At 66.3% G+C, this 57,671-nt stretch carries 53 protein-coding genes and 1 pseudogene (1 of these 54 running past the window's edge); 53 read left to right on the forward strand and 1 reads right to left on the reverse strand.

Going from position 1 to position 57,671, the window contains the following annotated elements:
* From ABE463_RS12080 to ABE463_RS12340, 53 genes and pseudogenes are all read left to right on the forward strand, one after another.
* On the forward strand, positions 1-847 hold an 847-nt coding region (locus ABE463_RS12080), incomplete at its 5' end, for a flagellin (protein WP_346468336.1).
* 81 nt (positions 848-928) lie between these two features.
* Positions 929-2,173 (forward strand): flagellin, encoded by a 1,245-nt coding sequence (locus ABE463_RS12085; protein ID WP_346468337.1) that lies wholly within the window; start codon positions 929-931, stop codon positions 2,171-2,173.
* 81 nt (positions 2,174-2,254) lie between these two features.
* On the forward strand, positions 2,255-3,493 hold the full coding sequence (locus ABE463_RS12090; protein ID WP_346468338.1) for a flagellin: 1,239 nt from the start codon (positions 2,255-2,257) through the stop codon (positions 3,491-3,493).
* A 450-nt stretch (positions 3,494-3,943) separates the two neighbouring features.
* Positions 3,944-5,326, forward strand: coding sequence for a flagellar filament capping protein FliD (gene fliD / locus ABE463_RS12095; RefSeq protein WP_346468339.1), 1,383 nt, complete (start codon positions 3,944-3,946; stop codon positions 5,324-5,326).
* A 128-nt stretch (positions 5,327-5,454) separates the two neighbouring features.
* Positions 5,455-5,871 carry a flagellar export chaperone FliS gene (fliS, locus tag ABE463_RS12100; RefSeq protein WP_346468340.1) on the forward strand — a complete coding sequence of 139 codons (417 nt, stop codon included), beginning with the start codon at positions 5,455-5,457 and terminating at the stop codon, positions 5,869-5,871.
* Positions 5,868-6,164, forward strand: a complete 297-nt coding sequence (locus ABE463_RS12105) for a hypothetical protein (RefSeq protein ID WP_123729209.1) — start codon at positions 5,868-5,870, stop codon at positions 6,162-6,164. The genes fliS and ABE463_RS12105 overlap by 4 nt, the downstream gene beginning before the upstream one ends.
* Complete coding sequence (locus ABE463_RS12110) at positions 6,161-6,742, forward strand: PilZ domain-containing protein (protein ID WP_346468341.1); 582 nt, start codon at positions 6,161-6,163, stop codon at positions 6,740-6,742. The genes ABE463_RS12105 and ABE463_RS12110 overlap by 4 nt, the downstream gene beginning before the upstream one ends.
* Positions 6,743-6,829: 87 nt before the next feature.
* Positions 6,830-7,462, forward strand: coding sequence for a response regulator transcription factor (locus ABE463_RS12115; protein WP_346468342.1), 633 nt, complete (start codon positions 6,830-6,832; stop codon positions 7,460-7,462).
* A 264-nt stretch (positions 7,463-7,726) separates the two neighbouring features.
* A complete protein-coding gene (gene rpoN, locus ABE463_RS12120) occupies positions 7,727-9,136 on the forward strand; it encodes an RNA polymerase factor sigma-54 (RefSeq protein WP_346468343.1) in 1,410 nt (469 codons plus the stop codon).
* A gap of 14 nt (positions 9,137-9,150) precedes the next feature.
* Positions 9,151-9,531: a response regulator transcription factor gene (locus ABE463_RS12125; RefSeq protein WP_123729727.1), complete on the forward strand. Its 381-nt coding sequence runs from the start codon at positions 9,151-9,153 to the stop codon at positions 9,529-9,531.
* Positions 9,524-11,020, forward strand: a complete 1,497-nt coding sequence (locus ABE463_RS12130) for a sigma-54 dependent transcriptional regulator (protein ID WP_346468344.1) — start codon at positions 9,524-9,526, stop codon at positions 11,018-11,020. The genes ABE463_RS12125 and ABE463_RS12130 overlap by 8 nt, the downstream gene beginning before the upstream one ends.
* Before the next feature lie 443 nt (positions 11,021-11,463).
* The gene (gene fliE, locus ABE463_RS12135; protein WP_259260921.1) at positions 11,464-11,826 is read left to right on the forward strand and encodes a flagellar hook-basal body complex protein FliE; all 363 of its coding nucleotides are present in this window, start codon (positions 11,464-11,466) and stop codon (positions 11,824-11,826) included.
* Positions 11,827-11,838: 12 nt separating this feature from the next.
* A complete protein-coding gene (fliF, locus tag ABE463_RS12140) occupies positions 11,839-13,479 on the forward strand; it encodes a flagellar basal-body MS-ring/collar protein FliF (RefSeq protein ID WP_346468345.1) in 1,641 nt (546 codons plus the stop codon).
* A gap of 10 nt (positions 13,480-13,489) precedes the next feature.
* Positions 13,490-14,476, forward strand: coding sequence for a flagellar motor switch protein FliG (gene fliG, locus ABE463_RS12145; RefSeq protein WP_123729202.1), 987 nt, complete (start codon positions 13,490-13,492; stop codon positions 14,474-14,476).
* Positions 14,473-15,111: a FliH/SctL family protein gene (locus ABE463_RS12150; protein WP_346468346.1), complete on the forward strand. Its 639-nt coding sequence runs from the start codon at positions 14,473-14,475 to the stop codon at positions 15,109-15,111. Before fliG ends, ABE463_RS12150 begins: the two co-directional genes overlap by 4 nt.
* Positions 15,108-16,487, forward strand: a complete 1,380-nt coding sequence (locus ABE463_RS12155) for a FliI/YscN family ATPase (RefSeq protein ID WP_123729200.1) — start codon at positions 15,108-15,110, stop codon at positions 16,485-16,487. Before ABE463_RS12150 ends, ABE463_RS12155 begins: the two co-directional genes overlap by 4 nt.
* A gap of 3 nt (positions 16,488-16,490) precedes the next feature.
* A complete protein-coding gene (fliJ, locus tag ABE463_RS12160; protein ID WP_123729199.1) occupies positions 16,491-16,949 on the forward strand; it encodes a flagellar export protein FliJ in 459 nt (152 codons plus the stop codon).
* Positions 16,946-18,109: a flagellar hook-length control protein FliK gene (locus ABE463_RS12165; RefSeq protein ID WP_346468347.1), complete on the forward strand. Its 1,164-nt coding sequence runs from the start codon at positions 16,946-16,948 to the stop codon at positions 18,107-18,109. Before fliJ ends, ABE463_RS12165 begins: the two co-directional genes overlap by 4 nt.
* A gap of 114 nt (positions 18,110-18,223) precedes the next feature.
* Entirely contained in the window at positions 18,224-18,739 is a 516-nt protein-coding gene (locus tag ABE463_RS12170; protein WP_123729197.1) for a flagellar basal body-associated FliL family protein, read from the forward strand.
* A gap of 9 nt (positions 18,740-18,748) precedes the next feature.
* Entirely contained in the window at positions 18,749-19,756 is a 1,008-nt protein-coding gene (fliM, locus tag ABE463_RS12175) for a flagellar motor switch protein FliM (RefSeq protein ID WP_346468348.1), read from the forward strand.
* The gene (gene fliN, locus ABE463_RS12180; protein WP_123729195.1) at positions 19,753-20,106 is read left to right on the forward strand and encodes a flagellar motor switch protein FliN; all 354 of its coding nucleotides are present in this window, start codon (positions 19,753-19,755) and stop codon (positions 20,104-20,106) included. Before fliM ends, fliN begins: the two co-directional genes overlap by 4 nt.
* Entirely contained in the window at positions 20,103-20,504 is a 402-nt protein-coding gene (gene fliO / locus ABE463_RS12185; RefSeq protein ID WP_346468349.1) for a flagellar biosynthetic protein FliO, read from the forward strand. The genes fliN and fliO overlap by 4 nt, the downstream gene beginning before the upstream one ends.
* A gap of 2 nt (positions 20,505-20,506) precedes the next feature.
* Positions 20,507-21,289: a flagellar type III secretion system pore protein FliP gene (fliP, locus tag ABE463_RS12190; RefSeq protein WP_121036736.1), complete on the forward strand. Its 783-nt coding sequence runs from the start codon at positions 20,507-20,509 to the stop codon at positions 21,287-21,289.
* Between the two features lie 39 nt (positions 21,290-21,328).
* Positions 21,329-21,598 carry a flagellar biosynthetic protein FliQ gene (locus ABE463_RS12195; protein ID WP_019184809.1) on the forward strand — a complete coding sequence of 90 codons (270 nt, stop codon included), beginning with the start codon at positions 21,329-21,331 and terminating at the stop codon, positions 21,596-21,598.
* Between the two features lie 10 nt (positions 21,599-21,608).
* Positions 21,609-22,400, forward strand: a complete 792-nt coding sequence (fliR, locus tag ABE463_RS12200; protein WP_123729193.1) for a flagellar biosynthetic protein FliR — start codon at positions 21,609-21,611, stop codon at positions 22,398-22,400.
* A gap of 204 nt (positions 22,401-22,604) precedes the next feature.
* Entirely contained in the window at positions 22,605-24,767 is a 2,163-nt protein-coding gene (locus tag ABE463_RS12205; RefSeq protein WP_346468350.1) for an EAL domain-containing protein, read from the forward strand.
* 152 nt (positions 24,768-24,919) lie between these two features.
* Positions 24,920-26,050, forward strand: a complete 1,131-nt coding sequence (flhB, locus tag ABE463_RS12210; protein WP_123729191.1) for a flagellar biosynthesis protein FlhB — start codon at positions 24,920-24,922, stop codon at positions 26,048-26,050.
* A 23-nt stretch (positions 26,051-26,073) separates the two neighbouring features.
* Positions 26,074-28,155 (forward strand): flagellar biosynthesis protein FlhA, encoded by a 2,082-nt coding sequence (gene flhA / locus ABE463_RS12215; RefSeq protein ID WP_346468446.1) that lies wholly within the window; start codon positions 26,074-26,076, stop codon positions 28,153-28,155.
* A gap of 149 nt (positions 28,156-28,304) precedes the next feature.
* Complete coding sequence (gene flhF / locus ABE463_RS12220; protein WP_346468351.1) at positions 28,305-29,954, forward strand: flagellar biosynthesis protein FlhF; 1,650 nt, start codon at positions 28,305-28,307, stop codon at positions 29,952-29,954.
* The gene (locus tag ABE463_RS12225) at positions 29,941-30,828 is read left to right on the forward strand and encodes a MinD/ParA family protein (protein WP_123729189.1); all 888 of its coding nucleotides are present in this window, start codon (positions 29,941-29,943) and stop codon (positions 30,826-30,828) included. Before flhF ends, ABE463_RS12225 begins: the two co-directional genes overlap by 14 nt.
* A complete protein-coding gene (locus ABE463_RS12230) occupies positions 30,825-31,571 on the forward strand; it encodes an RNA polymerase sigma factor FliA (protein WP_123729188.1) in 747 nt (248 codons plus the stop codon). The genes ABE463_RS12225 and ABE463_RS12230 overlap by 4 nt, the downstream gene beginning before the upstream one ends.
* 16 nt (positions 31,572-31,587) lie before the next feature.
* Positions 31,588-31,980: a chemotaxis response regulator CheY gene (cheY, locus tag ABE463_RS12235; protein WP_184997074.1), complete on the forward strand. Its 393-nt coding sequence runs from the start codon at positions 31,588-31,590 to the stop codon at positions 31,978-31,980.
* Positions 31,980-32,594, forward strand: coding sequence for a protein phosphatase CheZ (locus ABE463_RS12240; RefSeq protein WP_259260933.1), 615 nt, complete (start codon positions 31,980-31,982; stop codon positions 32,592-32,594). Before cheY ends, ABE463_RS12240 begins: the two co-directional genes overlap by 1 nt.
* A gap of 5 nt (positions 32,595-32,599) precedes the next feature.
* Positions 32,600-34,438 carry a chemotaxis protein CheA gene (locus ABE463_RS12245; protein ID WP_346468352.1) on the forward strand — a complete coding sequence of 613 codons (1,839 nt, stop codon included), beginning with the start codon at positions 32,600-32,602 and terminating at the stop codon, positions 34,436-34,438.
* 79 nt (positions 34,439-34,517) lie between these two features.
* Entirely contained in the window at positions 34,518-35,258 is a 741-nt protein-coding gene (locus ABE463_RS12250; protein ID WP_121036725.1) for a flagellar motor protein, read from the forward strand.
* Between the two features lies 1 nt (position 35,259).
* A pseudogene (motD, locus tag ABE463_RS12255) lies at positions 35,260-36,132 on the forward strand (flagellar motor protein MotD); the annotation flags it as partial.
* Between the two features lie 140 nt (positions 36,133-36,272).
* Entirely contained in the window at positions 36,273-37,055 is a 783-nt protein-coding gene (locus tag ABE463_RS12260; RefSeq protein ID WP_346468353.1) for a ParA family protein, read from the forward strand.
* A complete protein-coding gene (locus tag ABE463_RS12265) occupies positions 37,052-38,179 on the forward strand; it encodes a chemotaxis protein CheW (protein WP_346468354.1) in 1,128 nt (375 codons plus the stop codon). The genes ABE463_RS12260 and ABE463_RS12265 overlap by 4 nt, the downstream gene beginning before the upstream one ends.
* A 77-nt stretch (positions 38,180-38,256) precedes the next feature.
* Entirely contained in the window at positions 38,257-38,565 is a 309-nt protein-coding gene (locus ABE463_RS12270; RefSeq protein ID WP_259260938.1) for an STAS domain-containing protein, read from the forward strand.
* Positions 38,562-38,927, forward strand: coding sequence for a response regulator (locus tag ABE463_RS12275; protein WP_259260940.1), 366 nt, complete (start codon positions 38,562-38,564; stop codon positions 38,925-38,927). The genes ABE463_RS12270 and ABE463_RS12275 overlap by 4 nt, the downstream gene beginning before the upstream one ends.
* 46 nt (positions 38,928-38,973) lie before the next feature.
* Positions 38,974-40,944: a chemotaxis protein CheA gene (locus ABE463_RS12280; protein WP_346468355.1), complete on the forward strand. Its 1,971-nt coding sequence runs from the start codon at positions 38,974-38,976 to the stop codon at positions 40,942-40,944.
* A gap of 370 nt (positions 40,945-41,314) precedes the next feature.
* A complete protein-coding gene (locus ABE463_RS12285; RefSeq protein ID WP_346468356.1) occupies positions 41,315-43,558 on the forward strand; it encodes a methyl-accepting chemotaxis protein in 2,244 nt (747 codons plus the stop codon).
* 203 nt (positions 43,559-43,761) lie between these two features.
* Entirely contained in the window at positions 43,762-44,241 is a 480-nt protein-coding gene (locus ABE463_RS12290; protein ID WP_346468357.1) for a hypothetical protein, read from the forward strand.
* Positions 44,242-44,246: 5 nt separating this feature from the next.
* The gene (locus tag ABE463_RS12295) at positions 44,247-46,430 is read left to right on the forward strand and encodes a methyl-accepting chemotaxis protein (RefSeq protein WP_346468358.1); all 2,184 of its coding nucleotides are present in this window, start codon (positions 44,247-44,249) and stop codon (positions 46,428-46,430) included.
* Between the two features lie 139 nt (positions 46,431-46,569).
* Positions 46,570-47,349 carry a flagellar regulator YcgR PilZN domain-containing protein gene (locus ABE463_RS12300; RefSeq protein ID WP_346468359.1) on the forward strand — a complete coding sequence of 260 codons (780 nt, stop codon included), beginning with the start codon at positions 46,570-46,572 and terminating at the stop codon, positions 47,347-47,349.
* A 167-nt stretch (positions 47,350-47,516) separates the two neighbouring features.
* Positions 47,517-48,011, forward strand: a complete 495-nt coding sequence (locus ABE463_RS12305; protein WP_346468360.1) for a chemotaxis protein CheW — start codon at positions 47,517-47,519, stop codon at positions 48,009-48,011.
* Positions 48,012-48,184: 173 nt separating this feature from the next.
* On the forward strand, positions 48,185-48,568 hold the full coding sequence (locus tag ABE463_RS12310) for a hypothetical protein (RefSeq protein ID WP_346468361.1): 384 nt from the start codon (positions 48,185-48,187) through the stop codon (positions 48,566-48,568).
* 96 nt (positions 48,569-48,664) lie between these two features.
* The gene (locus ABE463_RS12315; protein ID WP_346468362.1) at positions 48,665-51,028 is read left to right on the forward strand and encodes a methyl-accepting chemotaxis protein; all 2,364 of its coding nucleotides are present in this window, start codon (positions 48,665-48,667) and stop codon (positions 51,026-51,028) included.
* A 222-nt stretch (positions 51,029-51,250) separates the two neighbouring features.
* Complete coding sequence (locus tag ABE463_RS12320; RefSeq protein WP_346468363.1) at positions 51,251-53,524, forward strand: methyl-accepting chemotaxis protein; 2,274 nt, start codon at positions 51,251-51,253, stop codon at positions 53,522-53,524.
* A gap of 54 nt (positions 53,525-53,578) precedes the next feature.
* Entirely contained in the window at positions 53,579-54,442 is an 864-nt protein-coding gene (locus tag ABE463_RS12325) for a CheR family methyltransferase (protein WP_265307870.1), read from the forward strand.
* Positions 54,439-55,035 (forward strand): chemoreceptor glutamine deamidase CheD, encoded by a 597-nt coding sequence (gene cheD, locus ABE463_RS12330; protein ID WP_123729173.1) that lies wholly within the window; start codon positions 54,439-54,441, stop codon positions 55,033-55,035. Before ABE463_RS12325 ends, cheD begins: the two co-directional genes overlap by 4 nt.
* Positions 55,032-56,099 (forward strand): chemotaxis response regulator protein-glutamate methylesterase, encoded by a 1,068-nt coding sequence (locus ABE463_RS12335; protein WP_123729172.1) that lies wholly within the window; start codon positions 55,032-55,034, stop codon positions 56,097-56,099. The genes cheD and ABE463_RS12335 overlap by 4 nt, the downstream gene beginning before the upstream one ends.
* A gap of 106 nt (positions 56,100-56,205) precedes the next feature.
* Complete coding sequence (locus ABE463_RS12340) at positions 56,206-57,504, forward strand: hypothetical protein (protein WP_346468364.1); 1,299 nt, start codon at positions 56,206-56,208, stop codon at positions 57,502-57,504.
* Between the two features lie 92 nt (positions 57,505-57,596).
* On the opposite strand, the gene acnB is transcribed toward ABE463_RS12340, so the two are convergent.
* Positions 57,597-57,671, reverse strand: the 3' end of a protein-coding gene (acnB, locus tag ABE463_RS12345) for a bifunctional aconitate hydratase 2/2-methylisocitrate dehydratase (protein WP_346468365.1). The gene runs 2,511 nt beyond the window's last position; only the last 75 of its 2,586 coding nucleotides appear in the window; the start codon falls outside the window, past its right edge — the gene reads right to left on this strand; it ends in the stop codon at positions 57,597-57,599.

The following is a 57,671-nucleotide window of genomic DNA, read 5'->3' on the forward strand; positions in this document are numbered from 1 at the left end:
GTCCGAGTTCAACGGAACCAAACTGCTGGATGGCTCGTTCTCCAGCCAGTTGTTCCAAGTTGGCGCCAATGCTGGTCAGGCTATTGCCATCGACAAGGTAGTCGATGCCAAGTCTGATGCCCTCGGTGCCGCGAAGTTCGCCACGGACTTTGTCGGAACCGCTGCAACTGGAACTGACGCCGATGTTGCGACGGATGACATGATCATGTCCAAACTGCAGATCACGATCACTCCTGAAGGCGGTACTGCACAGAAGATTGCCATCGGTGACATCAACGTCAAGAGCGGTGAGTCGATATCCACCGCAACCGCCGCAGCGATCAACAACAAGCTCGGCGAGACCGGCGTCTACGCCACGGTCAAGGATGGCGCAGTTACGCTTGCGTCGGTCAAGGCGGGCCAAGTGTTCGCGGTAGATGCCCTCGCCGACGATTCGACTAACGACGATGCAGCCGCAATCGTTCTCGCGAACGTCGGTCTGGCAGGTGGTGGCGGCACCGGTGCAGGCACCATCCCGGCGGCGACCGAGAACAGCGTGCTGAAGGGTCTTACGATCGAATCTGTGACGGGCGCTCAGCGTGCGCTGGAAGTCGTGGACAAGGCACTAGAGTCTATCAACAGCACCCGCGCAGACCTTGGCGCCGTGCAGAACCGGTTCACCTCGGTGGTTGCGAACCTTCAGACCTCGACCGAAAACCTGTCCGCCTCGCGCAGCCGCATCAAGGACACCGATTTCGCCAAGGAAACCGCCGAACTGACACGCACTCAGATCCTGCAGCAGGCCGGCACGGCCATGCTGGCCCAGGCCAACCAGGTGCCGCAGAACGTGATGAGCCTCCTGCGCTAACTCACGCTCCTGCTGCCTACGCCGAGTAGCTCGGCGTAGGCGCAGATACCGAATTGCGATTCATCGCCAAAGGAAACAACCATGGCACAAGTCATCAACACCAACACAATGTCGTTGAATGCTCAGCGTAATCTGAGCACCAGCGGCAGCTCCCTGGCCACCACCATCCAGCGTCTGTCGTCGGGTTCGCGCATCAACAGCGCCAAGGACGATGCGGCCGGCCTGGCGATCTCTGAGCGCTTCGGCACCCAGATCCGCGGTACCGATGTGGCCATCCGTAATGCCAACGATGGCATCTCGCTGGCCCAGGTTGCCGAAGGTTCGCTTTCGGAAATCGGCAACAACCTGCAGCGCGTTCGTGAACTGGCCGTGCAGGCTTCCAACGCTACCAACTCTGCTAGCGACCGCAAGGCCCTGCAGGCCGAAGTGACCCAGCTGGTCAGCGAAATCGACCGCGTCGCAAAGCAGTCCGAGTTCAACGGAACCAAACTGCTGGATGGCTCGTTCTCCAGCCAGTTGTTCCAAGTTGGCGCCAATGCTGGTCAGGCTATTGCCATCGACAAGGTAGTCGATGCCAAATCAAACGCCCTGGGTGGAAGCGTCTTCGATAGCGCGAACCTGACACTCACCGCCGGTGCAGCGGGCGTCGCTGGACAGGAAGTGACTATCAAGGGCCCGACACTGACCGGAGGTGGGTTGCCGACGGCAGGCGTGGCCATCGGTGACGTCAAGTTCATCAGCACTGGCGTTCCGGCAGACGACCTGGCAGCAGCCAACAAGGCCACCATCGCGGCGATCAACGGAAAAATCGGCGAGACCGGTATCTATGCTGAGCTGTTGCCGGCAGACGGCACTGCTACCCCGGCCAGACTGACTGACACGATTAGTCTCACTTCGGTCAAAGAGAGCGTGGACGGCGACGGTAAGTTCAGCGCTATCAAGGCGGCAGTGACCACCGGCGGCAACTTTACGACCAGCGTCATTGCTGGCACGGCGACTGCACCTCCTGCCAAGCAGCTCAGCGATGTAAACATAAGTGACGTTGCTGGCGCTCAGCAGGCCATCACCATCGTCGACAAAGCCCTCGGCTCAATCAACAGCACCCGCGCCGACCTCGGCGCCGTGCAGAACCGGTTCACCTCGGTGGTTGCGAACCTGCAGACCTCGACCGAAAACCTGTCCGCCTCGCGCAGCCGCATCAAGGACACCGATTTCGCCAAGGAAACCGCCGAACTGACACGCACTCAGATCCTGCAGCAGGCCGGCACGGCCATGCTGGCCCAGGCCAACCAGGTGCCGCAGAACGTGATGAGCCTCCTGCGCTAACTCACGCTCCTGCTGCCTACGCCGAGTAGCTCGGCGTAGGCGCAGATACCGAATTGCGATTCATCGCCAAAGGAAACAACCATGGCACAAGTCATCAACACCAACACAATGTCGTTGAATGCTCAGCGTAATCTGAGCACCAGCGGCAGCTCCCTGGCCACCACCATCCAGCGTCTGTCGTCGGGTTCGCGCATCAACAGCGCCAAGGACGATGCGGCCGGCCTGGCGATCTCTGAGCGCTTCGGCACCCAGATCCGCGGTACCGATGTGGCCATCCGTAATGCCAACGATGGCATCTCGCTAGCCCAGGTTGCCGAGGGTTCGCTTTCGGAAATCGGCAACAACCTGCAGCGTATTCGCGAGCTGTCTGTCCAGTCGGCAAATGCGACCAACTCTACTAGCGATCGCAAGGCACTGCAGGCCGAAGTGACCCAGCTGGTCAGCGAAATCGACCGCGTCGCAAAGCAGTCCGAGTTCAACGGAACCAAACTGCTGGATGGCTCGTTCTCCAGCCAGTTGTTCCAGGTTGGCGCCAATGCAGGCCAGGCCATTGCGATCGACAAAGTGGTCGACGCGAAAGCCGACGCACTGGGTAACGCGCTCTTTGATACACAGACTCTTACTATCGGCGGCGGTGCCGACACGCCTGCCGATGCTGGGAAGACTATCAAGATCTCTGGCTTGACGATCGGCGGCGGTAGCCTCGCATCGGGCATCAAGCTTGACGATGTTGAGATTACTTCTACGGGTCTAGCCGCTGAAGACAACAAAGCACTTGTTGCCGCAGTTACCACCGCTATCAATGCAAAGATTGGTGAAGCTGGTGTCTACGCAAAAGCAGGAGCGACCGCAGGCACGATTAGTCTTACGTCTGTTAAGGAAAGCATTGATAAGGACGGTGCCTGGAGTGCTATGACTGTCTCCGCAGGTTCTTCGTCGGGCGGCACGACGGCCTATACGGTGGATGAAATCGATGGCTCGGCAGCCGCTCCGACCAGCGGCGGCAAGCTTCTGAAGGATGTCAACATCGAAGACGTTGCCGGCGCTCAGCAAGCCCTTGAGATCGTTGACAAGGCACTGAACTCAATCAACAGCACCCGCGCCGACCTCGGCGCCGTGCAGAACCGGTTCACCTCGGTGGTTGCGAACCTGCAGACCTCGACCGAAAACCTGTCCGCCTCGCGCAGCCGCATCAAGGACACCGATTTCGCCAAGGAAACCGCCGAACTGACCCGCACCCAGATCCTGCAGCAGGCCGGTACGGCCATGCTGGCCCAGGCCAACCAGGTGCCGCAGAACGTGATGAGCCTCCTGCGCTGATCCAAAGAAGTACCGCTCCCGCCGCCGTCTTCAGCCGGTGGCGGGAGCAACCCGAAGCATCGCAATCGTCACGCAGGAACGGGCCATGGCCATGAGCCGGACTCTCTCCCGGTCGCCACATCTTCGTGGCCATGGCCCGCCCCTGCGGCAGAACTGTTATCAGCGCTGGTTGTTTGACTGAACACCTCGGGTGGCTTCGTCTCCCCCCGTTTTTCAGTAGCCTGACCCCTCCTCTGCATTGGAGGAGGGTTTTTTACAGACCCTCTGGCATGAGCGCGCATCGCCGCCCTGCCCTGAGTGACCTGCAACCGCCGTGCCAAACCCGGCGCCAAGTTGCTGGCACAACTCCTGCATCAACGAGAGTTCTAAAGACCCGGCGGCTACGGCCGCTAATTTCGTTGATGGCATCGCCCTGCACCATTGGCAGCGGCAACACACAGGAGATACAACGTGGCGGACTTCGGTTACGGCGGCATCGGTTCAGGACTCGATATTTCCGGCATGGTCAGCAGCCTGGTGGCTGCCGATCGCAAGCCGGCGGACAATGCACTGAACCTGCAGCAGTCCAAGGCCAAGATGCAGCTCTCGGCGATCGGGACGGTAAAATCTGCGTTCGACACCCTTAATACGGCGCTGAAAGCGCTGAAGGCCGAGACCGCGTTCGATGCGCGAACGGTAACCGCCAGCAAATCCGGCACTGACGAGATTTTGACAGCCACCGGCACCAATGCCGCTGCAGCTGGCACCCATCTCATCAACGTGACGAAACTCGCCACGGCCAACAAGTGGATCGCTGACACGGCACTGCCGAAAACCGAGACGTTTGGTGCCGGAACCCTGACACTGACTGTCGGAGAGGGCGACAAGCAGAAGACGTTGAACATCGACGTGGCCGCGGATGACACGCTCAGCTCGATCCGCACCAAGATCGAAAAAGCGGGTCGCGCGTCCGGGGTGCAGGCAACGCTGATCGCTTCAGGCGATAGTCAGTACTTGTCGCTGTCGCAAGGGAAGTCCGGCGCCGCCAATGCAATCAAGCTGACTGCAGACGCAGGCAATCCCAAGCTGGTCGCGCTTGCTGGGAGCCTGAAGGAGCATACGAAAGCAGCAGACGCGGAGTTGACCATCGATGGTGTGGCCGTCACCAGCAGCGAAAACACCGTCAGCAGCGTTATACCCGGCCTCACACTGAATCTGAAGAAAGAGGGCGAAAGCACCGTCACCATCACCACCGATGCCGCCGCAGCGCGCAAGGTGATGCAGGACTTCGTGACCGCCTACAACGGCGCAATCGCTGCGATCAACACCGCGACCAAGTACGACATCGAGAACAAGGAGCCCTCGTCCCTGACCGGCGATGCGCAGATGCGCGGCGCCTCGAGCCAGCTGCGTGGCCTCATGGGAGGCATCCTGAAGGACCTGTCGGCGGCCGGCCTGGATCCCAAGACGCTGGGGCTTCAGACCCGGGGCTATCCGAATGCCGATGGCAGCCTGGTGCTGGACACCGCGAAGTTCGACGCCGCGCTGGTCAATCAGGGTGGCGCGGTCCGTGAGGCTTTGACTGGCGATGACGGTGCGGCCGCCAAACTTTTCGCCGTGGTCGACGGCTACGTCAGCACTGCTGTAGGCAAGGAAGGGGCGTTTGTATCGCGCACCAAGGGCATCAACGCGACGCTGACTGACATCGACAAGCGCCGCAAAGCCCTGGACGTCCGCATGGAAGGCGTGTCCGAGCGCTACAAAAAGCAGTTCCTGGCACTGGATGCACTCATGAGCAAAATGAGTCAGTCGATGACGAGCCTGACCACGCAGCTCTCGCAGCTCGGCGGCTGATCGATCCCGGCAGCGGACTCAAGTTGAACCGGTTTGCTGCCGATACCTCTCGCAGGACACCCCGCAGGCTCCACCCGGTGCCGACGATGTCGCGAACCTCGCGGCCCCGAACGAAGGAGACATGATTGATGTACGGTTCCAACCGTCAATTCACCGAGCAGTACCGCCAGGTCGGTGTACAGAGCGCCATCACCGATGCCGACCCGCACAAGCTGGTCGCGCTGCTGCTCGCCGGTGCCTGCGAACGACTTCGACTCGCCCTGGCCTGCCTGGAACGCGGCGACCAGGCGCGCAAGGGCAAGGCGATCGGCGAGGTCTGCGCGATCGTCGGTCACCTCAACGGCTCGCTGGACCATGAAGCCGGCGGCGAGATAGCCGGTAATCTGTCCTCGCTGTACGACTACGTGATGCAGCGCCTGACCGAAGCCAACCTGCACAACGATCCGGCCGCGCTGAACGAGGCGCTGGAACTGCTGGGCGAGATCGATGCGGCCTGGAATGCCATCCCGCACCAGCAGCGCCACGCCGAGCAGGCCACCCCATGACGTCGCTGGGCTCGCTCAACGCCCGTCTGGATGCTCTGGAGACGGCGCTGCAGGAAGAGAACTTCGATGAGGCCGGCCTGCAGCTGGATGCGCTCGATGCCGCCCAGACCACCTACCTGGCCGGCCCGTCGGCATTGTTCGACGTCCCGGGCCTGTCTTCGCTGCAGGCGCGCCAGCAGCGGATCATGCTGTTCATGATGCGCCAGCGCGAAGAAGCCAGCCGGCATCTCCACAACGGCCGCCAGTCGCTTCGCGCCGCGCATGCGTATCTCACGGCAGAATCCCTGTCATGACCGACCTTCGCGCCAGCGAGATTCATCACCCCGCCGAAAGCGAGCTGTTCGATGAGACGCTGAGCTGCGAACTGGCGCTGCCGGCCGAGTTCCGCATCGGCAGCGCGGTGATCCGTCCGGGCACCGCCGAAACCCTGCTGCGCAGTGTGGCCCTGGTGGAAGATGCCCGCAGCGATGACGGGCACGACGACCGCAGCGACGCCACGCTGCAGGTGCAGCGACTGGAAGCCAAACTGGACCTGGTGATGGTGCTGCTGGGCCGGCTGGTCCGCCAGAGCGCCCAGGATCTGCCGCTGCGTCCGCTGCGCTGGTCCCGCCGGGGTATCCGGATTGAACAGGGCATGCGTACTGGCGCTGCGGCGGGCAGCCAGGGCGTGATCCGGCTGCAGCCCTGCGATTGGCTGCCCGACCATATCGATCTGCCCGTGGTGATCGTGGCCGAGGCCGCCAACGGCGCCGGCGCGCATTATCTGTGGCTGCGCTTCGAGGGCCTGAGCGATGCGCTGGAAATGGCGCTGGAGCGGCATTTGTTCCGCCTGCACCGCCGCCAGATCGCCGAAGCGCGGCGCCTGCGCTGACCATACGGCACCGACTGTGATCCAGTCGGCTTGGCGCTGGCCCGCCACTCCGTTAAGGTTACCGCCTCCCCGCTCCCCTAGTAGCCTGTGCGCGTACTCATAGTCGACGATCACACCCTGGTCCGTGCCGGCCTCAGCCGCCTCCTGCAGGGCTTTACCGACGTGGACGTCGTCGCCGAGGCGAGCAATGCCGAGCAGGCCCTGCAGCTGAGCGTGCAGCACGCGCCGGACGTGGTGCTGATGGACCTCTCCCTGCCCGGCCGTACCGGGCTGGAAGCGCTGAGCGACATTCTGCTGCGTACCCCCGGCTCACGCGTGGTGATGATGACCATGCACGATGACGCCGTGCATGTGCGCGACGCGCTCGACCGCGGCGCCGTCGGTTTCGTGGTCAAGGATGCCGCCCCCCAGGAGCTGGAACTGGCCCTGCGCGCCGCCCATGCCGGCCAGGTGTTCCTGAGCCCGCAGATCTCGGCAAAAATGCTGGCGCCGATGCTCGGCAAGGAAAAGCCGGTGGGCGTGGCGGCCCTGTCGCCGCGTCAGCGCGAGATCCTGCGCCAGATCGGTAAAGGCGAGAGCAACAAGGAAATCGCCGCGGATCTCGGCATCAGCGTCAAGACGGTGGAGACCCACCGCGCCCGCATGATGGAGTCGCTGGGCTGCCGCCGCGCCACGGATCTGGTGCTGCTCGCCGCGCGCCAGCAGCACGAACTGGAATGACCTGCGACGGTTCGGTGGCGTTTTTCGGCTGCGGGCAGACCCCCACGTCAGGATTCTGATGCGACACACGGCCACCAGGCCGATGTTACGGGGGGTTTACACCAGTAAATGCGTCAAAATGACGTACTGATGTAGTGGTTTTCCCCACACCCTGTCGGGGATTTGACGACATCACTCAGGAACCCCCTGATTCCGGTGCCCCCGGAACAGAAGCAAGATGTGTTCCATAACGCGCCGGGGACTCGGCGTGATCGGGGAAACGCCTTGAAAGCCTCCATGTCGACCCAGATGGGTCAGCAGCTTCACCTCACGCCGCAACTGCTGCAGTCGATCCGTCTGTTGCAGCTCGATGGCATGCAGCTGGAGTTGGAAATCCGCCGCGCACTGGAAACCAATCCGCTGCTGGAGATCGAAGAGGCACCCGAGCCGGTCGCTGCCGACACCGCCGAAGCCGTCACGGCCCAGGACGTGGCCGCCTTCGACGAACTGCCCGAGAGCACTATGTGGGACGTGGCCGGTGCCGGCTGGCAGGACGGCGATGACGACCGCATGCAGCGCGTGGCCGCTGGCGAATCCACCGACCCGCAGTTGCGCGTGCTGCAGCGCCTGGCGATGGAACTGGACGACCGCGAACTGGCCGTGGCCGGTTTCTGGCTGGAACACTGCGATGACACCGGTTATCTCGACGCCCCCTTGGCGCAGCTGACCCTGCTGGCCAGCGCGCATTGCGACATTGATGCCGCCGGCGTGGAAGCCGTCCGTCAGCGCATTCTGCACGGTGACCCGGCTGGCCTGGCCGCCCAGAACCTGCACGAATGCCTGAGCGTGCAGCTGCGCACCCTGCCCGGCCGCGTGCCGGCCCGGCATCTTGCACAGCGTGTGCTGGATGATGGGCTTGCCGCACTGGCCACGCATGACTACGCCGCGCTCGCCCAGCAGCTGGACGCCGAAGTCGCCGACATCCACGAAGCCGTCCGCCTGATCCTGTCGCTGCAGCCGCGACCGGGCGAGAGCCTGCTGCCCGATACCAACGGTGTGGTGATCCCCGACGTGGTCGCCTGGCATGCCGATGGCCAGTGGCGCGTCGCGCTGAACCCGGCCACCAGCCGCCGCCTGAGCATCAACCCGCATTACGAACAGGCCCTGGCCGAGACCAGCGAAGCCGCACAGCCGCTGCGCGACATGCTGCAGGAAGCCCGCTGGCTGACCCGTGGCCTGTCGATGCGCTATGACACCCTGCTGCGCACCGCGCGGGTGATCATCGAGCGCCAGTCCGGCTTCCTGACCCGTGGCGAGGAAGCGATGGCGCCCCTCACGCTGAAGGAAGTGGCCGATGAAATCGGCATGCACGAGTCCACCGTCTCGCGAATCACCACCGGCAAGTACCTGCAGACGCCGCGCGGCACGCTGGAACTGAAGCACTTCTTCGCCGTGCGACTGGAAGGCGCGAGTGTCTCCGGCCAGGCCGTCAAAGCCATGGTGCGCCGCCTGATCGAATCCGAGCCGGCGGCCCGCCCGCTGGCCGATGAGGCCATCGCCGGCCTGCTTTCGCGCCAGGGGGTGAACATTGCCCGCCGGACCGTTGCAAAATACCGCGAACAACTGGACATCGCTCCGGCGCGCGAACGCCGCCGCAGCCATGCCAGCACCCCGCAATTGGCCCGGGTGGGCTGAAGGAAATGGACGACATGAACAAGCTCACCGTGCTGCTGGTCGATGACCACGAGGGTTTCATCAACGCTGCGATGCGCCACTTCCGCAAGGTCGATTGGCTCGATGTCATCGGCAGCGCCGCCAACGGCCTGGAAGCGATCGAACGCTCCGAGTCGCTGCGCCCGCAGGTGGTGCTGATGGATCTGGCGATGCCGGAGATGGGCGGCCTGCAGGCGACCCGCCTGATCAAATCGCAGGATGACGCACCGTACATCGTGATCGCCAGCCATTTCGATGATGCCGAACATCGCGAGCACGCCCTGCGCGCGGGGGCCGACAACTTCGTCAGCAAGCTCTCCTACATCCAGGAAGTGATGCCGATCCTGGAAGGCCTGAAGGAACCAGGCCATGAGTGAATCCCGCATCCTGGTGGTGGACAACGACGCGGTCCGCGCCGAGCGCACCGTCGCGCTGCTGGAGTTCATGGACTTCAATCCGCGCTGGGTGGCCGATGCCAACGATTTCGACGTCACCCGCCACCGCCCCAATGACTGGATGGCCGCCATCATCGGCAGCCTGGACAATTCCGACCGCAGCGATGCGTTGTTCGCGTGGCTGGGCAAGGGCGCCCTGCCCCCGCCGGTGATGTTGATCGACGGCGATACCACCGCTTTCGCGCAGCAGCATGGCCTGCACGAAGCCAACGTCTGGCCGCTGGAGGCGCCGCTGCGCCACGCCCAGATGGAAGGCCTGCTGCGCCGCGCCAGCCTCAAACGCCTGGATGCCGAACACCAGGCCGGTGCCGTGCAGGACCAGGGCCCGACCGGTGAAGGCGTTGCGGTCACCCAGCTGCGCCGGATGATCGAGCAGGTCGCCGCCTTCGACACCACCGTGCTGGTGCTGGGCGAATCGGGCACCGGCAAGGAAGTGGTCTCGCGCTCGATCCACCAGCGCTCCCCGCGTCGTGATGGGCCGTTCGTGGCGATCAACTGCGGTGCGATCCCGCCGGACCTGCTGGAAAGCGAGTTGTTCGGTCACGAAAAAGGCGCTTTCACCGGTGCGCTGAGCGCCCGCAAGGGTCGTTTCGAAATGGCCGAAGGCGGCACGCTGCTGCTGGATGAAATCGGCGACATGAGCCTGCCGATGCAGGTCAAGCTGCTGCGCGTGCTGCAGGAGCGCAGCTTCGAACGTGTGGGTGGCAACCAGACCATCCGCTGCAACGTGCGCGTGATCGCCGCGACCCATCGCGATCTGGAAACGCGCATTGCCGACGGCAAGTTCCGCGAGGATCTGTTCTATCGCCTCAACGTCTTCCCGATCGATGTGCCGGCCCTGCGTGAGCGCAGCGAAGACCTGCCGGCGCTGGTGACCACCATTGCCGGCCAGCTGGCCCGCACCGGCCGCGGTGAAGTGCGCTTCACCGGCGAGGCCCTGCAGGCGTTGGCCAGCTACGAGTGGCCGGGCAACGTGCGCGAGCTGACCAACCTGGTCGAGCGCCTGGCCGTGCTGCACCCCAGTGGCAACGTGCGCGTGCAGGATCTGCCGGCCCGCTACCGCGGTGATTTCGCCATCACGGCACCGGTGGCCGCCGCAGCGCCCGCGCCGCTGGCCGATGAACGCCTGGACCTGCGCAGCTTTTCGTTCCATACCCCGGGCAGCCAAGGCGCTACCTCGGCGGAGAACGGCGGCGCTCCGGCCAACCGCGCCCCGGCCCTGCCCGACGACGGCCTGGACCTGCGCAACCACATGGCCAACATCGAGCTGACCTTGATCAACGAAGCGCTGGAGCGCACCCAGGGCGTCGTCGCCCATGCCGCCCAGCTGCTCGGCCTGCGCCGCACCACGCTCGTGGAAAAGCTGCGCAAGTACGGCATCGAGCGCGACCAGACCGAACTGACTGGCTGAGCAGAACGACACAATGCAACCAGAAGCCCGGGCATGTCCCGGGCTTTTCTGTGGATCTGACGGGTGGCCGCCAGCGCTCTCCACACGCGGGTCGCGATGCCCTTGTGGGCGAAGTAAAGGAGGAGGGGTCGGCCGCAGGCCGGCGCCGGGGGACATTCGCCGGCAAGGGCATCGTGGCCCACCGCCGACCGACCCACCGGTCTCTGCCTCGAAGGATCAGACCACCCTCCGCCGGTTTTCCGGCGTCGACTCTCCGGCACGCCAGCGCGTCAAACCGCCGCTGGGCCAATCAACCGCGCCTCGCGTACACCACGGCCACCCCGCCGGAGCCGCTGACCCCGCAAACCCCCGCCCCCCTTACGAAACTGAATCGCTCATCACTTTCGGCACGGCACTTGCAACGTATTCACTCGAAACCCATCCCCTGCTTCGGAACGTTCCAGATGTCGCACTCCGTCACCTCGATCCTTTCTCAGATCCGCACCTTCCAGACCCAGATGGGGCAGCCTGCCGTCAGTCCGCTGACGGAGATGCCGCGCAGCAATGCCATCCAGGGCCTGGTATCCCCCCAGGAGATCCAGGGCCCCAGCTTCACCGAAACCCTGCGTGGCGCCATCGCCGGCGTCAACGATGCGCAACAGAAATCCGGCGCCCTGGCCAAGTCCTTCGAACTGGGTGAACCCGGTGCGGACCTGGCCAAGGTCATGGTCGCCTCGCAGCAGTCCCAGATCGCCTTCCGCGCCACCGTGGAAGTCCGTAACCGTCTCGTCCAGGCTTACCAGGACGTGATGAACATGCCGCTGTAAGGATAGAAACGCATGGCCCTGTCGCTCTCCAAAGAATCGCTGAACACCGAAAAGGCTGGGCAGTGGTTCGACCGGCTGCAAAGCCTGCAGATCACCCGTCGGCTCGGCCTGATGGCGATGATCGCCGTGGCTGTGGCGGCAGGCCTGTTCGTGTTCTTCTGGTCGCAGAAGCCCGGCATGGTGCCGCTGTACACCGGGCTGGACCAGAAGGCCACGGCCGAGGCCACCGACCTGCTGCGCGCCGCGCAGATTCCGTTTGAACTGGACCAGGCCACCGGTGGCATCACCGTGCCGGAAAAGAACCTGCACGATGCCCGCCTGAAGCTGGCCAGCTCCGGGCTGACCGACAGCGGTCGTCTGGGCTTCGAGCTGATGGAGCGTGACCCGGGCTTCGGCGTCAGCCAGTTCATGGAAAACGCCCGCTACCAGCACTCGCTGGAAACCGAGCTCTCGCGCACCATCAATACGCTGCGCCCGGTCCGTGATTCGCGCGTGCACTTGGCCATTCCCAAGCCCAGCGCCTTCACCCGCCAGCGCGATGTCGCCAGCGCCTCGGTGGTGCTGGAACTGCGTGGCGGCCAGCAGCTCGAACGCGGCCAGATCGATGCCATCGTGCACATGGTCGCCGCCAGCATTCCGGATCTGGCGCCGGAGCGCGTCACCGTGGTCGACCAGAGCGGGCGCATGCTCAGCGTCTCCGACCCGAACAGCGAGGCGGCGATGAATGCCGCACAGTTCGAGCAGGTACGCCGCCAGGAAACCTCGTTCAACCAGCGCATCCGCGAGCTGCTCGAGCCGATGACCGGCCCCGGCCGCGTCAACCCGGAAGTGAGCGTGGACATGGATTTCTCGGTGATCGAGGAAGCCCGTGAGCTCTATAACGGCGAGCCGCAGAAGCTGCGCAGCGAGCAGATGAGCGAAAACAGCACCAACGTGCCCGGCCCGCAGGGCGTGCCCGGTGCTGCCAGCAATACCCCGCCCGGCCCCGCCGCCGCGCCGGCCACCGCGCAGGCACCGACGGAAAGCTCCAAGAACGCGACCCGCAACTACGAGCTGGACCGCACCCTGCAGCACACCCGCCAGCCAGCCGGTCGCATCAAGCGTGTCTCGGTGGCGGTGCTGGTGGACAACGTGCCGCGCGCCGGTGCCAACGGCAAGATGGCCGACCAGGCCCTCTCCGCTGCGGAGCTGACCCGGGTGGAAGCACTGGTCAAGCAGGCGGTCGGCTTCGATGCCGAGCGTGGCGACACGGTCTCGGTGATGAATGCCCCGTTCGTGCGGGACGTCACCCCGGTCGAAGGCCCGAAGTGGTGGGAGCTGCCGCAGGTCCAGGACGCACTGCGTCTGCTGCTCGGCGCGATCGTGGTGCTGGCCCTGGTGTTTGGTGTGCTGCGCCCGGCGCTGCGCTCGATCACCGGCCAGAACAAGGCCAAGGAAGAAGAGCTGGAACCCCACACGGCCGACGTGCAGCTGGTCGACGATGGCGAGGGCTTGCCCGCCCTCGGCAGCGAACGCCTGAACGCGGCTGGACATGAACCCCTGGCACTGCCGGTGGACTCTTACGAGGAACGACTGCGCATGGCGCGTGAAGCTGTAAAGACCGATTCCAAGCGCGTGGCCCAGGTGGTCAAGGGCTGGGTGGCCAATGACTGAGAACGTGCCCCTGACCGGCGTTCAACGCGCTGCCGTGCTGCTGCTGTCGCTGGGTGAACTGGATGCGGCCGAAGTGCTGCGCCACATGGAACCCAAGGAAGTGCAGAAGATCGGCATCGCCATGGCGACCATGACCGATATCACCCGCGAACAGGTCGAGCGGGTCATGGACCAGTTCGGTGCCGAACTGGGTTCCAAGACCTCGCTGGGCGTGGGCTCGGACGACTACATCCGCAACATGCTGGTGCAGGCGCTGGGCACGGAAAAAGCCGGCAACCTGATCGACCGCATCCTGCTCGGCCGCAACACCACCGGCCTGGATGCCCTGAAGTGGATGGATCCGCGCGCCGTCGCCGATCTGGTCCGCAATGAGCACCCGCAGATCATCGCCATCGTGATGGCCCATCTGGAAACCGACCAGGCCGCCGACGCGCTCAAGCTGCTGCCCGAGCGTACCCGGGTGGATGTGCTGCTGCGCATCGCGACCCTGGATGGCATTCCGCCGAATGCGCTCAATGAGCTCAACGAGATCATGGAGCGCCAGTTCGCCGGCAACCAGAACCTGAAGTCCTCCAACATCGGTGGCGTGCAGTGCGCGGCCAACATCCTGAACTTCATGGACAGTGGCCAGGACCAGGCGATCCTGGGCGAGATCGCGCGCATCGATGCGCCGCTCAGCGGCCGCATCCAGGACCTGATGTTCGTGTTCGACGATCTGGTGGATCTGGACGACCGCGAACTGCAGCTGGTGCTGCGCGAAGTCAGCGGCGAGCGCCTGGGCCTGGCCCTGCGCGGCGCCGACATCAAGGTGCGCGACAAGATCACCCGCAACATGTCCCAGCGTGCGGCCGAAATCCTGCTGGAAGACATGGAAGCCCGTGGTCCGGTGCGCCTGTCGGATGTGGAAGTGGCACAGCGCGAGATTCTGGCGATCGTCAAGCGCATGGCCGATGAAGGCACCGTCACCATTGGTGGCAATGCGGAGGCCATGCTGTGAACGCTGCCGTGCGCTGGCTTGCCCCCGATCTGCTGGCGGTGCCCGAGCCGGCGCCGGAAGAAGAGATCTTCGACCTCACCGAGCCGGATCCGGAGCTGGAACCGGAGCCGTTGCTGCAGCTGCCGACCCTGGAAGAAATCCAGGCGATCCAGGACAACGCCGAGAAGGATGGCTTTGACCAGGGTCACGCCGATGGCCTTGCCCAGGGCCAAGCCGAGGTGCGCCGCCTGATCGCGCAGATCGAAGGCATCCTGGACAACTTCAGCCGGCCGTTGGTGCGGTTGGAAAACGAAGTGGTCGCCGCGCTCGGCGAACTGGCCGTGCGCATTGCGGGCAACCTGGTCGGCCGCGCGTATGAAGCCGAGCCGGAACTGCTGGCGCAGCTGGTCAACGAAGCCGTCGACGCCGTCGGCGGCGCCGCCCGCGAGGTCGAAGTGCGTCTGCACCCGGACGACATCGCCGCGTTGACGCCGGTATTGAACCTGTCACCCAACCAGCGCCTCACTCCGGATCTCAGCCTGAGCCGCGGCGACCTGCGGGTCCACGCCGAGACCGTCCGCATCGACGGCACCCTGGACGCCCGCCTGCGCGGCGCGCTCGATGCCGTCATCCGCAAGGCAGGCACCACGCCATGAACACCGATACCCTGCCCCCGCCGGCCGATTGGACCGCTGTCCGCAACCTGCGGCTGGCCTCGCGCCTGGACAACATCCGCCCGGATACCGCGCATGGCCGTGGCCTGATCCGCGAAGGCGTGCTGCGCCGCGCGGTTGGCCTGACCCTGGAAGCGGTCGGCTGCGAAGCGCCGATGGGCGCCAGCTGCAAGGTCGAAGTCGCCGACGGTGGCTGGGTGGATGCCGAAGTGGTCGGCTTTGCCGGTGAACGCACCTATCTGATGCCCAGCGCCGAACTGCATGGCCTGCTGCCCAATGCGCGGGTCGTGCCTGCGCTGGGCCGCGGCGGCGTGGAAGTGGGCGAAGGCCTGCTCGGCCGCGTCATCGACAGCGACGGTGTGCCGCTGGATGGCAAGGGCCCGATCCGCGCTGAAGGCACCGTTGGCATGGCCGGCGTGTCGATCAATCCGCTGGCCCGTGAGCCGATCACCCAGCCGCTGGACGTGGGCGTGCGCGCGATCAACGCGCTGCTGCCGATCGGCCGTGGCCAGCGTGTCGGCCTGTTTGCCGGTTCCGGTGTCGGTAAATCGACCCTGCTGGGCATGATGACCCGCTACACCGCCGCCGACGTGATCGTGGTCGGCCTGATCGGCGAACGTGGCCGCGAAGTCCGCGACTTCGTGGAAAGCACGCTGGGCGAAGAAGGCCTGCGCCGCGCGGTGGTGGTGGCCAGCCCGGCCGACCGACCGCCGCTGGCGCGCCTGCACGGCGCCTACCGTGCGACCGCGATCGCCGAATGGTTCCGCGACCAGGGCTTGAATGTCCTGCTGCTGATGGACTCGCTGACCCGCTTCGCACAGGCCCAGCGCGAGATCGGCCTGTCCGTCGGTGAGCCGCCGACCACGCGCGGCTATCCGCCGTCCGTGTTCGCCAAGCTGCCGGCCCTGGTCGAGCGCGCCGGCAATGGAGCCAAGGGCCGCGGTTCGATCACCGCGTTCTACACCGTGCTGACCGAAGGCGATGATCCGCAGGATCCGATCGCCGACGCCGCCCGCGCGATTCTCGACGGCCACATCCTGCTCTCGCGGCGCGTCGCCGACAGCGGCCTGTACCCGGCAATCGACGTGGAATCGTCGGTCAGCCGCGTGGTCACGGAAATCGCCGACGAGCCGTGGCGCCTGCGCATCCGCAAGCTCAAGCGGCTGGTCTCGGCGTACTCGGCCAACCGCGATCTGATCGCGATCGGCGCCTATCAGCGCGGCAATGACCCGGCGACCGACGAGGCACTGGAGCGCTGGTCGGACATCGTTGAATTCCTCGGCCAGGACGTCGGCAAAGCCGCCGACCTGCCGCACAGTCAGGCCGCCCTCAAGCGGCTGGTGGAACCAGAGAGTTAAGCCATGATGCAATCCAAGCGATTCGACCCATTGCTGAAGCGCGCCCAGGACCACGAGGACGAGGTCGCCCGCGACCTCGCCGAGCGCCAGCGCTCCCTCGACACGCATGTGTCGCGGCTGGATGAGCTGCGCCGCTATGCCGACGAATATGCTGGCGCGCAGATGGCCGCGACCAGTCCGGCGCAGCTGATGAACCGGCGCGCGTTCCTGGATCGCCTGGACAGCGCGGTGGCCCAGCAGCGCCAGACCGTGGACAACAACCGCGAGAAGGTCGAGGCCGAACGCGCGCGCCTGATCCTGGCCAGCCGTGACAAGCAGGTCCTTGAACAGTTGGCGGCCAGTTACCGCGCGCAGGAGAAGGTGGTCACCGATCGCCGCGACCAACGCGAGATGGACGATCTCGGCGCACGCCGGTCGCGCCAGGCGCAACGCGAAGACAGCGAAAACGGAGGCACGCCATGACGCCCTCGGCCCTGCTCGGCGGCACCGCGCCGGCACCGTCCAGTACTGCGGGCGCCTCCGGCAGCCGTCCCGATGCCTCCGGCGGCAGCGACCGTCGGGAGTTTGACGCGATGCTCAAGCCCGGCCGAGATGCGGCTCGCCCGGAGGCATCAAGCAAACCCGCCGGCCGCCGCGAGGCGCCTGCGGGCAAGGACGCCGCCACGCCGGATACCGGCAAGGACACCGCACCACGCCCCGGAAGCGCCAGCAGCAAAGACACCGCCGAGACGCCTGCCACGACCGATACCAGCGCCGCGCCCCCCGCCACCGCCGACAAGCCGGTGGCCGAGGCGGCGGACGACGATGCAGCGTGGCCGCCGTTCGGCCTGGCCGGCCTGGCGTTGAACGGGCTGCCGGTTCCGGTGCCCGTGCCGGTCGCGCCCGCGCCTTTGGGCACGGCCACCGGTGCTGCGCCCACGACGGCGGGCCTGCCGACGCTGGCCACCGCCACTGCAGACACCACCGCGCCGGCAGCGGGCCCGCTGGCGCCGGCCGCACCTGCGGCGAGCGGCATCGCCCTGCCCGCCTTGGCGGCCGACGCCGCCCCAGCCGACGCCGTGCCGCTGTTGAAGACCTTCACCGAGGCACTGAGCGCTGCCGCCAGCGATGGCCCGGACGCACCGGCCACGCCGGTGCTGCACGCCCTGCAGAGCATCGTCGACGCCAAACCGGCAGCGGCCACGCCCTTCACCGGCTCGCCGACCGCCACGCCGCAGCTGGGCGCTGGCGATTTCGATGATGCCGTCGGCGCCCGCGTCAGTTGGTTGGCGGACCAGAAGATCGGCCACGCCCATATCAAGATCACCCCGAACGACCTGGGCCCGATCGACGTGCGACTGCATCTGGACGGTGACAAGGTCCATGCGACCTTCACCAGCGCCCATGCCGACGTGCGCCATGCACTGGAAAGCAGCCTGCCGCGCCTGCGCGACATGCTCGGCGAACAGGGCTTCCAGCTCGGCCAGGCCGATGTCGGCCAGCAGCACACCGCGCAGGATGGCGGCCGTGGCGAGGGTACCCGGACCGGCACGGGCGATGACGGCGAGCCGTTGATGGCCGAGACCACGCTGTCGCCCTCGCAGTTGATCCGTCAGCGCGGGTTGGTCGACGCCTACGCGTGATCCCCGGGTGCGACGCCGCTTCGGCGGCGCCGCCAGAAACCCGACACCCGCCCTCTTCGGCATTCAGGCACAGCCTTTGCATGTAGTCAGGAAGCAATCCTCTGGAGCTTCCTCGTGGCCGCAGCCGCCGACAAAACCAAGAAATCCGCCGACAAGGACGCCACGGCCAAGCCGCGTCGTCCGATCCTGATCACCGCCCTGGTCGCGGTGCTCGCCGCCGGTGCCGCCGGTGGCGGCGTCTGGTATTTCACCCAGTCCCAGCACGACGACAAGGCTGCCAAGCCGGCCGCCAAGGCCGCGGTGCCTGCACCGGCCCAGTACTTCGGTCTGGAGCCGCCGTTCGTGGTCAACCTCAACAGCAGCTTCGATGGCCCGCGCTACCTGCAGGTCGAAGTACAGCTGATGAGCCGCGATCCGGCCGCCATGGAAGCGATCAAGCTCCATGCCCCGGCGATCCGCGCCAAGCTGCTGATGCTGTTCTCGCAGGTCGAGCCGACCGACATCGCCGACCGCGCGGGCAAGGAACGCCTGCAGGCCACCTCGCTGGCCGAAGTGCAGAAGCTGCTCAAGGCCGAGACCGGCAAGCCGGGTGCCGACGAATTGCTGTTCACCAGTTTCGTCACCCAGTAAGGGCCGATCATGAATGACCTGCTTTCCCAGGATGAGATCGATGCGCTGTTACACGGCGTGGACTCCGGCGCGGTCGAGACCGACGTCGATGCTGCCACGCCCGGCGAGGCGCGCTCGTATGACTTTGCCAGTCAGGACCGCATCATCCGCGGCCGCATGCCGACCCTGGAAATGGTCAACGAGCGCTTCGCGCGCCTGTGGCGCATCGGTCTGTTCAACCTGATCCGGCGCTCGGCCGAACTGTCCGTGCGCGGCATCGAACTGATCAAGTTCAATGACTACATGCACTCGCTGTACGTGCCGACCAACCTCAACCTGATCCGCTTCAAGCCGCTGCGCGGCACCGGGCTGATCGTGTTCGAGCCGACGCTGGTGTTCGCGATCGTGGACAACTTCTTCGGCGGCGACGGCCGCTACCCGACCCGCATCGAAGGCCGCGAGTTCACCGCGACGGAAATGCGCGTCATCCACCTGCTGCTCAAGCAGACCTTCGCCGACCTGCAGGAAGCCTGGGCGCCGGTGATGGATGTGGAGCTGGAGTACATCAACTCCGAAATCAATCCGCACTTCGCCAACATCGTGACGCCGCGCGAGTACGTGGTGGTCTGCCGCCTGCATGTCGAACTTGACGGCGGTGGCGGCGACATCCACGTCACCCTGCCCTACTCGATGCTCGAGCCGATCCGCGAGCTGCTCGACGCCGGCATCCAGAGCGACCGCAACGACCGCGATGCCAGCTGGGGCGTGATGCTGCGCGAACAGCTCAACATCGCCGAAGTCACGCTGTCCAGCGTGTTGGCCAGCAAGCGCATGACCCTGCGTGAACTGACCGGCCTGAAGGTCGGCGACATCCTCTCGATCGACATGCCGGCGCAGGTTCCGTTGTGCGTGGAGAACATCCCGGTGTTCACCGGCGAGTTCGGCATCGCCAACGGTTGCAACGCCGTCAAGATCACCGCCACCCATCCCCCGGGCACCCGCCCACGCGTTCCCGTACTCCAGGAAGTCTCGAAATGAACGATATCGAATCCAACGAACCGCTGTCCCCGGCGGAACCGGCACCGGCGCAGTTCACCACGCTGCAGTCCGATGAGAACCTCGGTCCCGAGCTGAACCTGGATGTGATCCTGGATGTGCCGGTGACCCTGTCGCTGGAAGTGGGCCGTGCACGCCTGCCGATCCGCAACCTGCTGCAGCTCAACCAGGGCTCGGTGGTGGAACTGGAACGCGGCGCCGGCGAATCGCTGGACGTGTTCGTCAACGGCACCCTGATCGCCCATGGCGAGGTGGTGGTGATCAACGACCGCTTCGGCGTGCGCTTGACCGATGTGGTCAGCCCGAGCGAACGGATCCGGAGACTGCGTTGAGCACCGGGCTGCTGATCGCAGCCGGCGCGTCGACCGTCAAGGTCGGCCAGCATGCCGCCGCCGCACCGGGCATGTTCGGTGCGGTACTGGCACTGCTGGGCGTGCTGGCGTTGATCGTCGGCCTGGGCTGGCTGCTCAAGCGCATGCCCGGCAGCGGCTTCCGCCCGGCCGAAGGCCTGCGGGTGGTTGCCAGCCTGACTGTCGGCGCGAAAGAGCGCGTGGTCGTTGTCGAGGTCAATGGCACCCAGCTGCTGCTGGGGGTCACCGCCGGTGGCATCAACGCCCTGCATCAGCTGCCCGAACCGCTGCCGACCCCGTCGCCGGCGCGCCTTCCCGATTTCAAACACCTGCCGAATTTCGCCCAGCTGCTGCAACAGCGGCTGCGCAAGGAATCCTGAACATGCGTGGCCCCCGTACCTCCTGGACCCGTTACCTGCCGCTGTTGTTGACTGCCCTGCTGTGCGCGCTGCCGGCCCTGGCCTGGGCCGCGCCCGGCGTGCCGGGTGTGCCTGCGCTGCCGGACGTGAATGTCGGCAAGATCGGCGGCCAGCCGGTCAGCCTGCCACTGCAGACGCTGCTGCTGATGACGGCGATCACCCTGATCCCCTCGATGCTGCTGGTGCTGACCGCCTTCACCCGCATCATCATCGTGCTGGGCCTGCTGCGCCAGGCGCTGGGTACCGGCCAGACGCCGTCCAACCAGGTGCTGCTCGGTCTGGCCCTGTTCCTCACTGCGATGGTGATGCTGCCGGTGTGGCAGAAGGCGTGGGGCAGCGGCATGGCGCCGTACCTCAACGGCGAGATCGACTTCCAGACCGCCTGGACGCTGACCACCCAGCCGCTGCGCGCCTTCATGCTGGCGCAGATCCGCGAGACCGATCTGATGACCTTCGCCGGCATGGCCGGTCACGGTACCTACGACAGCCCGGATGCCATTCCGTTCCCGATCCTGGTCGCCTCGTTCGTCACCAGCGAGCTGAAGACCGCCTTCGAGATCGGCTTCCTGATCTTCATCCCGTTCGTGATCATCGATCTGGTCGTGGCCAGCGTACTGATGTCGATGGGCATGATGATGCTCTCGCCGATGCTGGTCTCCGCCCCCTTCAAGATTCTCTTGTTCGTGCTGGTGGATGGCTGGGTTCTCGTGGTGGGCACCTTGGCTGCCAGTTTCAATGCGGTCTGACCGCCCCGCCCTGTTGATCGATACGGACCCGAGACTGACATGACGCCCGAACTTGCCCTGACCGAACTGCGTGGTGGCCTGATCACCGTGTTGTGGGTCGCCGGCCCGCTGCTGCTCACCGTGCTGATCGTCGGCGTGGTGGTCGGCGTGGTCCAGGCCGCGACCCAGCTCAATGAGCCCACCATCGCCTTCGTCGCCAAGGCCGCGGCCTTGACGGTGGTGTTGTTCGCGCTCGGCAGCCTGCTGATCGGCCATCTGGTCGAATACACCACGCTGCTGTTCCAGCGCATTCCACATCTGATCGGCTGAGGCAGCCGCCGTGGATTCCGCGACCCAGATGGCCGCCGATGGCCTGCAGGCCTTCGGCATGATCGGCACGATCCTGTGGACCATGCTGCGCATCGGCGCCATGATCATGGCGATGCCGCTGATCGGCACCCGCGCGGTGCCTTCGCGCGTGCGCGTGATGCTTGCCGGTGCACTGGCGATCGCGCTCTCGCCGATGCTGCCGCCGGTACCGGAATGGACCGGCTTCGATGCAGCCACCGTGCTGACCATCGCCCGCGAGCTGGCCATCGGCATCTCGATCGGCTTCCTGCTGCGGCTGGTGTTCGAAGCCGGCGCGATGGCTGGCGAACTGGTCGCACAAGGTACCGGCCTGGCCTTCGCGCAGATGAGTGATCCGATGCGCGGTGGCAGCTCCGGCGTGATCGGGCAGTGGTTCTATCTGCTGTTCGGCCTGTTGTTCTTCGCCTCCAACGGACACCTGGCGCTGATTTCACTGTTGATGGACAGCTACAAGGCATTGCCGATCGGCACCGCCCTGCCAGATCCGCATGCGTTTTTCGCCATCGCCCCCACGTTCCTGCTGCAGGTGTTCCGTGGCGCGCTCACGCTGGCGCTGCCGCTCACGGTCGCGATGCTGGCCATCAATCTGGCCTTCGGCGTGCTGGCCCGCGCGGCACCTGCGCTCAACCCGATCCAGCTGGGCCTGCCGGTGGCCCTGCTGCTGGGCCTGTTCCTGCTGACCGTGCTGGCCGGCGAGATGGGGCCACCGGTGCAACGCCTGTTCGATGCCGCCTTCGACGCGGCCGACAGCGTCAGCCGCTGACCCGGGACACACCCGGGACAGCGCCGAAGTTGGCCGAAAGCGGGCCATTCGTCACTTGCGGCGCCCCCCGGTCGGGTTGTTAGTCTGGGCCCTGCGTTCCGCCGCGCCGTCGCACGGCGATGACGAAACCTTCACCCGCTGTCTGCGGTGATGGCGTGGCGTTCTGTCGTATCGCTCAGGTGTTGACCAGGGAGAGAGTCATCCATGCTGATCGGCAGCTACACCCCGTGGTTGGTCGTTGTGTCGTTTCTGGTGGCCGTGCTCGCCTCCTTCACTGCGCTGGACATGGCCAGCCGGGTCACCACCGCGGCCACACGCCGCTCCACCTGGTTGTGGCTGATCGGGGGCGGAGGCGCGATGGGGCTGGGCATCTGGTCGATGCACTTCATCGGCATGCTCGCGTTCCAGCTCCCGATCCCGCTCGGCTATGCGCTGGGCCTGACCACCGTCTCGCTGTTGGCCGCCGTGGCCTCCTCCATCTTCGCGCTGTGGCTGGTCTCACGCCCGACCCTGCCGCACGGCCGCCTCGTGCTCGGCGCGGTATTGATGGGCAGCGGCATCGCATCGATGCACTACCTGGGCATGGCCGCGCTGTACATGCAGCCCGGGATCGACTATCACGCCGGCTGGGTGGCGCTGTCGCTGCTCATCGCAGTGGCCGCCTCCTGGGCCGCGCTGTACATCGCCTTCCGCCTGCGCAGCAGCCACCGGCGTCTTCGTGATCGCGTCGCCCCTGCACTGGTGCTCGGCGCGGCCATCGTGGGTATGCATTACACCGGCATGGCCGCGGCACGTTTCCCCGCCCGCAGCCTCTGCGGTGCCGCCGCGGGTGACGGCCTGCAGGCACAGTGGCTGGCGCTGGTGGTACTGGTGCTCACCATCGCGATCCTGGCCATCGTGCTGATCGTCTCCTGGCTGGATCAGCGCATGGAGGCGCAGCTGCTGCGTCTGCGCAATACGGACCTGACCAGCTCACTGGATGATGCGCAGGCCGAGTTGACCCAGGCAGCCCTGCACGACCCCCTGACCCGTCTGCCCAATCGCCGGCTGCTGCAGCAGCGCATCGAACAGGCGCTGGCGGAGGCCGAGCAGCGCGGCAGCCGGTTCGCGGTGATGTTCATGGATCTGGATGGCTTCAAACAGGTCAATGATGCCTACGGACACCAGACCGGCGATGCGTTGCTGGTCGCCGTCGCCGACCGCACACGCAAACTGCTGCGGCCGGAAGACATGCTCGCGCGCCTGGGCGGCGACGAATTCGTGCTGGTGGTGCCGATCGAGAACGATGAGGATGTCGCCACGCTGGCCAGCCGCATCATCCAGACCGTGGGCCGCGAACCATTGCTGCCGCACCAGGACCTGCAGGTGACCGCCAGCATCGGCATCGCCATCTGCCCCGACCATGCCGCCAGCGAGCGTCAGCTCATGGCCTTCGCCGATGCAGCGATGTACCAGGCCAAGGAAGCCGGCCGCAACGCCTATGTGCGCTTCGCCGACTGGATGAACGACAGCGCCGAGCAGCAGTTCCAGCTTCTCGCCGACCTGCGCCGGGCGATCGGTACCGAGCAGCTGTTCCTGCACTACCAGCCCAAGACCCGCGTGGCCGGCCAGTCGGTCAGCGGGGCCGAAGCGCTGATCCGCTGGCGTCACCCGCAGCAGGGCCTGATCCCGCCGGACCGCTTCATCCGACTGGCCGAGCGCAGCGGCGTGATCAATGACATCGGCCGCTGGGCACTCAACGAAGCCTGCCGCCAGCTGCGTGTGTGGCACGACGCCGGTCATGACGGCTGGACGGTCTCGGTGAACCTCTCGCCGATCCAGTTCGCCTCGCCCACGCTGCTGCACGAAGTGCGCGAGGCGCTCAAGACCCATCATCTCCAGCCACGCCGGCTGATCCTGGAAATCACGGAAAGCGCCGTGATGCGTGACACCGAGGCCAGCTTGACCCTGTTGCAGGCCATGGCCGCGCTGGGCGTGGGCATTTCCATCGATGATTTCGGCACCGGGTATTCCAGCCTGCTGTACCTCAAGCGGCTGCCGGCCACCGAGATCAAGATCGACCATGCGTTCGTGCGCGATCTGGAAAACAGCTCCGAGGACGTGGTGATCGTCTCGGCCATCGTGGCGCTGGGGCATGCGCTGGATATGGACATCGTCGCCGAAGGCGTCGAGACCGCCGGCCAACGGGCTTACCTGGAGCGGTTGGGCTGCGACTACCTGCAGGGGTATCTGCTCGGCCGGCCAATGGATCCGGAGCGCTTCATGCAGTTGCATGACCTGCCCCGCCCGCGGGTGGAGGTGGCGGCAGGCTGGAAGACCCAAGCCCCGGCCCAGGCCCAGGCGCGCCCCGGGGCCCCGGCGGGGTGATGCTGGAGACCCGGTAGTGCCGGCCGCTGGCCGGCTCCTCAGAAACCAGCAGGCATCGCCTGGAGCCGGCCAGCGGCCGGCACTACCCTGGCTCGCGGCCCGCGGAACGGTTCTTGCACGGACACCGGTATCTCCTCCCGTGTCGTGCCCTGATGTCCGAGAACGAACAAGCCGGCGAAAAGACCGAACTACCCACCGAAAAGCGCCTGCGCGATGCCCGGGAACAGGGCAACATCCCGCGCTCGCGTGAACTGGCCACGGCGGCCGTGTTCGGTGCCGGTGTTCTGGCGCTGATGGCGTTCTCCGGCACCATCGCCCGCAACACCAAGACCTGGATGCAGTTCGCGCTGAGCCCCGAGCCGGCCCTGTGGCTGCACCCCAAGGCGCTGTTCGGGCACTTCGGCGAGCTGCTGCTGCGCCTGATGCTGGCAATGTGGCCGCTGATCGTGATCTGCCTGCTGGCCAGTTTCCTGTCACCGGTGGTGATGGGCGGGCTGCGCTGGTCGAACAAATCGATGATGCCCGACTTCAAACGCATGAGCCCGATGGCCGGCATGAAGCGCCTGTACGGCCCGGAAGCGATCGCCGAGTTCACCAAATCCCTGCTGCGCATCGCCTTCGTCGGCACCGCGGCCGGGCTGGTGGTCTGGCACGGCATCCGGCCCCTGCGCGATCTGCTCAACCAGCCGCTGGAAACCGCCATGGTCCATGGCCTGGGCTTCACCCTGAAGCTGATGCTGGCCACCGGCGGCGCGATGATGCTGCTGGCCTTCATCGATGCGCCGTACCAACGCTGGAACTGGATGCGCAAGCTGAAGATGACCCGTGAAGAGCTGCGCCGGGAAATGAAGGAAAGCGAGGGCAGCCCGGAGGTCAAGGGCCGCATCCGCCAGCTCCAGCAGCAGCTGGCCAACCGCCGGATGATGGAAGCGGTGCCCACCGCCGACGTGGTGGTGGTCAACCCGACCCACTACGCGGTCGCCCTGAAATACGAGGGCGGAAAGATGGGCGCCCCCACCGTGGTGGCGTTGGGCGTGGATGAAACCGCCCTGCGTATCCGTGAAGTGGCCGACGGCAACAAGGTCGCCATCGTCTCCGCCCCGCCTTTGGCACGCGCCTTGTATCGGGAAGGTCAACTTGGAAAGGAAATTCCCGTGAGACTGTATTCGGCCGTGGCCCAGGTCCTCTCCTACGTCTACCAGCTGCGCAGCTGGCACACCGGCCCGATGCCGGCCAGCCCCAGCATCGACATCGATGAATTCGGCAAGGGAGCCCGCTCATGAGCGCACAGCCCGCTGCAGGCGGCATGAACGTCCGCCGCGCCCTGGACATGATCCGCAACGGCCTCGGCGCCCCGCTGATCGTGCTGGCGCTGCTGGCCATGGTGGTCGTGCCGCTGGCCCCGCCGGTGCTCGATGCACTGTTCACCTTCAACATCGCCATCTCGCTGATGGTGCTGCTGGCGGTGGTCTACGTGAAGCGCCCGCTGGATTTCACCATCTTCCCGATCGTGCTGCTGATCACCACCATGCTGCGGCTGGCGTTGAACGTGGCCTCCACGCGCGTGATCCTGCTGCATGGCCAGAACGGCCACGAGGCCGCGGGCAAAGTGATCGCCGCCTTCGGCGAGTTCGTCATCGGCGGCAACTACGCGGTCGGTATCGTGGTGTTCGCGATCCTGACCATCATCAACTTCGTGGTGATCACCAAGGGTGCCGGCCGCGTGTCCGAAGTGACCGCGCGCTTCATCCTGGACGCCATGCCCGGCAAGCAGATGGCCATCGATGCCGACCTAAACGCCGGTTTGCTGACGCGTGAAGAGGCCAAGGCCCGCCGCGAAGAAGTCCGCGAGGAAGCCGACTTCTACGGCGCGATGGATGGCGCGAGCAAGTTCATCCGCGGCGATGCGATCGCCGGCATCCTGATCCTGTTCATCAACTTGATCGGCGGCCTGGCCGTCGGCGTGCTCCAGCACGGCATGCCGTTCGGCGATGCCGCGGCCACCTACACCCTGCTCTCCATCGGTGACGGCCTGGTGGCGCAGCTGCCGGCGCTGCTGGTGTCCTCCGCGGTGGCCATGCTGGTCACCCGCGCCTCGCGCTCGCAGGACATGGCCCAGGCCATGATGGGCCAGGTGTTCGGCCAGTACCGCGCACTCACCATCGCCGCGGCGATCATGGGCGTGGTCGGCCTGGTGCCGGGCATGCCCAACGTCGCCTTCTTGACGCTGTCGGCGATCCTCGGCGTCGTCGCCTGGAAAGCCTGGAAGAAGAGCGTGGCCACTGCGCGCGCCGCCGAATCTCCCGCTGCCAATCGTCCTGAAGCACTCGGCCTGCCCGGCGGCACCCCCTCGCCCACCGCCGAACTGACCTGGGACGAACTGCGCCCGGTCGATCCGCTCGGCCTGGAAGTCGGCTACCGGTTGATTCCGCTGGTCGACAAGAACCAGGGCGGCGAGTTGATGGCGCGGATCAAGGGTGTGCGCCGCAAGCTCACCCACGACATCGGCTTCCTGATTCCCTCGGTCCACATCCGCGACAACCTCGAACTGCCCGCCACCGCCTACCGCCTGCTGATTCACGGCGTCCCGGTAGCCACGGCCGAGATCCACCCGGACCGCGAACTCGCGCTGGACCCGGGCAGCGCGCTGGGCACGCTGGAAGGCATTGCCGGCAAGGATCCCGCCTTCGGCCTGGACGCCACCTGGATCCAACCGCACCAGCGCGCCAACGCCGAAACGATGGGCTACACCGTGGTCGATCCGGCCACGGTGGTCGCCACGCATCTGTCGCACCTGATCCGCGAGCACGCCCCGGAACTGCTCGGCCATGAAGAAGTGCAGCAGCTGCTGGCCAACCTGGCCAAGAGCGCACCGAAGCTGGTCGAGGATCTGACACCCAAATCGCTGCCGCTCTCGGCCGTGGTGCGCGTGCTGCAGAACCTGCTGATCGAACGCATTCCGATCCGCCAGCTGCGCAAGATCGTCGAATCGCTGGTGGAAAGCGCCCCGACCAGCCAGGACCCGGCGGTGCTGACCGCTGCCGTGCGCAACGCGCTGGGCCGTTTCATCGTGCAGGAGATCGCCGGAATGTCGGCGGAGCTGCCGGTGTTCACCCTCAACCCGCAACTGGAACGCGTCTTGCAGGAGTCCACTCAGGGCAACGGCGCCGCGCTGGAACCCGGACTCGCTGAGCGACTGCATCAAAGCCTGGCCGAATGTGTCGGCAAGCAGGAAGCGAAGAACGAGCCGGCGGTCGTGCTGGTGCCTGGCCCGGTACGTGCCGCGCTGGCACGGCTGGTACGCCACAGCGTCCCCTCGCTGTCCGTACTCGCCTACAGCGAGGTGCCCGAGGACAAACGGCTGAAGCTGGTCGGCACGATCAGTTGAGCCAGGCGCCCGACGGCACCGCGACAGAAAACAGACACCCCACTCGAATTCACCGCAGCAGGAAATAAAGGGAATCCCTGACCGTGCAGACCACCGACAACCAGCGTTTCCCTTCCACCACTCCGCCGCCCCAGTCCCGGTACCACAGCATGAAAATCAAACGCTTCGTCGCCTCCGATATGCGCTCGGCCATGAACCTGGTGCGCAAGGAACACGGTCCTGACGCAGTGATCCTGTCCAACCGCCGGATCGCCGAAGGTGTCGAGATCGTGGCGGCGGCGAACTACGACGAGGGCGCAGTGCAGCGCGCCCTGGAAGCGGCCCGCAAGGATGTCGCTCCGCCGCCGGCCCCGCGCCCGCGCAGCGCCGCCGATGCCGTGATCGCCGCCGTGACCCGTCGCAAGACCCCGGTGGCCACGCCCGAGCCGGTGGCCGCCACCACCTCGGCCGTTGCCGCCCTGGCCCGCGCCGCTGTCGGCGCGACCGGTCGCACGCTCGATACCGCCAACGAAAGCGTGCCCCAGCGCGGCAGCGATGGCTTTGCCGCTACCCTGGCCCGCGCCAGCGTCAGCCCCGCCGTCAACGAACCGTCGCTGCCGGAGCAGATCTTCGCGCCGTTCAATGTCGAGCAGGCTGCCGCAGCCTCGCCCGCCGCACCGATGGAGGCTGTCGCGGCCCCGGCCCCGATCAACCGCGCCCGCTTCGTGATCGACCCGCCGCTGGACGACGCCGACGAACCCGCACTGCCGGCCGCCGCGGTGCTCGCCCCGGCCGCGATCGTGGCTGCCGCGGTACCGCCGGCGCTGCCGCTGCCGGTGACCACCGCGGCCGCCGCCAACGAACCGGCACCGGTCGTGGCCAGCGCGCCGGAGCTGAGCCTGATCCCGCGCGACGACGAAGAAATCCGCCAGCTGCGTCACGAAGTGGCCGGCATGCGCCACGTCATCGAGCGCGAGATGCACCGCTTCACCGACGAACGCCTGCGCGGCTCGCCGGTCCGTGCGGCCGCCTTGGACCTGATGGACGAATACGGCTTCGATGCCGGGATCAGCCGCGACGTGGCCATGCAGATCCCGCTGGACACCGAAGCCCACCGTGGCCGCGGCCTGATGCTCGGCCTGCTCTCCAGGAAGCTGCCGATCGCCCCGGTCGATCCGCTGGAAGCCGGCGGTGTGATCGCCCTGGTCGGCCCGACCGGCGCCGGCAAGACCACCACCATCGCCAAGCTGGCCTCGCGTTTCGCCGAAGCCCACGCCGCCCGCGATGTCGCCCTGGTCACCACCGATACCGGCCGCATCGGCGCCCGCGAACAGCTGTACGGCTTTGGCCGCCAGCTCGGCATCGCGGTTCACGAAGCCAGCAGCGGCAGCGACCTCAACCAGCTGCTGGAGCGCCTGAAGGACTACAAGCTGGTCCTGATCGACACCGCCGGCCTGGGCCCGCGCGACCGTGCACTGGCCGCCCAGCTGCAGTGGCTGCGGGCCGCCGAGCAGATCCGCACCCTGCTGGTGCTGCCGGCCAACACCAGTTTCGGCGATATGGACGAGGTGGTCCGCCGCTTCAGCGCCGCCAACCCCCAGGGCGTGGTGCTGAGCAAGCTGGATGAGACCGGCCGCTTCGGTACCGCCCTGTCGGTGGCCGTCGACCACCGCCTGCCGATCACCTGGATCACCGATGGCCAGGACGTTCCTGAAGACCTGCACCGTGCCAGCGCGGCCAATCTTGTACTTCGCCTTGAAGATTTGCGCCGCGCGGCCGATATGCCCTGCAACCCGGAGTTGAACCATGCCGTCGCGTGAGTACGCCAAGCTGACCCAGACCTTCCCGTTGTCGGCTACCCGAAGCCAGCCGCTGGGCCCGGTCCGCACCATCGCCGTCACCGGCGGCAAGGGCGGCGTGGGCAAAACGAACGTTTCGGCCAATCTGGCCGTGGCGCTTGCCAGCATGGGCAAACGTACCCTGCTGCTGGATGCCGACCTGGCCCTGGCCAACGTCGATGTGATCCTGGGCCTGAAGCCGACCGTGACCCTGGCCGACCTGGTCGCCGGGCGCTGCACGCTGGAGGAGGTCATCATCGAAGGTCCCGGCGGCGTGCTGGTGGTGCCGGCCGCCTCGGGCCGCCGCAACATGGCCGAGCTGCAGCAGGCCGAGCACATCGGCCTGGTCAACGTGTTCTCCGAGCTGGAGCGCGAACTGGACATCATGGTCGTGGACACGGCCGCGGGCATCACCGACGGCGTGCTGACCTTCTGCCAGGCCGCCCAGGACACCGTGGTGGTGGTCTGCGACGAACCGGCCTCGATCACCGATGCCTACGCCCTGATCAAAGTCCTCTCGCGCGAACGCGGCGTGGACCGCATCCAGGTGGTCGCCAACATGGTGCGCGACCCGAATGAAGGCCGGGTGCTGTACGAAAAGCTGACCCGCGTCTGCGAGAAGTTCCTGGCCGATGTGTCGCTCAACTACCTCGGCTGTGTGCCGCAGGACGACTGGTTGCGCCTGTCGGTCCAGCGCCAGCAGCCGGTGGTGAAGGCCTACCCGTCCAGTCCGTCGGCGCTGGCCTTGACCGAGATCGCACGCCGTACCGCACGCTGGCAGGCCCCGACCGAGCCGCGGGGTGGCGTCGAGTTCTTCCTGGAACGCATCCTCAAGCAACGCGGGGTGACCGCATGAAAGGCGCCGCACAATACAAAGAGGTCCAGCGGGTCGCCGCGAACGAGTGCATTGCCCAGCACTCGGACCTGGTCCGCCGCATCGCCCACCATCTGGCGGCACGTCTGCCCGCCAGCGTGGAGGTCGACGACCTGATCCAGGCCGGCATGATGGGTCTGATCGAAGCGTCGCGCAGCTATGACGCCGACCAGGGCGCCTCGTTCGAGACCTATGCCTCGATCCGCATCCGTGGCTCGATGATCGATGAGATCCGCCGTGGCGACTGGGTGCCTCGCTCGGTCCATCGCCGGGCCCGCGACGCCGCCGCCACCATCCGCCGGCTCGAACAGAGCACCGGACGCGCCGCCAGCGCCACGGAAGTGGCGGCCGCGATGGACATGCCGCTGCCGGACTACCTGCGCCTGATGGAAGATGCCTCGCGCGGCCAGGTGCTGAGCCTGGAATCACGGATCGAGGACCAGGGCGAGCTGGACACCGTCGCCCAGGGCGGCCCGACCCCGCAGCAGGTGCTGGAGCGCGGTGAGTTCGGGCGTGAGCTGGGCAACGCGATCGGGCTGCTGCCCGAGCGCGAACAGCTGGTCCTGTCGCTGTACTACGAGCAGGAACTGAACCTGAAAGAGATCGGCGCCGTGTTGGGCGTCAGCGAATCGCGCGTGTGCCAGATCCATGGCCAGGCCGTGCTGCGCCTGCGTGGCCGACTGAAAATCTTCGAGGCGGCCGACGCCGGCCTCGAGAACCATTAAGACCGAGGAAAGAGCTTTGGACAAGAACATGCGTATCCTGATCGTCGACGATTTTTCGACCATGCGTCGTATCGTCAAGAACCTGCTGGGCGATCTGGGCTTCACCAACACGGCCGAAGCCGAGGACGGGCATGCCGCGCTGATGCTGTTGCAGAGCCAGCCGTTCGATTTCGTGGTCACCGACTGGAACATGCCGGTGATGACGGGCATCGACCTGCTCAAGGCCATCCGCGCCGACGCCAAGCTCAAGACGCTGCCGGTGTTGATGGTGACCGCTGAAGCCAAGCGCGAGCAGATCATCGAAGCGGCCCAGAACGGCGTCAACGGCTACATCATCAAGCCGTTCACCGCCCAGACCCTGGAAGAAAAGCTCGGCAAGATCTTCGAGCGTCTGGCGGCGAGCGCCTGATGGAAACCCTGAGCGACAAATCAGCGCTGGTGCAGCGCCTGCAGGATGCACTGGCCGCGCTGGAATCGGGTGACGAAGCCGCGTGGCGTCAGGAAATCGACGCACTCGCCGCGCTGCGTACCCAGCCGATGATGGCCGGGTTGAACCGGCTCGCCCGCGAACTTGGCCAGGCACTGGGCGAGCTGCCCAGCCTGCCCAGCGAAGCCGGCGAACTGGACGATGCCTGCGCACGCCTTGACCATGTGGTGGCGATGACCGAACAGGCCACCCACCGCACCCTGGACCTGGCCGAAGAATGCCGCACGCTCACCGAGCAGCTGCGCGCCAATGGCTTGACGGCCGACCAGGACCAGCAGCTGGACCGCATCCGCCACAACCTGACCGAGATCGCGCTCACCCAGAGCTATCAGGATCTCACCGGGCAGATCATCCGCCGCGTGGTGGGCATCGTGCGTCGCGTGCATGAGGGCTTCAGTGCCCTGGGCCTGCCGCCGCAGGACGACACCGCGCACAAGCGTGACAACGGCCTGGCCGGCCCGGCCGTGACCGGTCTGGACCGCCACCAGGTTTCACAGGTCGACGCTGACGACCTGCTCTCCGATTTGGGACTTTAACGATCATGAGTGCTGTTCCAGACGATATCGCTGCCGACTTCATCCTCGAGGCCCAGGAGATCCTGGATCGCCTCGGCGAACAGCTGGTGTCGCTGGAGCAGGCGCCCCAGGACAGTGACCAGCTCAACGCCGTGTTCCGCGGGTTCCACACGCTCAAGGGCGGCGCGGGCTTCCTCGGCATCCAGGCGATGGTGGAGCTGTGCCACGCCGCCGAGGAAACCCTGGGCATGGCACGCTCGGGCCAGGCCACGCTGCAGGCCCATCACTTCGATGCGGCCCAGCAGTCGCTGGATTACCTGCAGTCGATGCTGGATTCGGTCTCGGCCGGCACCGAGCCGGGCTATGCCCCGCCGGAACTGATCGCGCAGTTCGACGTGAACGGCCCGGCCACCCCGGCGGCTGCCACCAGTGCCGCGGCCGGCCCCAGCAGCGGTGAGCTGATCACCGACGATGAATTCGAAGCGCTGCTCGACCAGTTGCATGGCGGTGCCGCACCGACCGCCGTCGCCGCCAGGAAAGACGACGGCATGATCAGCGAAGACGAGTTCGAATCGCTGCTCGACCAGCTGCACGGCGGCGCGGCACCCGGTGCCAAGGCCGTGCCGGCCGCACCGGCCCCGGCGCCGCGTGCGGTGGCAGCGCCCGCCGCGCCTGCCGCCAACAAGCCCGCGCCCAACAAGCCGGTTGCCGAGGCCGAGCACACCGTGCGCGTGGACACCAAGCGCCTGGATGCGATCGTCAACCTGATCGGCGAGCTGGTGCTCTCGCGCAACCGGCTCAAGACGCTGCGTGCGCGCCTGCACGATGAAGAGCTGGACCGCGCGGTCTCCACGCTGGACATCGCCACCGCCCGCCTGCAGTCGGCCGTCATGCGCACCCGCATGCAGCCGGTCGGCAAAGTGTTCTCGCGCTTCCCCAAGGTGGCCCGCGATGTCGCGCGCTCGCTGAAGAAGGAAGTGGAGCTGGAACTGATCGGCGCGGAAACCGAGCTGGACCGCAACCTGGTCGAAGCGCTGGCCGATCCGCTGGTCCATCTGGTCCGCAACGCGATCGATCACGGTGTGGAAATGCCGGAGCTGCGTGAAGCGCAGGGCAAGCCCCGCAGCGGACACGTGCGCCTGTCCGCGCAGCAGGAAGGCGACTACGTCAGCATCGAAGTGCAGGACGACGGCGCGGGTATCGACCCGGAACGCCTGCGCCAGAAGGCGCGCGAGAAGGGCCTGATCGATCCGGAAGCCGCCGCCCGCCTGAGCAGCGAGGAATGCCTGCACCTGGTGTTCCTGCCGGGCTTCTCGACCAAGCAGCAGGTGACCGACATCTCCGGCCGCGGCGTGGGCATGGACGTGGTCCAGTCGCGCATCCGCGAGTTGAGTGGTCAGATCCAGATCCAGTCCGAGCTGGGCCGTGGCAGCCGCTTCATGATCCGCGTGCCGCTCACCCTGGCGATCCTGCCGACCCTGCTGGTGCAGGCCGGCGAGGACGTCTACGCCCTGCCCCTGGCCCGCGTGATGGAGGTGCTGCATGCCCCCAACACCTCCCTGGGCTGGTTCGACGGCCGTGCCGTTCTGGACCGGAAATCGCACACGCTGGCCCTGGTGGATCTGCGTCACTGGCTGGATGTGGAGCCGATGCCGTCCTCGCTGCTGACCATCGTGGTGCTGCAGGCCGGTGAAGCCCGCTTCGGCCTGGTGGTCGACCAGGTCCGCGGCCGCGAGGAAGTGGTGATCAAGCCGCTACCCAAGGCCCTGCGCGGACTCCGTGGCTATGCCGGCGCGACCCTCATCGGTGATGGCCGCATGGCGCTGATCCTGGACGTGGACGGGCTGCGCACCAACCACGATTGACCGCGTGAAAGTGTGACCGCCGCATCACTGGATTCCTTCGGCGTCTCAAGTCCCATTCACACAAGCCGATAACGGACCCATGGACAGACTCAGCCTCATTGGACTTTTCCTCGCGCTGGCCTCACTGGTCGGCGGCAGCATCCTCAAGGGGGCCGGTCTGGCGTCGCTGTGGTCGCCGGCCGCCTTCGTGATCGTCATCGTCGGCACCATCGCCTCGATCCTGCTGCACACCTCGCCGGCGGTGTTCAAACACGCCTTCAAGATCGTCAAGTGGGTGATCCTGCCGCCGAGCAGCGACCGCCGCCACCTGATCCAGCAGATCGTGGAGTGGAGCAACATCGCCCGCCGCCAGGGCCTGCTCGGCCTGGAAGCCCAGGTCGATGCCCAGGACGACCCGTTCCTGCGCAAGGGCCTGCAGCTGCTGGTGGACGGCGTGGAGCCGGAGACCATCCGGCACATGATGGAAATCGAGCTGAGCAGCCAGGAGAGCCAGGACCTCGCCGCCTCCAAGGTGTTCGAGGGCATGGGCATCTATGCGCCGACGCTGGGCATCATCGGCGCCGTGCTCGGCCTGATCGCGGTGATGAAGAACCTCGCCGACCCGAGCAAGCTCGGCCACGGCATCGCGGCGGCGTTCACCGCCACCATCTACGGCATCGCCTCGGCCAACCTGCTGTTCCTGCCGGTGTCGGCCAAGCTCAAGAGTGTGATCCACCACAACAGCCGCGACCGCGAGATGATCATCGAAGGGCTGATCTCCATCGCCCAGGGTGAAAACCCGCGCAACATAGAAACCAACCTGTCCGGGTTCCTGCACTGACATGGCCCGCCGCAAGCACCACGAAGAACATGCCAACCATGAGGCCTGGGCGATTCCCTACGCCGACCTCATGACGCTGCTGCTCGCCTTCTTCGTGGTGATGTACGCCATCTCCTCGCTCAACGAGGGCAAGTACCGGATCATGGCCGATGCGTTGACCACCGCCTTTGGTGGCGCGCCGCGCACCATCAACCCGGTGCAGGTCGGCAACCAGCAGGTTCAGGGCGGCGGCTGGGACAGCCCCTCGGTGATCAAGGCCGGCACCAAGGTCGGCCCGTCCGCGCCGGCGCCGAGCAACGACCCCACCCTGCTGCCGGCGATGGCCTCACAGATGCGCATGCCCGTCTCCATGCGCAACCAGGAACAGCTACAGCGCGCCGAGCGCCAGCTCAACGGCATCGCCGACAAGCTCACCGCCACCCTGGCCCCGCTGATCGAACGCGGCATGATCACCGTGCGCCGTACCGAGCTGTGGATCGAGGTGGAGATCAACAGCGACATCCTGTTCCCGACCGCCTCGGCGACGCTGGACGTGCACGCACGCGACACCCTCTCCACGCTCGCCCAGGTGCTGCGCGATGCGCCCAACGGCGTACGCGTGGAAGGCCACACCGACAACATTCCGATCGCCACCGCGCTGTTCCCCTCCAACTGGGAACTCTCCGCCGCGCGTGCGGCCAGCGTGGTGCATCTGTTCGCCGACCAGGGCCTGCAGCCGGCGCGGCTGGCGATGGTCGGGTACGGCCAGTTCCGCCCGCGCGAAAGCAATGGCAGCGCTGAAGGCCGCAACCGCAATCGGCGGGTGATGGTGATCATCCTCGCCGACACCGCCGCGAGCGTCGATCCAATCACCGACCGGCTCAGTGCCGATGCCGAGGCGGTCGACACCGCCGCAGCACCCAGCGCCACCCGTACCCCCCCTGTTACCCCCATCGCACCGGTGCAGTTGCCACCGGTGCCGGCCGGCAGCCGTGTTGGCGCCGCCGTTCCGTCTGCAATGAAGGAGTGAACCGCATGCGTATCTGGGCTGTTGCCAATCAGAAAGGCGGCGTGGGCAAGACCACCACGACGCTCGCGCTCGGCCGTGGTCTGGCCACGCAGGGCCACCGCGTGCTGTTGATCGATCTGGATCCGCATTCGTCGCTCACCCGGGCCTTCGGCGTGCCGCTGGATCCACCGCCGCAGGGCGTACTGGAGCTGTTCGGCGCGCCGCCGGCCGAGCTGATCACCCTGGCCCATCACAGCAGCATTCCCGGCCTGGACTACGTGTGCGCGCAGGCGGCACTGGCCACGCTGGAGCGCCGCAGTGCGAACCAGCCAGGCCTCGGCCTGGCGCTGCAGAACGCGCTCGCCCGCCACCAGGGCCAGCACGACTACATCCTGCTCGACTGCGCCCCCACCCTGGGCCTGCTGATGATCAACGCGCTGGCCGCGGCCGACCGCCTGATCATCCCGACCCAGGCCGAACCGCTGGCGCTGCACGGGCTGGACGGCATGGTCCGCACCGGTGAGATGGTCGAGCGCTCGCGCCGCCGTCCGCTGCCGATGTCGATCCTGCCGACCCTGTTCGACCGCCGCACCCGCGCCGGCAACGAGACCGTCAAGCTCATGCAGGACAAGCACGGCCAGCGTGTCTGGGAAGATGCGATCCCGGTCGACACCCGCATCTGCAATGCCGCCAGCCTGACCGTGCCGCCGCAGTCCGAGGATTACCCGGGGCGCGGCCTGGCCGCCTATCGGCGTGCGCTGGACTGGATCCTGGCCGACGACGCGCAGCAGATGGAGCGCGCGGCATGAACACTGCCGGCGTACTGGATGATTACCTGGAGCAACTGCTCGGCGACGCCGTTCCGGCACCGGCGGATGCACCGGCCCCGGAGGCGACCCTCGATGCAGGCACGACGCCGGGCGTCGACGCCGATTCCGTTGTCACCGACGCGATGCCCGCTGCCGTGCTCGACGGCCTGCTCGACGAGGTCCGCAACGACCCGTCGCTCAGTGGCGGGATGACCCTGCCCGACACCGCCACCCCGGCGCCGGGCTTCGACGACCTGCTCGACGAGGTCCGCAATGACCCCTCACTGAGCGGCGCGATGACGCTGGCAGCGGATGAGCAACGCCCCAGTTGGGACGACCTGCCACCGGAAGTCGTGTACGAGACCGCCCCGGTGGTCGCACCCGCCGCGATGCCCGCCCCGGGCTTCGAGGACCTGCTGGACGAAGTCCGCAACGACCCGTCGTTGAGCGGCCTGATGACCGCCGGTGAGGACGTGGCGCCCTCCGCTCCCGTGCCACCGCCGGCTCCCGCTCCCGCGCCAGCGCCCGCCCCTGCCTCCCCACCGGCTCCGACCGCCCGCGCCATGCCCGGCATGCCACTCGCCCCCAGCATCCGCGCCAAGACACCTACGTTGGCCCAGAGCCGCCCTGGCAGCTGGGAGGAGCTGCAACGGCAGGCCCGCGATCCAGCCTCCAGCCCACGCGAGAACCGGCGTGCCAGCGAGCGCACCTCGCGCTGGCTGCGTCTGCGCTGTGGCGCCCAGGCCTATGCACTGGAACTGCTGAAGGTGCAGGAAGTGGTGCTGCCGGTGCCGCTGCTGCCGTTGCGCGGGACAGCGCCGGAGATGCTCGGCATCATGAATCTGCGTGGTCAGGTCGTCCCAGTGATGGACCTGGGCATCCACCTGGGCAGCAGCGCGATCATCAACGATGCCAACACCCGTATCGTGGTGCTCGAAGAGAACGGTGAAACCATGGGCCTGCGGGTCTCGGCCGTGGAAGACGTCGCCAATCTCACCGATTCCCAGATCGAGCCGCCCGATACCGCGCGCATCTGCCAGATTTCCAACGACCTGTTCCGCGGCGTGGCACGCGTCACCGCCCAGCCGATGATCCTGCTGGATGCGACGCAGCTGTTGAACTGAGCGGGAACCGGCACCGCCCCTAAAGCTTTGTTGGTTTAGGCCGTTATAGACCTCGGAACCGTTTGTCCGGAGCAAAGATGAGCACTGTCGCACTGGGTGATGATCTCGGTATCGAGACCAGCACCGAGCTCAAAACACGTTTGGCCCCCCTGGTGGATCAGGAAGGCGATCTGACGCTGGATGCCAGCCAGGTTGGCCGTATCCATACCGCCTCGGTGCAGGTGCTGTGCGCATTCGTCGAGGCCCGCCGCAAGGCCGGGCATCCCACCGGATTCCACGGTTGCACCGCAACCTTCCGTGATGCCGCGCGTCTGCTCGGCGTCACCCAGGCCCTCGGCCTGGACGCACCCCATGACAACCTGAAATCTGTGGAGAACGCTGCATGAGCGCACGTATCTTGGTGGTGGACGATTCGGCGTCGATGCGCCAGATGGTCTCTTTCGCCCTCACCTCGGCCGGCTATTCCGTCGAGGAAGCCGAAGACGGCGCGGTCGCCCTCGGGCGTGCCAAAGGCCAACGCTTCAACGCGGTGGTCACCGACGTCAACATGCCGAACATGGACGGTATCTCGCTGATCCGTGAGCTGCGCCAACTGGCCGAATACAAGTTCACGCCGATGCTGATGCTGACCACCGAATCGGCTGCGGACAAGAAGTCCGAAGGCAAGGCCGCCGGCGCAACGGGGTGGCTGGTGAAGCCGTTCAACCCGGAACAGCTGGTCGCCACCGTCCAGAAAGTCCTGGGCTGAGCCTCGCTCCACCCTTCCCTCCCCTCGCAACCGGACACCCCGCATCATGAGCATGGATCTGCAACGTTTCCACGCCACTTTCTTCGAAGAGAGCCGCGAGGGGCTGGACGCGATGGAAGCTGGCCTGCTGGCGCTCGAATCGGGCCAGCAGGACCCGGAAATCATCAACTCGGTGTTCCGCGCCGCGCACTCGATCAAGGGCGGCGCGGGTACCTTCGGCTTCGACGCGATCGCCTCGCTGACGCATGTGCTGGAGACGCTGCTCGACGAGCTGCGCGCCGGCAAGCGCGCACTGGAGCCGGCCGCGATCGATGCGATGCTGGCCTCGGTGGACGTGCTGCGCGCGTTGCTGCGTGAAGCCGAACACGGCCAGCCGGCCGACCCGCAGTCCGTGGCCGATATCAAGGCGCGCCTGGAAGCGGTGCTGACCGGCCAGGCCGCCACGGCCGCACCGGTGGCCACCGCCAAGGTCGATGACACGCCGGAAGCGTGGCAGATCGGTTTCGTGCCGGCGCCGTCGCTGTTCATGAGCGGCAACGATCCGCTGCGCATCATCCGCGAGCTGGAGCACCTAGGCTCGCTGCAGGTCGCCGCCCGCATGGAGCGCCTGCCCGGCTTCGACCAGCTCGATCCGCTCGAGGCCCACCTCGCGTGGGACCTGGGCCTGGTGGGCAAGGTGCCGCGCAGCAAGATCGAAGATACCTTCGCCTGGGTCGTGGACGACTGCGAACTGGACATCCGTCCGGCCGCACCGCCGAGCCTGGCCACCAGCGCACCGATCGAGGCCAAGCCTGCTGCTCCCGCAGCCCAGGCTGCCGGCACCGCCGCGCCGGCCGCCGCCCATGAAGCGGAAACCTCGATCCGCGTCAGCGTGGACAAGGTCGATGCACTGATCAATCTGGTCGGCGAACTGGTCATCACCCAGGCGATGCTCAAGCAGGTCTCGCATGCACTGGATCCGGCCCAGGCCGAGCAGTTGCTGACCGGTCTGGACCTGCTGGAGCGCAACACGCGCGATCTGCAGGAAGCGGTCATCGGCGTGCGCATGCTGCCGGTGGATGCGGTGTTCCGCCGCTTCCCGCGCCTGGTCCGCGATCTGTCCTCGCGCCTGGGCAAGCATGTCCGCCTGCGCACCATCGGCGAAGGCACCGAGCTGGACAAGGGCCTGATCGAGAAGATCGCCGATCCGCTCGTGCATCTGGTCCGCAACTCGATCGATCACGGTCTTGAAATGCCGGACGTGCGTCGTGAAGCCGGCAAGGACGAAACCGGTACGATCACGCTGGCGGCCTCGCACCAGGGCGGCCACATCGTCATCGAAGTCAGCGACGACGGCCGCGGCCTGAACCGCGACAAGATCCTGTCCAAGGCACTCGAACGTGGCCTGAGCGTGCCGGACAACCCCACCGATTCGCAGGTGTGGGACCTGATCTTCCAGCCGGGCTTCTCCACCGCCGATGCCGTCACGGATCTGTCCGGGCGTGGCGTCGGGATGGACGTGGTCCGCCGCAACATCCAGGCCCTGGGTGGCGAAGTCCAGCTGGAAAGCCAGGCCGGCAACGGCACCCGCGTGCTGATCCGGCTGCCGCTGACCTTGGCCATCCTGGACGGCATGACGGTGTCGGTCGCCGGTGAAACCCTGATCCTGCCCCTGGCCTATGTGCTGGAGGCCCTGCAGCCGCAGGGCGACGACATCCGCACCATGGCCGGCGAAGGCCGCGTGCTGCGGGTCCGTGGCGAGTATCTGCCGATCCTCTCGCTCAGCGATTACTACGGCTACGGCGGTCATTCCCAGGAAGAACCCCTGGTGGTGGTGGTCGAAGGCGATGGCCAGAAGATCGCGCTGGAAGTGGACGAGCTGGTCGGCCAGCAGCAGGTGGTGGTCAAGAACATCGAGAACAACTACCGCCGCATCAGCGGGGTCTCGGGCGCCACCATCCTCGGCGATGGCCGCGTCGCACTGATCGTCGACATCGGCGGGCTGGTGCGCTCGCTCAAGGTGCCACAGGCGGCCTGACCGCCCCTTCCCTACGCTGCATCCAGACGCCGCCGCTCCCCCGGAGTGGCGGCTTTTTTGCGCGCGCGTGCGATCGCCCGCATATCGCAGGCCAACTGTGATCGTGGTCAGGCAGCAGCCACCTCAACACCCCTGACGCGACCACTTCAAGCAGCCACGACCGCCAAAGCGCGCGATTTCGATAGCGTTCACCGAAAAAAATGTGAAGTCAGTGTGATGAACACTATCAAGTTGTAGCCATGCACCGCCGTTATCGGCAATAGCGACACCGATAGATGTCGCGCAGCAGTCGCCTCACCTCGTTCCCCACCACGCCATCTCGCCCAGTTCCCCACGGCTGCGCGCCTACGCCCTGCCCGGAGTTCCCATCATGAAGTGGTTCCACGATCTACCCATCGCCCGAAAGCTCACCGTGGGGTTCGCCCTCACCACGCTGATGACCTTGGCGCTGGGCATTTTTGCCCTGGTGCGCCTGGGCGAGGCCAATGAACAGCTGCGTGCGATGAGCACCAACGACATTCCGTCGGTGCAGCACCTGGGTGAAATCCGCGCCCAGCTCGGTGAATTCCGCACCTATGAAATGGCACAGCTGACCGTGCTCGACAAGCCGGAATCGGTTGCCGACTACAACAAGCGGATGGAAACCACGGGCAAAGTGGTCCAGGACGAGATGGCCGCCTATGCCGCCCTGCCGGCCGAGCCCAAGGAACGTGAACTCTACGAGGTCGTCGCCGCACGCAATGCGGACTACTTCAAGGCGAACGCCGCGATCAAGCAGGCCATCGCCGCCGGCGACTACGCAGGCGCGCAGCAGATCTCCGATGAGCAGTCCCGCCCCGGCCGCCGCGCACTGTTCGCCGCCATGAAGGAACTGGGCGAGTACAGCAATGGCGTCATCGCACGCCGCGTGGAAAGTGCCAACGTCATCCACAAGAACAGTGTCTACGCGATCATCGCCTGCATGGTGCTGCTGGCACTGCTGGCTGCCGCCATGGGCGTGGTCATCGCGCGCGCCATCACCCGCCCGCTGGCCCAGGCCGTGCATGCGATCCAGTCGGTCTCGCGTGGCGACCTGTCGGTCAACATCCAGTCCACCAGCAAGGACGAAGCCGGCCAGATGCTGGCTGCGACCCGCGACATGACCGTGATGCTGCGCCGCTTCTCGGTGGAAACCCAGCGCATGGCCGAGATGCATGCCGGCCCGGACATGAGCCACCGCATTCCGCAGGACTTCCCGGGGGTGTACGGTGAACTGGCCCTGGGCATCAACACGATGATCTTCGAGCATCTGGACGCGATCACCGATGCCATCGCGGTGCTCAACCAGTACGCCAGCGGTGATCTCTCGCAGAACGCCCGTCGTCTGCCGGGCAGCCGCGCGATCCTGCATGAATCGATGGATGCCGCCAAGGCCAGCCTGCTGGCGATCAACACGCAGATCCAGTCGCTGGCCCAGGCCGCCGCTGCCGGTGACTTCACCCAGCGCGGTGATTCGATGCGCTTCGACCACGACTTCCGGGTCATGATCGAGCACCTGAACACCATGATGGAAGTGGCCGACGGCAACCTGACCCAGCTCTCGCACCTGCTGCAGTCCATTGCCAATGGCGATCTCACGGCACGCATGCAGGGCCAGTTCCACGGTGTGTTCGCGACCATGCGCGATGATGCCAACACCACGGTCGCGCAGCTGACCGGCATCGTCGGCAGAATCCAGCAGGCCTCCTCCAGCATCAGCACCGCGGCCGGCGAGATCGCCTCGGGCAACAACGACCTGTCGCGCCGTACCGAGCAGCAGGCCGCCAACCTGGAAGAGACCGCCGCCTCGATGGAGGAACTGACCTCCACCGTGCGCCAGAACGCCGAGCATGCCCGTCAGGCCAACCAGCTGGCCATCGGTGCGCATTCGGTGGCCTCGCAGGGCGGTGATGTGGTTGGTCGCGTGGTCAGCACCATGCACGAGATCGACGCCTCCTCGCGCCGCATCGCCGACATCATCACCGTGATCGACGGCATCGCTTTCCAGACCAACATCCTGGCACTGAACGCGGCGGTCGAAGCCGCCCGCGCCGGTGAACAGGGCCGCGGCTTCGCGGTCGTCGCCTCCGAAGTGCGCACCCTCGCCCAGCGTTCGGCCGGTGCCGCCAAGGAGATCAAGGGCCTGATCGATGAATCCGTCGGCAAGGTCGCCGAAGGCTCGCAGCTGGTCAACCAGGCAGGTGCCACCATGGGCGAGATCGTCGCCTCGGTGCAGCGCGTGACCGACATCATGGCCGAGATCTCCGCCGCCTCGCAGGAGCAGTCTGCCGGCATCGAGCAGGTCAACCAGACCGTGGTGCAGATGGATGAAACCACCCAGCAGAACGCGGCGCTGGTGGAAGAAGCCACCGCCGCTGCCCGCGCCATGGAAGAACAGGCCGGTCATCTGACCGATGCGGTCTCCCTGTTCAAGCTCGACAGTCGCACTCCCGCGGCACCGGTTGCTGCCCGCGCACCGCTCGCACCGGCAGCACCGCGCGGTGCCGCGCCGACCAAGCCGAGCGCTGCCGCACCGCGTCGGCCGATGACCCGCGAACCGGCCATGGTCAACGACGCCGAGTGGCAGGAATTCTGATCCTGCCTCACGGTCGCCATCGCTGACACGACGACACCCCGCTCCGGCGGGGTGTCGTCGTTCGAGGGCCCGGCCATCCGTGCAAAGGGCTGCCCGCGTCACATTTCTTACCGAATTCAGCACAGTGATGAGGCACAGCCATCAAGTTATCGGCGGCTCGCGCCGCTATCGGGTCTATCGAGTTGCGCAGGGACGCCAGCAGCATGACCACGGCAATGGCATCGGTTCGGCAGCACCGGCAGATCACGACGCGCCGCGCCGTGGCAGGCCTGCTCATGCTGTCACTCTGGCTCGGCTGGATACTGCCTGCGCTGATGCGCACGCTGCCCGGGACGCCACCGGCGATGACCGCCGATCAGATCCTGGCCGGCCTGGGTGGACCGTTGCCCGCCGTCGGTGCTCCGGTGCTGCTACTGGCAGCCGGACACTGCCCGTGCGCGGCCCCGGCAACCGCAGCCCAGCCCTCGCTGCACGTCATCGACCGCCGCGACGTCGCCGCCGCAGTGCCCTATGCCTGGGTCGTGCTGGATGCCTCACGTCGCCTGGTCTACGCCGGGCCCGCGCTGCTCGAGCGCGGTTGCGGCGGACTCGCATCCTCGGCCGCGCCCCTGATCCAGCAGTTGCTTGCCCATCCGCAGCCCCCGCTCATTGTTCCCTCCCCCTGCTCATGCCCACAGGAGTGACCCGCATGTCCGCCCACGCAACCACCCCCCTTTCGCTGGTGGGTCACGAGAAGGTGCCGTACCTGCAGGTCATGGCGGCCGAGGCCGATCGCCTGTTCCTGATGATGACGGCCCTGCTGTCGGTCGCCTCGCTGGTCCTGGCCGTCCACAACGGCCAGTGGACCCCCTTCCTGGCCATCACCCTGCCCAGCCTGGTGCTGGTCGCCCTGCAGACCCGCTGGCTGCCGGGCACGCGCCTCTCGCGCTGCACGGTCGCCCTGGTCTGGATGGTGCTGGCCGCCACCTTGATCCACCAGACCCACGGCATGCTGGAAACCCACTTCACGGTGATCGTATTGATCGCCCTGCTGCTGTATTACCGCGACTGGCTGCCGATCGTGGTCGCCGCCGGCGCCATCGCCATGCATCACCTGCTGTTCTTCTACCTGCAGTCACGGGGCACACCGACGCCCGTGTTCGCTGCCGGCAGCGGCTTCGGCGTGGTCGTGCTGCACGCCACCTACGTCATCGTGGAAACCGCCCTGCTCAGCGCCATGGCGGTGCAGATGCGGCGGCAGCTGCTGCTGATCGGCCACGACCCGCGCGCGCTGGCCGCCATGGCACGCGGCGTGGTCAATGACCAACCGCTGCCGACCGGGGTACACCCCGACGACTTCCCCGTCGGCTCGCTGGCGCACACCCTGGTCCAGACCAGCCAGCAATTGCTGGACCGCCGCCAACGCGAACAGGCCAGCCTGGCCGACACCCTGCGTATCCGCACCGCGCTGGATGACGTCACCACCCACGTCATGATCGCCGACCGCGACCGCAACATCGTGTTCGTCAATCGCCCACTGCAACACATGCTCAGCGGTGTCGAGCAGGATCTGCGCCGCGACCTGCCGCAGTTCAACGCCCGCGATCTGATCGGGCGCAACATCGATATCTTCCACCGCCACCCCGCCCACCAGGCCAAGCTGCTCGATACGTTGGAGGGCACCTACCGCGCCCAGATCCGGATCGGCGGCCGCGTGATGCGCCTGATCGTCAACCCGATCATCGGCAGCGACGGCCAGCGCCAGGGCTTCGTGGTGGAATGGGCCGACCGCACCACCGAACTGCAGGTGGAAGAGGAGCTGGGCCGCATCGTGCACGCCGCCGCCAACGGTGACTTCGCCGGCCGCGTCGAGACCGCCGGCAAGGAGGGTTTTTTCCTGCAACTGGCCGAGCACCTCAACGGCCTGCTGGATGCCAACGCGACCAGCATCGAACAGATCTCACAGCTCCTCTCCGCGCTGTCGCGGGGCGATCTCACCACACGCATGGAAGGCGACTTCCACGGTGTGTTCGCGCGCATCCAGGACGATGCCAATGCCACGATCGACCAGCTGACCGGCATCGTGTCCAGCATCCAGTCGGCATCCAGCAGCCTCAGCGCGGCGGCGAGCGGCATGTCCGAAGGCAACGGCCGTCTCTCCAGCCGGACCGAGCAGCAGGCCGCCAGCCTGGAAGAAACCGCCGCCACGATGGAAGAACTCACCGCCACCGTGCGCCAGAATGCCGAGCATGCCCGCCAGGCCAATCGACTGGCCAGTGGTGCATCGGAGGTAGCCTCGCAGGGCGGTGAGGTGGTCGGCGAAGTCATCCTTACCATGAGCGGCATCCAGGCCTCCTCCCGCCGCATCGCCGACATCATCTCGGTGATCGACGGCATCGCGTTCCAGACCAACATCCTGGCCCTCAACGCCGCAGTGGAGGCCGCCCGCGCCGGTGAGCAGGGCCGTGGCTTCGCTGTCGTCGCCACTGAAGTGCGCACCCTGGCCCAGCGCTCGGCCGCCGCCGCCAAGGAGATCAAGACGCTGATCGACGACTCGGTCGGCAAGGTGGCCCATGGCAGCCAGCTGGTCGATCGTGCCGGGGCCACCATGGGCGACATCGTCACTGCCGTGCGCCAGGTCAACGACATCATGGGCGAGATCTCCGCCGCCTCGCAGGAGCAGTCGGTGGGCATCGAACAGGTCAACCAGAGCATCGCGCAGATGGACGTAAACACCCGCCAGAACGCTGCACTGGTGGAAGAGTCGATGACGGCCACGCATGGCATGGAGCATCAGGCCGGCCTGCTGGCCGAAGGAGTGGCGCGCTTCCACCTGGACGACGGCCAGACCTCGGTACTGCAACGTATCCGCCAGATTGCCAGCGCCAATTGAGGGCCCAGGACGCGCCGGCTACATGCCGGTGCGTTGGTCTCCCTGCCATCTGACCCTACATAATTGTGACCGGCTGCCGATAAACGGACTGAGCCCTGGCATCTGCGGATGTCGTCACCCGCCCAACTCAGCAGATTCCATGTCCGAAGGCAGCCTCGACGCACACGACCCCTCCCATGCCGCGCACGACGACGGCACGGACGACCGGTATCTGGTCCGCAACCCTCGCCAGATCCGGCAGTTGCTGCAGGCGCTGATCGACCAGCGTTCGTTGATCAACGCCCATCTGGGGGGGCGCGACCAGTCCTTCCCGACGGCCGTCCTGGAACTGGACGAAGACGACGATTGGCTGCTGCTCGACGGCAGCCCGTCCGAGCCCTCCAATCGCGCGGCCGAAGAAGCCGGCCACCTGCTCTGCTTCGCCCAGCTGGACCGGGTGATGGTCCGCTTCCGGCTCGATGGGCTGGAGCGTACCCAGAACGACGGCCACGTGGCCTTCCGCGTGCCGTTCCCGGACGAGCTGGTCCACCTGCAGCGCCGCGAGCTGTACCGTCTCGAGACGCCGATCACCGATTCGCCGCACCTGAGATTCCCGATCAACGAAGACCGCAGCGAGGTCCTCCACCTGCGCGTGGTGGACATCAGCGGCGGGGGTTTGGCGGTCACGGTGCCGGTCGACTGCAACGTCTTCTCGCTGCAGAAGCGCTATGCCGCCCAGCTGGACATGCCGGACAGCAGCCCACTGCACATCTCGCTGGTCGTGTGCAATCAACTGGCCGTGAAGCTGCCCAATGGCGTGGAGATGAAGCGCATCGGCATGCGTTTCGATGACCTCCCGCGCGGCGGCGACAGCGCGATCCAGCGCTATATCTTCCGCATCGACCGACAGCGTAGTGCCCGGAAAAACGGGGAGATTTGACGGCCGCTGAGCTCCTGTTGCTGTTGCTTCTGCCGTCGCCCCAGCCGTTGAGCCACTCAACGTAGCCTGGAGACAGATGCGCCCCCCCCTAAAGTCGCCCCCAACGAGGCCGATATCCAGCGTGAAGCCGGTTTTTTCGACCGCCACGCCCGACCCAGGACCCCTCGATGAACGACAAGAACACCACCGCTGCCAGCGACGGCGGCGAATACCTCAGCTTCACCCTCGGCGCCGAGCACTACGGCGTGGACATCCTCAAAGTCCAGGAAATCCGCGGCTACGACTCCGTCACCCGCGTCCCCGATGCGCCCGACTACATCAAGGGCGTCATCAACCTGCGCGGCACCATCGTTCCCGTCATCGACCTGCGCCTGAAACTGCGCCTGGAAAACGCGACCTACGACGCCTTCACCGTCATGATCGTGCTCAACGTCGAAGACCGCGTCGTCGGCATCGTGGTGGACAGCGTCTCCGACGTCATTCCGCTGGCCGCCGACCAGATCCGCCCGACCCCCGAATTCGGCGCCGCCGTCGACACCCGCTTCATCTCGGGCATCGGCACCCAGGACGACCGCATGCTCATCCTGCTGGACATCGAAACCCTGCTCGACAGTGCCGACATGGGCCAGACCCATCTGGCCGTTGACGACGTCGCCGCCTGAGACGCCTGTCACAGAAAAAGACCTTCCTGCCCGCGTTTTCAACCGCAACGCGGGTCACGGAAAAAAAGTGCTTCAGTTCCGCGATAGCCGGCCGATAGCTGGATTCAGGACCCGGCTGCACTGGATCGCCCACGGCCGGGCCAACTTGCCCATATCCCCGGAGAATTTTCCCGATGAAGTCCCTGCTTGCCCTGTTCTCGGTTGCTGTGCTTGCCACCTCCGCATCCTCCGCATCTGCCCAGTCCAGCGAGATGATTCCGCCGGAAATGGCCCCGCGTTCGGTCGGCAAGGACGGCATGGTCTGTGGCAAGGTCGAAAAGGCCCGCTACGCCGAAGGCTCCGAAGGCCAGCCGACCTTCCTGTACATGGGCGGTGCGTTCCCGCGCCACACCTTCTCGGCCCGCATCGCCGGCGCCAACCGCGACAAGTTCAGCTTCCCGCTGGAGTCGCTGGAAGGCAAGACCGTCTGCGTGATCGGCAAGATCGCCCGCGACGCGTCGCGCGCTGAAATCGAAGTCAGCTCGCCGTCGGGCCTGAAGCTGGCCAACATCAAGTAATTCGCCGTACGCCCTGCCACGCCGGCACCGGCCGGCGTGGTCGCTGCAACCGGCCACCTCGGCCGGACGCGTTTGCCACTGGAGACTGCACCTGCCATGCCGTGGATCAACAACCTCAAACTGATGCCCAAGTTGATGCTGACTTTCGGCGTCCTCCTGCTGGTGATGCTGCTGCAGGGCATCGTGGCCTATCGCGGCCTCCACTCACTCAACGATGTCACCACCGAACTGGCCGGGCACCGGATGGAGAGCATCCGCATGGCCGGCGAAATGCGGGGCATGGTCGGTGAGTATCGCAACTCCGCCTACCAGGGCCTCATCCGCGCCAGTGATGACGTCAAGGCCGAAGCCAAGGCCCGCGCTGCGGACCTGCGCACCCAGATCGACGCCTCGATCAAAAAATACCCCGAGCTGATCGACAATCCCCAGCAGAAGAAGCTGTTCGACACGTTTGCCAAGGACTGGACCGATTCGCTGGCGTCCTACGACGCCGTCAACGAAATGCTGGAACTGGACCTGCCCGACGATGCTGTGGATACCTTCGTCGGCGAAACCCGCACCAAGCATCGCAAGGCATCGGCTGCCCTCGAAGCGCTGATAGCCGAAGACAACCGTCTGTCGCGCGCCTCGCGCGAAGAAGCCGAATCCACCTATGCCGCCTCGGCCACGCTGACCGTCATCACCCTGCTGGGTGGCGCTGCGCTGGGTCTGGTGCTGGTGTACCTGTTCGCCCGTTCGCTGGTGGGCAGCATGCGCGGCGCCGTGTCGGTCGCCAACGATGTCGCCAGCGGCAAGCTGGATGGTCACATCGATGTCAGCCGCAAGGACGAAGTCGGTGACCTGCTGCAGGCCATGCAGCGCATGCAGCGCGATCTGCGCGAGCGCACCGAGACCGACCAGGCCATCGCCCGCGAGAACCTGCGCATCCGTACCGCGCTGGATTACAGCTCGACCGGCGTGTGCCTGACCGATACCGATCTGAAGATCGTCTACACCAACCGTGCCCTGCAGCAGACGCTCACCCAGCACGCCGAGGAGCTTCAGAAGGATCTGCCGGAGCTGGACACGTCCGCCGCCTTGGTCGGCAAGTCCGTGATGATCCTGGAGAAGAACCACCGGATCGACGATCGCTTCATGGGCCAGCTGGGCCAGCACGGCGTCGCACATCGCCAGTTGCAGTTCGGTGAGGCGCAGTTCGCGCAGTCGGTCACCACCATCCTCAACGAACAGGGCGAGACCGTCGGTCACGTGGCCGAATGGCGCGACCGCACCCCTGAGGCGCTGGTGGAAGCCGAAGTGGCGCGCGTCATCGCCCAGGCCGCGGCCGGTGATCTCTCCGGTCGCATCGACAGCGAAGGAAAGGACGGCTTCTTCCTGCAGCTGGCCCAGCAGATCAACGGTCTGCTGGATGCCAACTCGGCCAGCATCGAACAGGTCTCCAATCTGCTGACCGCACTGTCCCAGGGTGACCTGAGCGTGCGCATGCACGGCGACTTCCAGGGCGTGTTCGCCCGGATGCGCGACGACGCCAACGCCACTGCCGAGCAGCTCAGCGGCATCGTCACCCGGATCAAAGATTCCAGCCAGGCCATCAGTTCGGCTGCCAGCGAGATCGCCACCGGCAACAGCGACCTGTCGCGCCGGACCGAGCAGCAGGCCGCCAACCTGGAAGAGACCGCCGCCTCGATGGAGGAACTCACCTCCACCGTACGCCAGAACGCCGAGCACGCCCGCCAGGCCAACCAGCTCGCCATCGGCGCACACAGCGTTGCCTCGCAGGGCGGTGACGTGGTCGGCCAGGTCGTGACGACCATGAGCGCGATCCAGATCTCGTCCAAGAAGATCGCCGAGATCATCTCGGTCATCGACGGCATCGCCTTCCAGACCAACATCCTGGCGTTGAACGCCGCGGTGGAAGCCGCCCGTGCCGGCGAGCAGGGTCGTGGTTTCGCGGTCGTCGCCTCCGAAGTGCGCACCCTGGCCCAGCGTTCGGCCGGTGCCGCCAAGGAGATCAAGGGCCTGATCGACGATTCCGTCAGCAAGGTCAACGACGGTTCGGCACTGGTGCAGAAAGCTGGCGCCACCATGGGCGAAATCGTCGCCTCGGTGCAGCGCGTGACCGACATCATGGCCGAGATCTCCGCCGCCTCGCAGGAGCAGTCGGCCGGTATCGAACAGGTCAACCAGACCGTGGTGCAGATGGACGAAACCACCCAGCAGAACGCGGCGTTGGTGGAAGAAGCCACCGCCGCTGCCCGCGCGATGGAAGAACAGGCCGGCCACCTCACCGATGCCGTGTCCATCTTCAAGCTGGACGAGCATGCACAGGTTTCGGCACCAGCACGCGCCGTCCGCGCACCGGTGGTCGCCGCAGCGCCCGCCACTGCACCGGCGGCCCGTCGCCCGGCAGCGCGCCCGGTCGCTACCGAACTGGCCGACGGCGACTGGCAGGAATTCTGATTTCCTGACGCATTGCCGTGTCACATGAAGGCCCCGGTGCTTCGGCATCGGGGCCTTTTTCATGCACAACTGCCTGCCTGAATGGCGAACGGCTAAATACTCGCCGGAATCGGCCGATAACAGCATTGCCAGACACTTCGTCGCGGCCGGCCAGGTGGGTGAACGTCACCGCGATTTCCCTGGCATCGCCACGTGCTTCCCTGCCGATCAGATGCCCTGCCCATGACTCTATTCCGCCGCTGGAACCAGTACTTCGCCAACCTCTCCGTCCGGCGCAAGCTGAACCTGCTGACGCTGCTCATCGCCCTGGGCGTGATCGCGCTGTCGGTGGTCGCTGCGCGCATGCAGTACGTGGACCTGACCGAAACGCGCAAGACCAGCCTCAAGACCCAGGTCGAGCTGACCTACGGCATCCTCGATCACTACCACGGCCTGGCGCAGAGCGGCGAGCTCAGCGAGCAGGAGGCCAAGCAGAGCGCGCTGGAAGCCCTGGCCCGCATGCGTGCGGACAACAACGCCTTCTACTACAGCGTCTACGACACCCAGTACCGCGTGATCATGCATCCGTTCCGCAAGGATCTGATCGGCCAGGACATGAAGGACTTCCGCTCCGAGGACGGCGTCCGCCTGTTCTACGACCTGGTCGGCATGGCCCGGATCGGTGGCGGCGTGGTCACCTACAAGTGGGAAAAGGCCGGCGAAAAGGGTCTGTTCGTGAAGTCCGCCTACGCGGGCATGTACCAGCCGTGGCAGTGGGTGATCAGCAGCGGCGTCTACATGGAGGACGTGCAGCAGCAGGCGCTGGTGTTCACCGGCATCATGACCGCCACCGGTGGCGGCGTGGTGCTGATCGTGCTGGCGCTGAGCTGGTTGATCGGCAACCGCATCACCCTGCCCCTGCGCCAGGCCACCAACGTGGCTGAGAGCATCGCCCGCGGCAAGCTGGACAGCCGCATCGGCGAGCAGGCCCATGACGAGCCTGGCCGCCTGCTGGAAAGCATGGCGCGCATGCAGGAACAGCTGCACGCGGTGATCAGCGGCCAGCGCGAGATGGCGACCCATCACGACGCCGGCAACACCAGCTACCGCATGGACGAGGGCGCCTTCCCGGGCGAATACGGCCTGATGGTGCATGAGACCAACACCCTGGTCGGCGCGCACGTGCAGACCATGAGCGAGGTGCTGTCCGTCGTGCAGCGTTACGCCCAGGGTGATCTGAGTGCGGATCTCACCCGCTACCCCGGCGAGAAGGCGCAGATCACCGCCACCGTCGATGCGGTCAAGCAGAACCTGGGCAACATCAACGGCGAGATCCAGCGCCTGGCATCGGCCGCCGCGGCTGGCGACTTCAGCCAGCGCGGCGACACCGCCCGCTTCAATCACGATTTCCGCCTGATGATCGCCAACCTCAACGCGATGATGCAGGTCAGCGACGAGAACCTGGGCAAGCTCTCCCAGCTGCTGTCGGCCATCGCCGAAGGCGACCTGACCGCACGCATGGACGGCGATTTCAAGGGCGTGTTCGCCACCATGCGCGACGACGCCAATGCCACCGTCGCGCAGCTGACCCAGATCGTCGGCCAGATCCAGACCGCCGCAGGCAGCATCAACCTGTCCGCGGGCGAAATCGCCACCGGCAACAGTGACCTGTCGCGCCGCACCGAGCAGCAGGCCGCCAACCTGGAAGAAACCGCCGCCTCGATGGAGGAACTGACCTCCACCGTGCGCCAGAACGCCGAACATGCCCGCCAGGCCAATCAGCTGGCCATCGGGGCGCACTCCGTTGCGTCCCAAGGCGGCAGCGTGGTGGGTGAAGTGGTCACCACCATGGCCGCGATCCAGACCTCGTCCAAGAAGATCGCCGAGATCATCTCGGTCATCGACGGCATCGCCTTCCAGACCAACATCCTGGCACTGAACGCGGCGGTGGAAGCCGCCCGCGCCGGTGAACAGGGCCGTGGCTTCGCCGTCGTCGCTTCCGAAGTGCGCACCCTGGCCCAGCGTTCGGCCGGTGCGGCCAAGGAGATCAAGGGCCTGATCGATGATTCGGTCGGCAAGGTCGCCGAAGGCTCGCAGCTGGTCAATCAGGCCGGCGCCACCATGGGCGAGATTGTCGCCTCGGTGCAGCGCGTGACCGACATCATGGCCGAGATCTCGGCGGCCTCGCAGGAGCAGTCCGCCGGCATCGACCAGGTCAACCAGACCGTGGTGCAGATGGATGAAACCACCCAACAGAACGCCGCCCTGGTGGAAGAAGCCACGGCAGCCGCCCGCTCCATGGAGGAGCAGGCCACACAGCTGGCCGATGCCGTTGCCATCTTCCGCCTGGACAACCAGGTCGCCGCGGCCGTCAGCGCGGTCACCGCGCGAGCCGGTGCGGCGTTGCCGCCAGTGCGCAGCGCCCCGCGCCCGGCGCCTGCCGCCCCCCGCCCGGTCGCAGCCGCCAAGCCCTCGCGCGCCCTGCCCGCCGATGACGGCAACTGGCAAGAGTTCTGAGTTTGCGCGGCGGTCGCACGACCGCCGCACCCCCCTTTTACTGCGAGCCTGCCCGTGTCCACGCCTCCTGCCACCGCCGCATCCTCCAATGGCCGCGAATTCGAGTTCGCCGACCGTGATTTCCGCCGTGTCTGCGAGCTGATCTACCAGCGGGTCGGCATCTCGCTGGCGCCCGCAAAGCGCGACATGGTCTATGGCCGCCTGTCGCGCCGGCTGCGTGCGCTCGGCATGCGCAATTTCAGCGACTACCTGGACCAGCTGGAGTCCCATGGCGGCGAGGAATGGCAGGCGTTCACCAACGCGCTGACCACCAACCTCACCGCGTTCTTCCGCGAGCCGCATCACTTCGAGAAGCTCACCGACGAACTGCGCCTGCGCGGCAACGGTGGCGGCACCCTGCAGCTGTGGTCGTGCGCGGCCTCCACTGGCGAAGAGCCCTACTCGATGGCGATCACCGCCTGCGAGACCTTCGGCACGCTCAAGCCGCCGGTGCGCATCCTGGCTACCGACGTGGACACTCAGGTCTTGGCCACCGCCAGCCGTGGCGTCTATGCGATCGACCGGGTATCCGGTCTGGATCCGGCGATCCGCAAGCGCTACTTCCAGCGCGGCACCGGCCCCAACGAAGGCCACTGCCGGGTTCACCCGGCGCTGCGCGATCTGATCGACTATCGCCCGCTCAACCTGCTGGCCAACCGCTACGACGTCGGTGGCCCGTTCGACGCGCTGTTCTGCCGCAACGTGATGATCTACTTCGACAAGCCGACCCAGCGCGGCATCCTCTCGCGCCTGATCCAGCACATGGGCGACGACGGCCTGCTCTATACCGGCCACTCCGAGAACTACCTGCACGCCGCCGATCTGATCCAACCGTGCGGGCGCACCCTGTACAAGCGCGCGCCCGGAGCGCCGGTATGAGTCTGCCGATCCGCAACGATGAGGTGATGCGTTACTACGACAGCCGTTTTCAGGTCACCGCCGCCAAGCTGCTGCCGACCCAGTATCTGGCGGTGGACGACAACACCGCGCTGACCACCACGCTGGGCTCCTGCGTGGCCGCCTGCCTGCGCGACCCGGTACTGAAGATCGGGGGCATGAACCACTTCCTGCTGCCCGAGGGCAACGTCGGTGACGGCGCACCTGCGCGCTACGGCAGCTACGCCATGGAGCTGCTGATCAACGACCTGCTCAAGCGCGGCGCGCACCGCAAGCGTCTGGAGGCCAAGGTCTTCGGTGGCGCCAACGTGCTCAAAGGCTTCACCAGCAACCCGGTCGGCACCCGCAACGCCGAATTCGTGCGCCAGTACCTGCAGGCCGAGCACATCCCGATCATCGCCGAGGACCTGTGCGGCATCCATCCGCGCAAGGTGTGGTTCTTCGCCGACACCGGCCGTGTGGTCGTGCAGCGCCTGCCGCATGCGCATGAGGCCGAAGTCGCCGCGACCGAATCGGCCGTGCGCGCCCGTCTGTCCAAAGCCCCGGTCACCGGTGGCGTGGAGCTGTTCGAATGACCCATGGTGCACCCTGCAAAGTCCTGATCGTCGACGACTCGGCGGTCGTGCGACAGATGCTGAGCGAAATCCTGGACAGCGATCCCGGCATCGAAGTGGTCGGCACCGCCGCCGACCCGCTGCTGGCGCGCGAGAAGATCAAGCGCCTGGCCCCGGACGTGATCACGCTGGACGTGGAAATGCCGCGCATGGACGGCTTGGCCTTCCTTGAGAACCTGATGCGCCTGCATCCGCTGCCGGTGGTGATGATTTCCTCGTTGACCGAGCGCGGCGCCGACACCACGCTGCAGGCATTGGCGCTGGGCGCGGTGGACTTCGTGTCCAAGCCCAAGCTGGATGTCGCGCGTGGCCTGCAGGGCTACGCCGACGAGATCATCGCCAAGGTCAAGATGGCCGCACGCTCGCGCGTGCGTCCGCTGGCCCGCCCGAATCCGCCGCGCATCACCCTGGGTGCCGTGGCTCCCGTCGCGCCGCGCTCCATCCAGTTCCGCACCACCGACCGTCTGATCGCCATCGGCGCCTCGGCCGGCGGCACCGAAGCCCTGCGCGTAGTGCTTGAAGGCATGCCCGCCGATGCGCCGGCAGTGGTGATGACCCAGCACCTGCCGGCCACCTTCAGCACGCCGTTCGCCGAACGCCTGGACCGCCACTCGGCGATGTCCGTGCGCGAAGCCACCGACGGCGAAGCCGTGCTGCCCGGCCATGCGTATCTCCCACCGGGCGGCAAGCACCTGCGGATCATCCGTGACGGTGCGCGTTGGCGCTGCCGGATCGACGACGGCCCGCCGGTCAACCGGCACAAGCCGGCGGTGGACGTGCTGTTCCGCTCGGTAGCTGAAAGCGCCGGCGCCAATGCCATCGGCGCGATCCTCACCGGCATGGGCGACGATGGCGCCCGTGGCCTGCTGGATCTGAAGAACGCGGGCGCGCCGACGCTGGTGCAGGATGAAGCGACCAGTGTGGTCTGGGGCATGCCGGGTGCGGCGTTCAAGCTGGGCGCAGCGGAGGAGATGGTGCCGCTGGAGCGGATTGCGGAGCGGTTGATGGCGTTGGCGCGGGGTTGACGCGCTGATCGCGTAGCCGCACGCCTGCATTCTTGTCCGTCACAATGAACATCGCCGGTCCAGGAATGGCCGGCGTTTCTGTTTTTGCCCTTCAAGGAGTTAGATCATGGCAGTACGCCTTTCCCCCACAAGCAGGCGCCTGTTGGCCCCTCTTCTGCTCGCCTCGGCAGCCGCGAATGCGGCCCCCGCAAACGACAATGCCGGCGCGGCCACCCTCCCGGAGAATCCTGCCAACTGGGCCGACCGGGTGCGGATCGATAGCGCCCCGGACACCACCTCGTTATGGCGCGGCCAGACCGACCTTGTCCTGCGCATCGTCACGCCAGAGGACAGCAAGAGTCTCAACCAGACCGGCCTGGGAAAGGTGTTCGGCGACAACCGACCCAAGTACTACCTGCGCGACAAGCTGCCCGGTAGCACCATCGACAGCCAACCGAGCCCGGGCATCACGCTGATGCCCGCAATGGCCAACGCAATGGTGGCCAGCTACTTTCGCCATGCTCCCGATGCCTTGCCCTCAGAAGGCAGCACGTTGCGGTTCCTGGTCGGCCAGTGGGCGCTGGTCCACCAAGGCAATCGCCGCGACAATCCGGTATACCGGCTCAACCACCGTACCTCGGTCGAACAGCGACGGGCCGATGGAACGTTGGACGGGGCGACCACCTGCAGCAACAGCGACCGCACCGCCACACTGGACCAATGGCAGGCCAACGACTACGCCATGGTCAAGCTTGCCTCCTCGGAGATTGCGCTGAACTGTGTGGGCCAGCTGGCCAGAAAGATGCCCACGTTCTACCCGCGCCCGCTTGCGACCGAAGACCTGAGTGACTATGCGGGCGGCGTAGTCCCGCCGGCACGAGTACGTATCTTCGGCGCCTCGGGACGCGGCATCACCGTGTATACCGAGGCGACCTGCAGCACTGACTATCGCGGCAAGATCGAGGTCAAGCGGTCCAACGCGCGGGCCATCGGTGGCCTGTTCGGCGGCGCCCCGAAGAACATCGTGATCGGCATCCCCGAGACCAATACGGTGCGCAACATGAAGAGCGTGCTGTTTTCCATGCCCAACTACGAAGAATACGAGGTGGCGGGCGGCAAACCGCTCATTGTCGACGCCCGCATTGAAAACAGTGCCAACTATCACTGCGCGGGCACGCTGTCGGCACAGTTCGTGCCCAGGCCAGGTCAGGACTACGAGGTCGAGATGGATGTGGCCGAAAGCATGTGTCGCCTGCACATCCGCCAGGTGAAGGCCGACGGCAGCCTGTCGCCACAGCAGGTGCGCCCTGCACCGCAGACCTGCAGCAAGTCGGCGGACGAACAGCAGAGCGCGTCAGGCGACGAGACCGGTAGCAGCGGCGCGCCGCCACAGGCTGACCTCTCCGCCACCCAGGTTCTCCCGTAACAAAAACACCCGGCTCGCGCCGGGTGTTTTCGTATCTCATCCATCAACCAACGGTCGATGGCTACCAAGGCCGGGCAGCGCCCGGCGCTGGATCAGGCAGCAACCGTACCGGCCACGTCCTGGTAGTCCTCGATCTGGTCGAAGTTCATGTAGCGGTAGATGTCCTT

It is taken from the genome of Stenotrophomonas sp. TWI819, assembly GCF_039673075.1.
In the GTDB taxonomy this organism is placed as follows: Bacteria; Pseudomonadota; Gammaproteobacteria; order Xanthomonadales; family Xanthomonadaceae; genus Stenotrophomonas; species Stenotrophomonas rhizophila_B.

Coding starts and splice junctions, on each gene's coding strand:
- ABE463_RS12085 (WP_346468337.1), top strand. CDS start 929: ATGGCACAAGTCATCAACACCAACACAATGTCGTTGAATGCTCAGCGT.
- ABE463_RS12090 (WP_346468338.1), top strand. CDS start 2,255: ATGGCACAAGTCATCAACACCAACACAATGTCGTTGAATGCTCAGCGT.
- fliS (WP_346468340.1), top strand. CDS start 5,455: ATGTACGGTTCCAACCGTCAATTCACCGAGCAGTACCGCCAGGTCGGT.
- ABE463_RS12105 (WP_123729209.1), top strand. CDS start 5,868: ATGACGTCGCTGGGCTCGCTCAACGCCCGTCTGGATGCTCTGGAGACG.
- ABE463_RS12110 (WP_346468341.1), top strand. CDS start 6,161: ATGACCGACCTTCGCGCCAGCGAGATTCATCACCCCGCCGAAAGCGAG.
- ABE463_RS12125 (WP_123729727.1), top strand. CDS start 9,151: ATGAACAAGCTCACCGTGCTGCTGGTCGATGACCACGAGGGTTTCATC.
- ABE463_RS12130 (WP_346468344.1), top strand. CDS start 9,524: ATGAGTGAATCCCGCATCCTGGTGGTGGACAACGACGCGGTCCGCGCC.
- fliE (WP_259260921.1), top strand. CDS start 11,464: ATGTCGCACTCCGTCACCTCGATCCTTTCTCAGATCCGCACCTTCCAG.
- fliF (WP_346468345.1), top strand. CDS start 11,839: ATGGCCCTGTCGCTCTCCAAAGAATCGCTGAACACCGAAAAGGCTGGG.
- ABE463_RS12155 (WP_123729200.1), top strand. CDS start 15,108: ATGAACACCGATACCCTGCCCCCGCCGGCCGATTGGACCGCTGTCCGC.
- fliJ (WP_123729199.1), top strand. CDS start 16,491: ATGATGCAATCCAAGCGATTCGACCCATTGCTGAAGCGCGCCCAGGAC.
- ABE463_RS12165 (WP_346468347.1), top strand. CDS start 16,946: ATGACGCCCTCGGCCCTGCTCGGCGGCACCGCGCCGGCACCGTCCAGT.
- fliM (WP_346468348.1), top strand. CDS start 18,749: ATGAATGACCTGCTTTCCCAGGATGAGATCGATGCGCTGTTACACGGC.
- fliN (WP_123729195.1), top strand. CDS start 19,753: ATGAACGATATCGAATCCAACGAACCGCTGTCCCCGGCGGAACCGGCA.
- fliP (WP_121036736.1), top strand. CDS start 20,507: ATGCGTGGCCCCCGTACCTCCTGGACCCGTTACCTGCCGCTGTTGTTG.
- ABE463_RS12195 (WP_019184809.1), top strand. CDS start 21,329: ATGACGCCCGAACTTGCCCTGACCGAACTGCGTGGTGGCCTGATCACC.
- ABE463_RS12205 (WP_346468350.1), top strand. CDS start 22,605: ATGCTGATCGGCAGCTACACCCCGTGGTTGGTCGTTGTGTCGTTTCTG.
- flhB (WP_123729191.1), top strand. CDS start 24,920: ATGTCCGAGAACGAACAAGCCGGCGAAAAGACCGAACTACCCACCGAA.
- flhA (WP_346468446.1), top strand. CDS start 26,074: ATGAACGTCCGCCGCGCCCTGGACATGATCCGCAACGGCCTCGGCGCC.
- flhF (WP_346468351.1), top strand. CDS start 28,305: ATGAAAATCAAACGCTTCGTCGCCTCCGATATGCGCTCGGCCATGAAC.
- ABE463_RS12225 (WP_123729189.1), top strand. CDS start 29,941: ATGCCGTCGCGTGAGTACGCCAAGCTGACCCAGACCTTCCCGTTGTCG.
- ABE463_RS12230 (WP_123729188.1), top strand. CDS start 30,825: ATGAAAGGCGCCGCACAATACAAAGAGGTCCAGCGGGTCGCCGCGAAC.
- ABE463_RS12240 (WP_259260933.1), top strand. CDS start 31,980: ATGGAAACCCTGAGCGACAAATCAGCGCTGGTGCAGCGCCTGCAGGAT.
- ABE463_RS12245 (WP_346468352.1), top strand. CDS start 32,600: ATGAGTGCTGTTCCAGACGATATCGCTGCCGACTTCATCCTCGAGGCC.
- ABE463_RS12250 (WP_121036725.1), top strand. CDS start 34,518: ATGGACAGACTCAGCCTCATTGGACTTTTCCTCGCGCTGGCCTCACTG.
- ABE463_RS12260 (WP_346468353.1), top strand. CDS start 36,273: ATGCGTATCTGGGCTGTTGCCAATCAGAAAGGCGGCGTGGGCAAGACC.
- ABE463_RS12265 (WP_346468354.1), top strand. CDS start 37,052: ATGAACACTGCCGGCGTACTGGATGATTACCTGGAGCAACTGCTCGGC.
- ABE463_RS12270 (WP_259260938.1), top strand. CDS start 38,257: ATGAGCACTGTCGCACTGGGTGATGATCTCGGTATCGAGACCAGCACC.
- ABE463_RS12275 (WP_259260940.1), top strand. CDS start 38,562: ATGAGCGCACGTATCTTGGTGGTGGACGATTCGGCGTCGATGCGCCAG.
- ABE463_RS12280 (WP_346468355.1), top strand. CDS start 38,974: ATGAGCATGGATCTGCAACGTTTCCACGCCACTTTCTTCGAAGAGAGC.
- ABE463_RS12285 (WP_346468356.1), top strand. CDS start 41,315: ATGAAGTGGTTCCACGATCTACCCATCGCCCGAAAGCTCACCGTGGGG.
- ABE463_RS12290 (WP_346468357.1), top strand. CDS start 43,762: ATGACCACGGCAATGGCATCGGTTCGGCAGCACCGGCAGATCACGACG.
- ABE463_RS12295 (WP_346468358.1), top strand. CDS start 44,247: ATGTCCGCCCACGCAACCACCCCCCTTTCGCTGGTGGGTCACGAGAAG.
- ABE463_RS12300 (WP_346468359.1), top strand. CDS start 46,570: ATGTCCGAAGGCAGCCTCGACGCACACGACCCCTCCCATGCCGCGCAC.
- ABE463_RS12305 (WP_346468360.1), top strand. CDS start 47,517: ATGAACGACAAGAACACCACCGCTGCCAGCGACGGCGGCGAATACCTC.
- ABE463_RS12310 (WP_346468361.1), top strand. CDS start 48,185: ATGAAGTCCCTGCTTGCCCTGTTCTCGGTTGCTGTGCTTGCCACCTCC.
- ABE463_RS12315 (WP_346468362.1), top strand. CDS start 48,665: ATGCCGTGGATCAACAACCTCAAACTGATGCCCAAGTTGATGCTGACT.
- ABE463_RS12320 (WP_346468363.1), top strand. CDS start 51,251: ATGACTCTATTCCGCCGCTGGAACCAGTACTTCGCCAACCTCTCCGTC.
- cheD (WP_123729173.1), top strand. CDS start 54,439: ATGAGTCTGCCGATCCGCAACGATGAGGTGATGCGTTACTACGACAGC.
- ABE463_RS12335 (WP_123729172.1), top strand. CDS start 55,032: ATGACCCATGGTGCACCCTGCAAAGTCCTGATCGTCGACGACTCGGCG.
- ABE463_RS12340 (WP_346468364.1), top strand. CDS start 56,206: ATGGCAGTACGCCTTTCCCCCACAAGCAGGCGCCTGTTGGCCCCTCTT.